Genomic DNA, 53,456 nt, shown 5'->3' with positions numbered 1-53,456 from the left:
GAGTAAGTCCCGAATTTCGTAGAAATTGAAGGTGGCAGTCCAGACGGTAGTTTGATAAACTATTGTTTGGGAAAACAAAAAATGAAAGGAGCTGCCACATATGAAATTATATCAGATCGGGTCAAAAAAGGGAAAGGAATTACAAAATTATCAAATAGATCTTTCCGAAGCACATATAATGGCGAAAAACGGATTGATGGCATTGTCAGTAATGGTTGGAATGAAAGTATTAAGTTCTATGATTGAAGAAGAAGTCGTTCAAAAGGCTGGTATAAAAGGAAAACATGATCCAGACAGGCAAGTATATAGACATGGTACTGAGTTAAGTTCAGTGGTATTAGGTGGTCAAAAAGTCAAGATTGAAAAACCACGACTTAGATCAAAAGATAAACAGGAAGTACCTGTAGATATCTTAAAGCAATTTCAATCGGAAGATGCTCTTAACATTCGCATGATGAAACAAATGCTTATGGGAATAACAACAAGAGGTTATGAGGAAATCCAAGATGGGTCTGAAGAACTTGATTCTTTTGGAACCTCAAAAAGTACAGTTAGCCGTAGATTCATTAAAGAGACATCAAAGGAGATGAATAAATTTCTTTCCAGGAAAATCGACGATGATAATTACCCAGTAATAATGATTGATGGAGTTGGCTTTGGTGATCATATGTTAATAGTTGCATTAGGGGTAAAAAGCACAGGAGAAAAAAAGATTTTGGGAATTAAAGAGGGTTCCAGTGAAAATGCTGAATTTTGCAAAGGATTAATTGATAATATGATCGAAAGAGGGCTAAAAGCTAGTGAATCAAGGCTCTTCGTTTTAGATGGTTCAAAAGCTTTATCAAAAGCAGTGAAGGAAAAGTTCTCAAATCAAGCACATATTCAACGCTGTCAAATACATAAGAAACGCAATGTTGAAGGATATCTGCCTGATTCAATGAAAGATAATGTCATTTCTGAAATGAATAAGGCTTATGCTGAATTTGAATATACTACTGCAAAGAATAAGCTTGAAAGTCTTGCTAAGTCATTAGAATACAAATATCCTTCAGCTGCTGCAAGTATTCGAGAAGGTTTGGAAGAGACATTAACCCTGCACCGTTTGAAACTGCCAGGGCAGATTCGACAATCCTTGTCTTCTACTAATCCAATTGAATCAGCAATAGGTTCAGCAAGAGTTATCACTGGGCGTGTAAGGCATTGGAAAAGTGGATCACAAGTACTTCGATGGTTATCTTGTGGATTTATGAAAGTTGAATCATCATTTCATCGTATTAAAGGATATAAACTACTTCCAATCCTTATTAATAATATTTCAAAGGTGGAAGATTATAGCAAACAATCTGTAGGATGAGAAAAACCACGTAAAACTAAGCTACCGAAATTCTACGGAAGCTAGGACAAGCTCGGAATGAAGGGAAGTTTTATATTAAATTACTTGAAAACATGGACTATTATGTTACCTTTAATGGGCAATATGATATTTATAATTTTAATTTCATATTAGATGGAATAATTGAAGATGATTATGATAATAATGAAAGCTATTCTGCTGACATAAAAGTTGGCACTGAGGTTAGCGGTAAAATCCAATATTATTTTGATATTGATACATTTAAGTTTATACCCGATAAAGATGGTATATATTACATAAACAAAACTGGAAATTGTAATATAAGCTTGAGTCATGAAAATATAAATCTTACATATTATAATAAAAATTCCGATATCCCATCAACTTACTATAACCTTAAAAAGGGACAGGAGTATTATTTGACAGTTACCGGATACTATATCTCAGATTATTCAGTTAAAGTTACAGGGCCTCTTTATATTGAGGACGACTTCGGAAATGATAAGTATTCAAGGAAGATAATTCAAGCAAATAAATTGATATCAGGAGAAATTAATTATGCTGGTGACATAGATCAGTTCATAATAGATTCTGAATCTACCGAGGAGTATACTTTTGATTTTAGCGGAACTGCTGGAATTAAAGCAAGTATACACCTATTTGATGGCACACTTTACACAAATTTAAATGATATTTCTGATGGAAGTAATAGCACTGAATATGAGCTGATATCAGGATATCGTTATTATATAAGCATTGAAGGGACTGGTAATTCTACTGGGAAATACTCACTTAAAGTCCGAAAATCAAATGAATATTCTACTCCAATCCCAACCCCAATAAGTTCTTCATCAATCATTGAGCCATCTCCGAACCTGGATATTCGATCTGGACTAACTGAAACAGGTGACAATTTTGGAAACACATTTAATGAAGCAGTTGATATTGATGTCAATTCCATAATAAAAGGAAGCCTTGAAAATGATGAATCTGATTTCTTAAAGTTTAGGGTAAATACTACAGGAACATATAGAATTAATTATTCGAACTCAATTAGATTAAATATTGTCTCTGATGATAAATATTTTATAAGAAATCACGGTGATTACTTTTGGATCGAGAAGGACAAAACATATTATATAATCATATCGGGTATTTTATCGTCAGATCCAGGTGATTATCAATTGGTTATCGAAGGCATTATTCCTGATAAAATTGGGGGATATGCTGAACCTTTTGATATCAATGTCAACCAGAATGTTCACGGCAATTCATGGCTATATGATAAAGATTGTTTAAGGTTTGTTTTACCACAGACCGGATACTATTTTATAAAATCCGATGCTTATTATGATTTTTATAAAGGAGATTTTAATAATAGAATCTATGAATCAGGGCTTGAAAAATCTATTAAGGGCAATAAAGGAGATGTATACTATTTTGTTTTTGAGCAAGATAAATATAATGAATATAATTTTACCATTACTTTTCCTGAAGAGGACGAATGTGCAAATTCATACAGTTATTCACCAATAACAGATATTACAAGTCAAATAACCGGAAAAAGTCAATATCCTTTTGATCATGATACATACCATTTTAATACAAGTGAAGGCGGAATATATTCAATTGACATAAAGGGAATGGAGCATATTGATTGGGCTATAGAAAATGATTCGTTATGCAGGGAGCTTTCTCAAGATGTTAGGATAAATGGTCAGTTTATTAATGCAGTAAGGATAGAACCAAACAGGGACTATTATTTAAGACTAAATCCATCTTTTGGTGATAACTATAGTGTAAAGTTAACAAAATTAGGCGAAGACAGTATGAATGAAAAGGCTTTAGTAAATATATTAAATGTGAATTCATCTGAAAACGATACAATTGATTTTAAAGGTGATGCTGACTGCTATAAATTTACTCCTTCCAGTAATGGTGAATACGAACTTGTTGTATGTGGGAGTAAGGGTATTACAATTGATATGATGGACTATAACTATATTACTATGGAAGATAAAGCTACATCTAAATTAATTAAAATAGAGGATGATTTAGGCGTGGTTAGGATTAAACTAACACTTGAAGAGATTCATCAATACTTTTTCACAATATACTCTGATCCTGACTCGGCAAGCAGCAAATATTCATTAATGCTTGTTGACCCTTCCATTAAGCAGGATGAGGAAAAAACATATAAGCTTTCAGGCTATATAAGACCTGATATGCCAAACGCGAATTCAGATGTACTCAAAGGATTTGATATAGAGATAACAGGAGTTCAACAAGAAGTGAATACAGATGAAAACGGATATTTCGAAGCAAAGCTTTCTGCATCACAGCCTACGAATGAAATAAAAATCAGGATAAGTAAAAAAGGTTTTCTTGCAAGAGAAATTACATATAATGATTTATCATCTGACATAGTTCTTTCAACGAAAGAAATTCCTACAGAAATGTGGGCTGGAGATGTTACTGGTGATAATAAACAGGATGGGGTTATAAATATGATGGATATTGTGATGATAGCACGTTCATTTAACGCTATTGAGACTTCAGAAGGATATAATCCGGAATATGACTTTAATAGAGATAAAGTAATTAACTTTAATGATATTATTATAGTTGCAAGACATTTTAATTCATCATCGGATGATTATTAATATGTAATAAATAATAAAGATAATGATCCAAGTGTTTTTTTAGGAGGCGTAGGAAATATAAATCAATAAGAAGGATATGAAGTATGAAAAGGCTGAAATTCAACCACAAAAAATTGGGGGATGTGGCTTTGGCCTTCATTCGAAGTTATTATAGGACTGCTTCTTGTTCCAAGGCTTATAAAACAATTGGTTAAAGCTCATAAATAATGCTATATGTTTGAAATTGCTCCCTGGGCAACATCCTAACATCTGTGGAATAAATCAAAAAAACTGTAAAGGGGAACTCCATTGCAAATCTGGAAACTGCTTTCCACTATAATAGATTAGACTAATCATATTTAATGCAAAATAAGTTTGTAAAGTTTAGTGTACAGGATTGAAAATATTTACCTTGTGTAGTATAATCTCTCTAGTAACACATAGGAATTTTGAAGAAAACTGTTAAGGAATGCTGCTATATAATTTCTTCTAGAAAATTTTCCACACTCATAACATATAAACTGAATTAGTGTTAATGATTAACTGTAAATGCAAAGAATCCAGGGTTATATCACTGCTACCGATTCAACTAATCGTTTAATACAATTCTTTATATTCCTGCAAGATATAATACCATTAAGTTTTCTATGTACATTGAAGTACATAAAGGAGGAGAAAATGCGAATTAAAGTATTTATAATAACTGTTATAGCTGTGATGTTATTGCTTACATCATTTTCATCATTCGGTTCCACAGCCGGACCGAAGCTTGTTGTAAACGGAACTCAATTAAGCACAGATGCTAAGTTGATTGGGGGTAGGGTATATGCACCCGTAAGAGCTATATCACAGTCATTAGGGGCGGATGCCGCATGGGATAGCTCCAAAAACACTGTTACGGTTACTTCTTTAAAAAACGATGATATTGTTCCAGAAGTATTAAAGTCTGTTAGCCCTTCAGTAGTGGGGGTTATTGGAAGCCTTAAAGATTCTGATTACAGTTCAAAGTTTAAAGATTCAATCGCTCATGGAACTGGAGTTATAATTAAGTCAGACGGAGAGATACTCACCAATGCACACGTTGTAAAAGATATGGAAAGAATTGTAGCAGTTCTTGCAGATGGAAGTGGGTATGAGGCGGAGTTAAAGTACATAGATGAGGATTCAGACCTTGCTTTAATAAAGATTAATAAAACCGGATTAAAAGCTGCCAGGTTTGGGAAACCAGAGGATATCATAACCGGTAAAACAGTTATGGCTATTGGGACCCCAGTGTCTTTATCCTTAAGAAATTCAGCTTCGATTGGAATAATAAGTGGCATCAATAGGGGAATAGAAAGTGATTATAGACTAATTCAAACAGATGCAGCAATCAATCCTGGAAACAGCGGAGGGCCATTAGTAAATCTTAAGGGAGAAGTCATGGGTATAAATTCCAGCAAATTTTCTGGAACAGGGATTGAGGGACTTGGTTTTTCAATACCGGTAGGTACTGTAAACTATGTGTTAAGTCACTTCTACAAGTATGGAAAGGTTAAAAGGCCTGATTTGGGTGTGGTTTTTGAGGAGGATTGGGCAGCGAAAATTGGCCTTCCGTCAAACAGCGGACTTACTATTTCAACAGTAAATGATGATTCAGGTTCGAAAAAGGCGGGTTTGCAAGATGGAGATGTTTTATTAAGTGTCAACAGCGTACGGGTAAATTCTAATGTTGATTATAACGAAGAGATGAAAAAATATTTGCCCGACAACACTGTGATTCTTAAGATAAAAAGAAAGGACGCAATATTAAACATCAATGTAGTTTTAAGTGAAAAATAAGAAAAAAGGAGATGTATTTTGTGAAAATTAAAAATTTTATTACTTTTGTTGTGTTATTTGTATTCATAGGGATTTTTGCAAATCATGCCTCGGCAGACTCAAGTACCGTTGAAATTTCTTTCAAGGTTGGCGACTCTGTTCTGAAAATCAATGGTAAAGATGTAAAAGTTCAAACACCATATGTAGAGAACGGTACTACCCTTGTACCAGTGGCAGTTATAACCCAGGCTTTTGGTGCTGATGTAAAATGGAACGCTGCTGAAAAGAGTGTAAATATCACTTATGGAGAAACGCTTATAAAACTTGTTATTAATGACAAGACAGCCTATGTAAACGGTACCAAATCTGTTCTGTTAAAAGCTCCTGTTATTAAGAACAGTGTTACAATGGTGCCGTTAGCTTTCATTTCTGAAAATTTTGGTGCTGATGTATCATATGAAAAAAATACAAAACAGATCACTGTTTCGAAAGTTATAGCAGGTGATAAGAGTATTAAGGATTACTCTTTGATATTGAAAAAAACTACAAAATCAAAAATAGGTGATAGCTATTACAAGTGGTCAATGAATTTACCGAAAGAATTAAGGATTGCAGATAGGAATTTTGACGGTACTTTTACAGCTTTTGACGCATTGGATGAATCATACTCCATATCTGTCGGTATATTTGACAAGGACGATGATTCATTGGATACATTAATGGCTTCATTAAGGGAAGATTTAAGTGAGTATACACTGGTGTCACAAAGCAAAAAAACTAAGGACGGTCAAGAGTACTCAAAGACGGTATATAAGGGAGACCAGGTGATTGACGTTCGTTATTATATTAAAGGCGAAAGGGTTTTTAAAGTCACTCTCTATATGGATGAATATGAAAAATATATTGAGAGCTCGGTTTATACTGATATTGTAGATTCATTTACTGCAGATTATGTTGAAAATAGTTCTACCGAGGACTTATCCGATATTTCAAAAGAAGGTTATAGAAAGTATGAAGATAAGAAATTGAAATTTTCAATGAATGTTTCGCCTGAATGGTTTAAACTTGACAATGAAAAAACACCTAATGTGGTGGAATTCTATAATGGTTCTAAAAGTAATGAGGATTTCAATGATTCTTTAAATATAGATATGTACTCGACTGAAAGTGGCTTTACTGCTGATGATTGGGTAAAAAAACTACTTAAAGATATGGAAGAGCGCTACAACCCTAAGTATTACAATATATTAAAACAAGAAGACGGTGAAATCAGCGGAGCTAAGTGCAAGAAGGTTTTTTATACCCAAAAGATAGGAGGAGATAATATCTACTCCTGTGATATCTTTATAGTTGGAAAGAAGTACCGATATAATGTATACTACCATATAAAATCAGAAACTTACAATAATTCGAAAAAGCTTGCAGAAATTGAAAATGCATTAAGTTCGTTTAAATTTACTGAGCCTGATGCATCTAAAATAGGTGAACTAATGAACCCGAGGGATGCTGAGGATAACGTATCCACTATCAACAGGCAGAGCACTAAATACAAATGGGCGGTAAATTTACCGGTATCTTGGACAGCTGATTCGATTAATAACAATGAAGATAAGGTATCGTATAGTTTAAATATGAGATCTTTTAGCATGATTATAGTAGATGAAGTACCAATTGATAATTTCATTGCATATTTGGATGACGATTTTGATAAAAAACTAAAAGTGGGAACCTTAAAGACAACAAATAAACAAATTTTGGATGAAAAAGGTACTAAAGTATATAAATATTCTTCGTCCCGTGCTTTAGGTAAGGAGATCATATGGATTGATTCATATATTTTAAGCAAGAATGGTCACTTATATGTTATTGATTTGACAATACCGGAAGCATATCTTAGTGAAAAGAATAGTAAGGTACTATTTGATATTTGGCAGTCACTAAAGTTTGAGTAGAATTCATTTTAAATGAAGGTGTTGTTCCTTACTTACAAACACTTACAAGTTAGGGTGCAACACCTTCTTTTTTGTACACTAATTTCCATAAAATATCATGTCTATCTTTCTAAACTTTGCTAAAGCAGCAGGGAGGGGCTTCGTATGATTAAATTAAAGCACAGGATATACTATTATAACACGCTTAAATTTACCTTGATCGATGATTACGAAAAGGCAAGATACTCTATTGAGCGAAAGAATAGGTATGACTATAATATAAATGACTTGTGTTATGTTGAGTTCATAGAAGATTCTCCCTGCATAAATAATCAAGTGGAAGTATTTAGAATATTTACTAATGGTCAATTGTGGACTGCCATTTCATATGGTGGAGAAATTACATTAGGAAAACGTGACGTTCATTTTAGCAATGATGATATTCGACTTGAAAGGGATTGGTTTTTACACAATTACACCACTTACTACCAGGATAGTATACTTTTCAAAAATTCAAAAAAGCTATTTTCATTTTACCACAATATTGACATAACAAACAAAGAACTAGGGTGTCAAGCAATTGCATTAGCTATTGCAATAGACAGGCTAAGTCATTATGATAGTGAAAGGAGAATTGCATGGTAAGAAAATATAAATTACAAAACATAGGAATTGTGTCTATAATTAACTTGGAAGTGGAGAATGAGAAGCCTGAAATGATTTACTAGGCTATTATCTAGATAAAAAATCCCAGAAAAAAAGTAAGCTTAATGCGTAAGTAACTGCAAATATCTTGTAAAGTTAAAATACATCAAAATTCTCTAAATTTTTGTGATTTTTATCTTAACAAGACCCTTCTATCAAATTAAAAAGCCTTTCTGCAAACCGCAGAAAGGCTTTCCTTGCATATCGAACTAATTATTATAGCTCGCAGTTGTTGCATTAAAGTGTTTGGCGATATTCACAATATCAGCCATATTAATTGCTCCATCTAAGTTTGTATCGCAAGTTGCATCATAATTTACGTCACCTGAAGTGCTGTTGAAAACCTTGGCTACTTCGATAATGTCAGTCATGTTGATAACACCGTCCTGCGGTGCTTTGATATCACCGGCCCAAACAACTATCGGAGAACTCTGCGTACCCACAACATCATTAACTTTAACGTTCTTTACTTCTCTTGCAAGATATCCGGGCTTGCTTATCTTGATAGTAAAGCTACCGTTGGCTACCTCAGGCAAAGCTGTAATTTCAAAATAACCTGACGCGTTTGTCATAGCGGACAATCCTGAAATTTCAACCTTGAAATCCTTTTTGATAGCTGAATTTGAAGATGTAACATCAGGTGAGATATAACCTGAAATCTTGCTGGTTGTACCACTTGGAGATACACTTGTAGTAGGTGTTGGTTTCACGGTAGGAGTAGGTTTTGTAGTCGGACTGTTTGAAGGGGATGGATTTCCCAAATACTGTCCAAGTGATATTCCGTTTTTACCAAGAGGTACCTGGTGATCAAGGCCTACAAACTTACCGCCTGATTGCCATAATGAAGGCTTAAATAATCCATATTTTGCTTCATCCCAAGTTGACCAGTCATTTCCGAGCAATCCTCCGGTATCTCCTGAGTTCGGATTTATACACCAGAATGTATGGTTAATGCGGTTTTTGATCATGTAATCCCTCAAAAGAGTCATCCATTTCTGGTTCTTTCCGGCATCCATATGTCCTCCCCATTCACCAATGAGAAGTGGAGCAATTTTCTTATCGTCAATATATGCCCATGTATCATACCAATAATCATCTAGCAGGGTTTGTTCTGTAAAGTTCTTATCGAACCATGGCTGGTTGTAAACTGAAGGCCCGTAGTCATGAGGAGAGTATATAATCTGCTTATTGAGTGTAGCAGAACCAAAATTAACAGGATAATCCTTTACACCTCTTAAATTTCCGCCCCACCAAGCATTATGGTACACAGCTGCATCACCACTGGCACCCCAAACATCAGGGGTGTCATATGTATAGCCTTTTTCAGTCCTTGGATATACTTGTACACCTTCTATAACAATAAGCATGTTAGGGTTAGCTTTGAGTATTGCCTTTCCGCACTGTTCAGATGCATATTTCCAGTTGTTTTCATCTGTAGAGTTATCCCATTTGGCAGTTGTGGAAGGGCAGGGACCTGTGTAGCCGCGTGAGCCGTGAGGCTCGTTTTTCAAGTCCATAGCAATGATTGTATCATCATTTTTGTATTTGTCAGTTAGCCAAACCAATGTATCAATCCAAATCTTTGTAGTAATAACACCTGCGGTTTTTGTCTCCATACCGTACCACAATTCATACATGTGTCCTGAATTGTCGGCATGAGGGCTGTGTACATCAATCATTACCTTAATACCTAATTCTTTACAGTATCTCATTATAATGTCAAAAATTTCCATACTGTTTTTAGGTCCCTTAGTTGCAGGATCATAAAAATCAGGGTTCATAACCATGTAAGGTGGATCATTTGCAGCTGTAACACTGGAAACCTTATTTGGCTTTCCAATCATCCAACTGTATAAAAGCTCAGTTGAAATAGGTATTCTTAATAATCCGATACCTCTATCTGCAACGCTTTGTAAAATATTTTTCACATCGTACCACGCACCGTGAAAAACATTTTCGCTGCAGTTGAAGCCAAACCAGTTTGCCCCTGTCAGCCAAACTTCATTTCCATTCATGTCTACAACCTTGTCCCCTTCACAATGCAACCAGTCATCATTATTGCCGTCAACGGCATATACTGTAGGACCCATGTTGATTGACAAGCAATACATGGAAATCATCGCTAGTACAGCAACTAACGATATTATTCTTTTGGTTTTTTTCATAAATACTTTAACCCCCTTAAAAAATTAAACTTAGTGTGTACACTTTTTATGTCTAGGAAATTATGGTGTATTCTACACCGTAATTTCGCACAACAACATTATGGTTGAAAAATAATGATATAATTATATTTTATTGAATATTTACGATGAAATCAACCTAATTGTGCACTTTTGTGCATCTATTGGGAAAAAATAATGCTTGAAACATTTTAATTGTAAAAAACAGAGATAATAAATATATATAACAAGACGGAATTGAAAGAAATATATTGGTGTGATATTATTATATGGTATATTTGTACCACGTCATAGGTTTCTAAATTATCTATATTAAAAGTGATAATAATTTTACATTCTATTTATCACTTTAATCAAAACAAAAATAGGAGGAATCAATATGTCTTTTTTTGAAAAAGCGTTGTCAAAGGTTGGTATAGGTGCTGCAAAGGTGGATGCACGTATTGATAATCCATGTGTTTCTGTAGGAGATGACATTAGTGGTGTAGTGCATGTAATGGGAGGAAATATTGAACAGGAAATCAATAAGATTTATTTAAAGCTGATGACATATTACATGAAAGAAGTGGAAAACAGCGGCAGGGTTAAACAGACAGTTGAGATTGCAAAAATTGAATTAAATGAAACATTTACAATAAGGCCTAAGGAAACACGAGCGATACCGTTTTCAATGATGATTCCATTTGAAACACCTGTATCCCTTCAAAAGGACTCTGTTTGGATCAGTACCGGATTAGATGTTAAATTGGCTCTTGACCCGTCGGATAAGGACTATTTGAATGTTGTTCCCCATCCTTATATGGGATGTGTTTTAGATGCTCTTTGTGAGGATTTGGGATTTCGCTTGGCAAAAGTTGAGACGGAATATACAGGAAGGCTTGGGAGAGGACTTCCTTTTGTGCAGGAGTTTGAATTTAGAGCCGGAGGTCAGTTCAGAAACTCATTAGATGAGCTGGAAATAGTATTCTATCCCGATTATAACGGACTTCAGATGATCATGGAGATTGACAGATCGGCAAGAGGTGCGAAAGGGTTTTTGCTTGAAATTATGGACATGGACGAAAGTGTCATTCAAATAAACATACCTGCTTCGGAGTTTGAAAAAGGCAGAAGGTATATTGCGGATTATCTTTATGATACCATTAAAAGAAGGCTTTAAAGCCTCTTTTATCTATGTCGTGAAAAGTTGTGGTGTATTTCTGTACCACAATTTCTCACGCCAACGACTAAGGTTGGCAAAATCATTAGACAACCCCGGCATGCTTATTAATGCAGCAAGGCGGGAATGGCTTTTTGCCGAATATCTGATAACATTTTCAATGGCTAGTTCATTGCCGTTTTCGTAACAATTTATAGTTTTGTGCTCTGCACTGTGATATTGCCATACCCTCCTTATATCCTTCGCTTTTGAAACGAATGCAAGGTAAGAATGCAACCTTGATGAGTCCTTCAAAGAAATTGAAATATTTTTTTCGAATGTATGTTCTTTTTTGAGATATATATTTAAGCAATAACATAACTAATGCTATAATATTTACAGCTACTAAGTTTTTGTTCATGTCTAGGAAAATATGGCGTATATTGCTCCTTAATTTCTAACGACAACGATCGGGTTGCAAAATCGCAAGCAATTTTGATCAAATACCTCAGCTATCGGAGGAATTAGATGGATTTTCATACTATTTTGAGAGAAAAATATAATATAAATTTAAATGAACAGCAAGCCGAAGCGGTTAATAATATATATGGGCCTGCACTTCTTCTGTCGGTACCAGGAGGGGGAAAAACTACTGTAATAATATCAAGAGTGGCAAATATGATATTGAGTTACAACATTGACCCACAAAAGATTTTAACATTGACATTCAGCAGGGCCTCAGCCTCAGACATGAAAGAACGTTTTAACAAGACATTCGGCAGGGATATATCCTATGATGTAGAGTTTTCAACTATTCATAGCTTTTGTTATTCCGTTATAAACACATATGTGAAAAAAGCGGGTAAGCCATTCCCGAAGGTAATTGAGGGGAATGACAGTGAAAAGTCCAAAAATAGCATTCTAAAGCAAATTTATCTGGAAGTTAATAATGAATATATAAATGAAGATACCCTTGAGGAACTTTCAAGCAGCATAAACTATGTCAAAAACATGCTTTTCAATTCAAGTGAAGTAGAAGGTTTTGAGACATCCATCGACAACTTTCCGGACATTTATAATGTATATGAAAAATATAAGCGTGAAGCAAGGCTGATTGACTATGATGATATGCTTACCGGAACCTTTATGCTTTTTAAGCAAAATAAAGAAATGATCGATATTTTCAGGAATAAATACCACTATATAAACGTGGATGAATCACAGGATACTTCTTATGCACAGCACGAGCTTATTAAGCTTCTGGCAATGCCTAAAAACAATATATTCATGGTTGGAGATGAAGATCAGAGCATATATGGTTTTAGGGCAGCTTTTCCTCAGGCACTCCTTGATTTTGAGAAGACATACCCTGGTGCAAGAATAATGCTCATGGAGCGGAATTACCGTTCAACAGCAGGTATTGTAAATGCTGCTAATATTTTCATAAAGCAGAATAAAGAAAGATTTGACAAGAATATGTTCACTGAAAAGGAGAATGGAAATCCTGTTCGGTTTGTTAGCCTTAGGGATAGAAATGATCAGTACAATCATTTGATTAATACAATAAAAGGTCATAAGTATTTATCACAGTGTGCCGTACTCTATAGGAACAATATATCGGCAATACCATTAGTGGAGCTTTTTGAAAGAAATGGGGTGCCCTTTTATCTAAAAGAGCCAAATGTTCATTTTTTCAGGCATTGGATGGTTGCAGACATTCTTTCATTTATAAGACTTGGGCTTAATATGAGGGATATGGAATCCTTTGCACAAATTTATTATAAAACCAATGCTTTTTTATCAAAGGATATGCTTCAATATGCAACAAGCAATATTGGTGAACATAAGGATATATTTGATGCCTTACTGTCATATCCGGGCTCCAATCAGGACACAAAAAGAGATTTGACGGACATATATAAGGGCATAAAGCGTATTTCGTCCATGAAGCCACTAAATGCCATAGAGTTTATTGAGAAGGAGCTTAACTATAAGCTGTTTATTCGAAAAATGTGCAAAGAAAAAGGATATTCCCAGGAAAGTCTGAATCAGGTAATGGATGCTTTGAAGGCTATAGCTGAAAATACTAAAACATATGATGAATTTTTTGACAGGCTAGGCCGTCTGCAGCAGATTATTGATGATTCAAGGAAGAACAGGTTTGGAAGCTCGGTTATTTTATCCACAATACATTCCAGTAAAGGATTGGAGTTTGATAATGTTTTTCTCATTGATCTTATAGAAGGACAGTTCCCTACATCTAAAAGCATAGCTGATTCGGAGGAGGGAGACAGGCGGCAGATAGAAGAGGAAACAAGGCTATTTTATGTGGGAATTACCAGGGCTAGTAAGAAGCTTGAAATAATCAGCTTTGACACTTCAAATAAGAGAAAGGTGCCTGCATCCAGATTTGTGAAGCAGCTTCTCAAGGCACAAAGAGCCTCAAATTTTTATAATACCGATGTAAGGAAGAGTAAATCCAAAGAAGGCAGTATGCTCGGATGTGCTGTAAATGCATTGATAGAGCACGTAAAGTTTGGGATCGGACAAGTTTTATCAGTAGATAATTTTAAGGGAACCATGAGGGTTAAGTTTGATGCTGTTGGAGACAAAACTCTTGCTGTAACCACATGCATAGAAGAAGGGCTAATAAAAGTAATTGACAAAAGTAGTGATACCCTTTAGATTGATCAAGTAAAAAAGGTCTTGGAAAATGAAGATAAGAATTATAGCATTGATTTATGCCGCATGATACTGCAAAAACTTCAGTAATGTAATTACCCCAATATTTTGCTTTTTAGGAGTTCAATATTGTTAAATTTATGTAAACTTTATGGAGCTAAATAAAATTTTTCTGCGTATTGTAAAGTAGACATAAAATTTAAAGGAGATGCGTTATTATTAAGAAGTTTTTGCCGCCATCTATTACATTAACTGTAATGATGCTTGGAGTAATAGTGGAGTTCCCGATCCCGGTGGCGATGGTACTTTTATGTTTTTAATTGGAACTGCTCCTAGGAATAATTATACGGAGGTATTATGGTGGCAGAGTAATTTTCCGATTGATTCAGTTATTGTAAAGGGTGGTTCTGCTTATAATATTTATAAGTATCCACCTGGTACTTTAACAGACACCAATCTGGCTGCACCAACAGTTCCAAGCGGTGAGCCGGCAAATGTAAGCCATGTCTCTATAATATTCTGCCCTGAAGTTTCACCAACAGCAACACCAACAGCAACACCAACGGCAACACCGACAGCAACAGCAGTACCTACTCCTACTCCATGTCCCACTCCAAAACCATGTCCTCCTAAATGCACAATTGGATGTTTTATTTTAGGGGCTATATTCGGGATATTGACATTATTGGCATTATTAGCATTGATATGCATTTGTTTAAAGAAAAAATGTGACCACAAAAAGAAAGATTGTGATAAACACTAATAAACAATAAATAATTAATTGTTAAAAATATCATTATAAAGAATAAAGACATCAAAAAACGCAGCTTGATAGCTGCGTTTTTTAATATCCTATTACAACATTTATGCTTTTTAAACATCAATCATTGAAAAATGGAATTATGGTGTTTACATCAACTTTATTATTTTCGAATTCACGAGTAATAAGATCGATAACAGTAGATTCAACGCTGTTTGTCAAAAGGACCACATCCATTTTTCCACCGACCTCATCTTTTTGTATCACCTTTTCTATGTTCACTGAGTTTTTTGCAAATACATTGCAGATGAGGGCAAGCTTGCCGATTGTGTTATCAACTGATACTCTCCAATACAAGTTGTTGCTGAATTCTCTGTAGTCATGAATTACCTCACAGCCTTTATAAAGATCCATTTCATATTCGAAATTGGTTTTTAAGACACTTATAAGATCGTCATACATTGCTGATGCGGTGGGCTTTGAACCGGCTCCTTGCCCATAGAAACCCAGCTTGCCGGAATTTGAGCCTTCAAAAACTATTATGTTGAAATTGTTTGTTACGTTTGCTGCGATATGGTTTTCAGCAATAAGACAAGGTCCAACCCTGTATATAAATTTGCTGTCCTTCTTTTCAAATATCGCCAGAGGTTTTATTTTGTATCCCAGCTCCTCTGCATATTTCATATCAATTAGATCAATGGTAGAGAAGGATTTTGTATACATTTCCTTTATATTGACCCAGCTTTTCATAGCAAATAAGGAAAGTACAATAACTTTATAGAGGGCATCAAATCCATCAATATCCTCAGTAGGATCATTTTCAGCATAGCCCAGCTCCTGTGCCTTTTTTAAAGCTTGCCCAAAGGTATACCCCTTTCGTTCCATGCTTGAGTATATATAATTTGAGGTAGCGTTCAATATACCTACTGCCTTTGTTATTCTTTCACCTTTAAAACATTCCTTTATAACCTTTGCAATTGGAATACCGCCTCCTACAGTTGCATCAAACCTTATCTGACTTTTCTGGCTAAGGCAGAGATCAAGAATATCTTTTCCATAAAGAGCAATAACCTTTTTACTTGACATTATAACAGGTTTGCCTGACTCAATGCAGCGTATTACATAATTTTTTGTAATTTCCGTTCCTGATCCGCCCATGCATTCGCAAACTATATCTGAATCGTTCAATACTTCTTCAGCACTATTAGTCAGACAGGAAGGGGATATATCGGTATTTCTCTTTTTTTGAAGGTCTCTTACATAGGCTTTTCCTATTTCCATTTCAATTTCGTATTTTTGCTTGATATTTTCTTTATTTGAGTTTATTATATCTGCCAGTTCAGCACCGACAACACCAAGGCCTAAAAGGCCCACTTTAATCTTTTTCATAGTGTATCTCCTGTAATTTTGAGTTAAATAATGTTCTATTATTTGTAATTAAATTAATTGAATTCATGTATCATTAGATATTTTACCATTCTATATATAGATTATCAATTTAGCTAACCAATTTTCATATAAAATGTTTTGTAATTACTTGCCATATCTAACCTTGTCAGCAGCCCTTGAGTTAGTGTCAAGATTATAATATAATGGATAAGAAACTTATTATGTTAACTCGGAGGGGTTTTATGAAGTTAAAAATGTTTGTAGCAATGATTGTAGTATTTTCTGTAGCTGCCGGAATACTTGCTGCTTCTTATGCCGAAGGTATTATCCAGGATGTGCTTATAAATAACGGCACTGTATCATGGAGTTCTTCCCCAATCAACCTAAATGGAGAGACTTACATACCTTTGAAGGAAAGTGCTTCAAATCTCCAGCTCACAGCTTCCTTTGATGTAAAAACCATGAACGCACTTATGAACTATGGAGAAAACGAATTAAAATTCCGTCTTGATAATGATGTTTTGAGTTTGAATGGAAAGTACATAAATATTGGAGCTCCTATAAAGATAATTAACAACACAGTTATGATACCTCTAGATTTTTATAAGCAAATCGGAATGACAGTGGTATTAAGAAATACTACTCCTCTTTTATTTAAGCCCGTTGATGGAAAGATAATATATAAAGTTATAAGCGGAGATTCCTTATGGAAGATATCCCAATTGTTCGGAGTATCAATTGACAGTATAAGGCAGCTTAATAACTTGCCGACTACTTCAATTTATATAGGACAACTTTTGACGATTAAACTAACAGATAGCACATTTAATTATAGTTATGATGCAACAAGCACAACTGCTTCATTATTTACGGCACCTTCGTTCCAATCGCTGGTAAAAGGTTATCTCTCATATGGAACCAAGGTAAAAGTCACAGGAAAAAATGATTTATGGTATAAGGTAAGCACTCCTAAGGGTGAAGGCTATTTATACAAATCATCGGTAATAATTCCGCAGACTGTTAATGATAGTGCTCCTAACAGTACACATTTCAATAACATAATACCTGTAGACTCATCTATGAATACAACAGAGTATACCACTTATAAGGTGGTTTCAGGTGACAACTTATGGTCCATATCTGAAAAAGTAGGTTTGCCTGTTAATGAATTGATACAGGCGAATGGACTCACAACCAACTCGGTATTGAATATAGGGCAAGTACTTAAGGTTCCTGTTCATAAGGTTGCTATAAAGAAGGTAATGGGCAGCCAGTATGGGGAATTGCTGGATTGGTTTACTGAGGGACAGTATGTCATACCTGTAGGTGCAATCGGAAGGTTAATGGATATGGAAACAGGCCTTTCGTTTTATGTACAAAGAACAATGGGGGCAAGTCATTCAGATACAGAAACTTTATCTGGTTCGGATACTGCTATTATGAATAAAATATTTGGAGGAAGCTGGACATGGAATATTAGGCCTATGATATTGGAGTTAGGAGGCAGAAAGATTGCTGTATCTGTAAACGGTATGCCCCATGCCGGTGTTGATGGAGTACCACTGAATAAAACAGTTTCCAACAGAAGCGGTAATTATGGAACAGGACCTAATTATGACCGTATTTCCGGCAATGGTATGGATGGCCACTTTGATATGTATGTTTTAAATGGAAGAAGACATGTGGATAACATGGTTGATGCAGATAATCAAAAAATGGTTTCTGTCGCAGGAGGCCTGCAATAAATAATTTGTTATAGCTTATTATAAAAAACTAACAATAAAACCATGGTAGAGGCTCACGCCTTGCTCCATGGTTTATTTAATATGCAAGTTACAATACATTTATTTTTGAATCAGAAGGAATAAGCTGTGGTATTATAGAAAATATAAATAAAGGATTCATGGAGGAAAATTATGGCTAGATGGAAAAAGTATTTGATGTTTTTATTAATATTTATTCTTTTTATTGTACCTGCCAATTTCTTTACAGGGTCGTTGCTTTTTAAATCAAGCAATTCACATGGTTTGTCAAATGACTATTATATTGTGGAAAACGGCAGACCTATGATTCTGATTAGGAATATATGCAGCATGATTGGTGCAGGGATAGAATGGAATAAAGATACAAAAGAGATACTGTGTACTAAAGGTATTGTTGAGATAAAAATGGCATTAAAAAGCGAAACAGTATATGTAAATGGTGTCGCAAAATCCTTGGATGCTGCAATCCAGGTAAAAGGCGGCAAGGCTTTAGTTCCTTTAAGCTTCCCATGGAAAGATATGAATATTGGGGTTTCATGGAATGCAAAGAAGAAATCGCTTACAGTAACCAAAGGGCCTATAGTTTTTTTTGGCGATTCATTAACCCAGGGATTTGGCTTAAAGAAATACTTTACTTCAGGCAACCTTATAAATAAGGGAGTTTCTGCAAATACCACCAAAGATGCATTGAAAAGAGTAAATGATGTCATAGGCAATAAACCGGACAAAGTTTTTATAATGCTAGGAACTAACGATATATGGACTCTAAGGGAAGAGGAAGACATAATGGATAACTATAATGAAATCATTAATAAGATAAGATCAGCTTGTCCATATGTAGAAATAATTGTGCAATCGGTGCTGCCTATGGGCAAAAACGCATTAGCCAGGAATCCTGATGTAAGCAACAAAGGTATAGAAAGCTTAAATACCAGAATAAAGGACATGGTGAAGGTATGCAGTTTAAAATATGTTGATATAGGAATACTATTAAAGGACAAGAATGGAAATATGAGTGATAAATATACTAAAGACGGAGTGCATATAAATAGCAGTGCATATGATCTTTGGGCCAAAAAAATAAAAGATATGGTCCAATAGAACATGTCATAGATATAATAGAATAATAAAAGAGTTAACTGACTAGGAGGTTTTACAAATGGCAAATAATGCTTTACCCAAAAGAAGTGAAATCGACGGCAAGTATAAATGGAAGCTTGAAGATATATACGACAGCCATGAGAAATGGGAGGAAGACTTTACCGAAATTAAGGTATTATGTAAGGAAATTGCCAAATACTCAGGTTCCTTGGGCCAAAGTGCCGATAATCTCCATGAATGCTTAAATCTAAGGGATGATATACTTAGTATGGTGGACAATATTTATGTCTATGCCCGCATGAAGAGGGATGAAGATAATTCGGATCCCCAGTATCAGGCACTGACAGACAGGGCATCGGCATTAAGCACAGAAGTTTATTCTGCAATATCCTTTATTGTGCCTGAACTTATTTCGGTTTCTGAAGAGGTGATAAACGGTTTTCTGCAAAACGATAAAAAACTCAAATTGTATGAACAGTTCATTAGAGAAATTACGAGGCAGAAGAAGCATATATTATCTGAAAAGGAAGAAAAGCTCATTGCAATGTCTTATGAAATTGCATCTAATCCAAGGGATATTTTTACGATGCTCAATAATGCAGACATAAAATTTCCGTTTGTTAAAGATGAGGAAGGGAATGAAATTGAGCTTACAAAGGGAAGATATATAACCCTTCTTGAAAGCCGTGACAGAAGTGTCAGAGAAGGTGCTTTTCATGCACTTTATGATACATATAAAAAGCAAAAGAACACTATTGCGGCATCACTTGCGGGAAATGTGAAGGCTAACAGGTTTTATTCTGCAGTAAGGAATTATGGGTCCGCCCTCGAAGCATCACTAGATGATGACAATATAAAGGTAAGTGTGTATGACAACCTAATCAGCACCGTTAACAACAACCTAGGCCTGCTGCACCGCTATTTGAAGCTTAGAAAGAGAGCTTTGAAGCTGGATAAATTGCATATGTATGATCTGTATGTTCCTATTGTTGAAAAATCAAAAAGAAAGATACCTTATGAAGAAGCTTTGAATATGGTTATTGAAGGCCTTAAGCCCATGGGAGAGGAGTATATAGGACTCCTTAGAAAGTCCTTTGAATCAGGCTGGATAGATGTTTATGAGAATGAGGGAAAGACCAGCGGAGCATACTCATGGGGATCTTACAAAAGCCATCCTTACGTGCTTTTAAATTTCCAAGGTACTACTAATGACGTGTTTACCATTGCCCATGAAATGGGGCATGCTTTACACACTTACTACACAAACATCACTCAACCGTATGTATACTCCCACTACAAAATATTTGTTGCTGAAGTGGCTTCTACCGTAAATGAGTTGCTGCTTATGAATTACTTATTGGAAAAAACAACGGATAAGAATGAAAAGGCCTATCTTCTCAATCATTATCTGGAGGAATTCAGGGGGACTGTTTTCAGACAGGTAATGTTCGCAGAGTTTGAGAAGATAATTCATGAAAGTCTGGAAAAGGGTCAGGCCCTCACACCTCAGCTGTTTTGCAGCATTTACAGAGACCTTAATCAGAAATACTTCGGAAGTGATGTTGAGGTGGATGGGGATATTGATATGGAGTGGGCAAGAATTCCCCATTTCTATAACAGCTTCTATGTATATAAATATGCAACAGGATTTTCAGCTGCTGCATCCATCTCAAGGAAGATACTGACAGAAGGACAATCAGCTGTTGACAAGTACAAGGATTTCCTAAAGAGCGGTTCCTCGGATTATCCGCTGGAGCTTTTGAAGAAGACTGGGATAGACCTGTCGACGCCAAAGCCTGTTGAGGATGCATTGAAGGTGTTTGAAGGCATACTTTCCGAATTGGAAACTCTTATATGAGAATAACAAACTTTTAATATTCATTAAAAGTGATAAAAATTTAGTATAGACAGTGTGCAGGATAGGCGAAGGTCCAAGAAAGGAATTAATATTATGACTGATCCAAGAATTATAAAACTGGCAGAAAACATCATTGACTACTCACTTGAGATTAAAAAGGGTGAGAAAGTTCTGATAGAGACATTTGGAGATGCATCGCCTCTTACAAGGGAGCTTGTGAGGCAAGCCTATAAAGCAGGCGGTGTGCCCTATCTAACAAATAAAAACAGCGAGCTTATAAGGGTGCTGCTTGAAGGTTGCAATGAAGACCAGATTAAGGAAATAGCATCCTTTGAAATAGAAAGAATGAAGAGGATGGATGCCTATGTAGGCATAAGATCCGGTAGTAATGTAAGCGAGCTTGGTCAGGTAGCTTCCGAAAAGATGGAGATTTATATGAAGTACTATCAGAAGCCGCTGCATTCTGATATGAGAGTAAAAAATACAAAATGGTGTGTGCTAAGATACCCCAGCCACTCAATGGCTCAGCTTGCCAATATGCCCACAGAAACATTTGAGGATTTTTACTTCAAGGTATGCAATCTTGATTACCAGAAAATGTCCAAAGCAATGGATGTATTGGTTAAGCATATGGAAGAAGCTGACAGGGTTAGGATAACAGGAAAGGATACCGGTTTGTCTTTCTCTATAAAAGGAATGCCTGCAATAAAATGTGATGGAAAGCTCAATATTCCTGATGGGGAAGTGTTCTCTGCTCCCCTTAAAGAATCTGTCAATGGTGTTATAACCTATAACACCCCGGCTGTTTATATGGGAGTGACATTTGAGAATATCCGCCTTGAATTTAAAGACGGAAAAATAATAAAAGCCACAGCCAATAATACAGAGCGGATTAATCAGATATTTGATACTGATGAAGGTGCGAGGTATGTAGGGGAGTTTTCAATCGGACTAAACCCACATATAGATACACCTATGAAGGACACCCTTTTTGATGAGAAGATCAAAGGCAGCATACACTTCACCCCGGGAAGCTGCTATGATGAATGCAATAACGGAAACAAATCTGCTGTACACTGGGACCTGGTATTTATACAGAGGCCTGAGTATGGAGGGGGAGAAATATGGTTTGATGATACTCTCATAAGAAAAGACGGTGTATTTGTTGTGGATGAGCTAAAATGCCTGAACCCGGAAAACTTGATTTGACATAACACTCAAATTTATAAATCCATGTGAATAAGAGAAGAGGCTGCTTAACTTTACGTTAGTGCAGCCTCTTAGTAATTTAATTTTTATGTTATTTTATACATCTCATATCATAGAACATTGAACCATTTTAAAGTATTGTGATAGTCGTCACTCATTACTTTCCCCGAGAGAGCCGGATAGAACCAGATAAAGAAGATTGCAACAATTGCGAGGAAGATATAGCATATACATTTTGTTACAAGTCTTGCCTTTTCTTCGGCTTGTTTACTCATATATGCCTTTCCGATTATCTTAGGCAGGTCGTCGTGTACGAACTTAAGTAGGTAAACAAGTGCCATTATAAGGAACGGTATGGCAGTAAAGTAGTGATATATGAACATACAGCCGCCGCGGTTGGTTATGAACCAAGGTATATACTGGAATCCATAGGCTATTAGTATAAAGAATACTCGTTTATCCCTTTTCCAGATGCCTATGCCGATAATTGCAAATATACTGGCGAGTCCGAACCAGAATATAATTGGGTGACCCATGGTGTACATAAGTGAAACCTTGCCTGCAGGCTGGTTGGTGTCACGATACTCCAAAAGCGGCTTGTATCCTACCGACCACTCCCATGGATTGGACTGGTACGGATGGGTTGCATCAAGGTTAGCGTGGTAATCATACATATTTTTCTGGTATCTCACAACCTCTTCAAGATTATGCGAAGGACCTGGAAGCGTAATTATGGGCAGGTATGACGATACATATATTATTCCTGGGATTACAACGAAGAATACTACACATGCAAGTGGGGTCAGCACCAGCTTGTTTTTAATAAAGTCACGGGTCCATGAAGGGAATTTACCTTTAATCTTCTTGCTGAGAGCCTTTTTATAATCCCACAACTCCAGTCCCATTGCAACAAAGAACAATGTGGCAAGACCGAAGCCGGTCCATAAAGCGGTCCACTTGCTTGCAGCGGCTAGGCCCCAGAATATTCCTGCAAGTAACAGAGGCTTTAATGAGTTTTTGAATCCTGTTTTATAGGACTTCTTGATAAAAGCATCATACATGAAGAAATATGTCAGTATAATGAATAAGCCGGGATAAGAGTCAATGGTTCCTATTCTTGTTTGGGCAAAATGCATAAATTCAAACATCATGAGGAATGCACTGGCAAAGGCAAAAATTCTCTTGTGGAATACCTTTTTACCTAAAAGGTACATTGCAGGTATCATTAATGCACCAAAGATAGTACCCATAATTCTGAAGCCGAATGGGTTCATACCGAAGAGAAGGATACCGAGTGTCATAATAACCTTGCCAAGGGGAGGATGGGTTGTTTCATAAGGCTCCATCCTGTTTATGTGCTCATAAGCAGTTCTTGGGTGATATATTTCATCAAAGTATGTTGAGTTCATATAATTGTTGTAGTATCTTGCTGTATCCTGCTCGTCAAAAAGGTTTTCAACCTTACCTTGATCTCTTTTGGGGTTGGTATTGATTTCTTCCAGTTTGAAGCCTTTAATCGGCTCCTTGCTGCCTTTTGCATAGAAAACCATTTCATTTAGAGCAGCACCGGATGATTCCACAATGACCTTAACCTTCTTGGTACGGAAATTTATATCGGAGATGTGCTGCCACCTGAATACGTTATATACGTCCTGGCTCATGGTTCCGATATTGACATATTTGCCGGAAGGGTCCATACCTTGGAGTGTGTACTTTCCATCTCCTATATTGTCATGGTAACCGATTCTTGAGAGCTCATATTCCTTGTCAAAGGATACCACAAAACTCTGACCGGAGGAAATCGGCTTCCAGAATGTCTCGGGTGCAGTCATTTCGCCCAAATTCCAAAGGGCAATAACTAGATAAACTAAAGTCATAACACCCATTACAATCAAATCTTTCTTGTCAATCTTAAATGGTGGAGGCTGATTTTTTGCAGGATTAGATTCTGTCTGTGCAGCTCCCTTTTTAAGTGAAGTACTGTAATCAGTTGATTCTTGTGAATTCGCAGCTGACTTTTTAGGCTTCCTGAGAATGAAGAAGATAACCACACCTATTGCAGCAAGGAGTGCAAGGCCTAAATATATCAACCACGACTTGTCACTGTCACTTGATCCGCCGCTGCTTGCATCATTGGAGTAAAAAGCAAATTCTACTGAATCGGCAGGTACGCTGTTTACCTTTTCTACAGATATGTCATCGAAGTAGGCTGTGCCTGTGTTCAGGCTGCCGTATCCACCAAGTCCTGCGGTTACTATGAGAGATGTTTGGCTTTTGCCTGTACGTCCATACATCTCAACATACTTCCAGTCGGTTGTCCCCTTTACATCTGCAGATGTGATCTGAAGCATATGAACTGAGAAGTTGGCACCTTTATTTGTATCTCCTACATTTTCAGTCTTAATCCAGCCTGATATTTTGTAGAGAGAATCAGACTGAACATCAACAGTCTGCTTTAGACGTGAATCCCCTTCTTTTGAGTTTATGATCACTGCACACTGTTTACCTGAGTGAAATACATTGTTTACAACCTTGATTTCTTTTTGACCGTCAGATGCTTCCCATATGTCCTGGTCCCAGGAATAAGGTTTGTCGGCATCTTCGAAGCCCGGATTTTTAAGAATATTGCTTCCTTCAGCAAAAGATACACCGCACAAGCTTACCGCCAGTATTATCACTGAAAGAATTGGTAGAAGAAGTTTTTTCATTTTTTGACCACCCTCTTGAATGAAATTTTATTTTATAAATTAAATTTATAAGCTTAATTATTGAAATCGATTATCCTCCCTCCAGATAGATTGTAAACCATATATGCATTTGTTTGCAATAAATTAATTGAAAGTGCTGAGTAATCTTACATTATGCTTTCCACTGCATTGGTTAGTGCAATTATACATAGAGCGAGAAACATAAACCCGACTATGAATTTGCTGTTGTATTTTTTAGTGCTGTATGAGGCGATTAAAGAAAGTCTTCTCTTAAGGTTGGAGCTGCTATTTAGGAAACAGACCGCATTAGCAAAGGACAAACTTTTAGATTGCCTCTTAGCAACCTCCAAGAGGGCTAACCCATAGTTTTTATGCTCTTGAGGTCTTATACAGGATAAGGCAAGCTCATCACATGCCAGCTCGGAATCCTGCCTCATTTTATTAAAACCAAACCATACAATGGGATTAAACCAGTGAATGACTAAAAGAAAAGATACAAATACATTGAATTGAATGTCTTTTCTCTTGTGGTGTGCCAGTTCATGGTATATGGAATACCTTAATATCCAAAAGCTTTTCTCATTAAGCATGCTTTCAGGTATTAAAAGAGTTTGCCCGTTAATGCCGTATAAAGCCGGAGTATTTAGGCCCGATACCGACCTTGGAATTATTTTTCTTTTTATATGAAGCTTGTTTGTGCATTCATGGAGATATTCATTAAGTTGTTTGTTTTGGATGACTTCGCCTATCTTTATCTTATGTATTATTCTTGAGTTATTTCGTATTAGATAGACCAGCACTGCAATCGCCCCAATGATCCAGATAATAAGACCGAATACCGAAAGATAGACGGAGTCATCTCTGCTTGGAACATTTTTTGCATAAGTAATTTTATGAGAATTAAAGTTTACAGGTATAGGTGTGCTTTTTGCGATGTTGTTGGTGGCTGTACTTATTGTATTTATAACATTATAACTTTCAGCGGTAATCCTGTTGTCGGTAAGGTTGAATATGTTGTAAATGCTCAGCTGGCTTTCCGGTCCAAAGGGTATAAGAAGCTTCAGAACAACAAGAATCCAAATGGCGTGATGCCAGCTAGCCCTTAACTTGTTTTTTAAAACAAATTTTAAGGAAACCAATAGTACTATGAGAATGGATGCCATAACAGACGAGCATACAATCCATTTAAAAAGAGCCACAGCTATCACTCCTACCACCTGCCTTCCAAGTATTATACAAATAATTTAAGGTCTATTGTTTCAGCTTTCCTTAGTCTTTTCCTCGAGAATTTTCCTAAGCTCTTCTATTTGAGAAGAAGAAAGGTTTTCTTCCTCAAGAAAGCTTGCAAGCATAATATTAAAAGAACCGCCGTAAACCCTGCTTAAGAAAGATTTGTTTTCAGCCCGGACACAGTCCTTTTCCGAGATAAGGCTGTAATACATATACTCCCGACTCTCCTTGTGGTATCCGAGTACTTTCTTTTTGACAAGCCTCCCTAAAAGGGTCTTTATGGTTTTAGGTTTCCAATTGCAGCTGCCTTCTAATGACTCAATTACCTGGTTAGCTGATATTGGCGATTTTGCCCAAACAACTTTCATAACCTGCCATTCGGTGTCAGAGATTTGTGGCATCTTAGTCATTGATTTTACAACTCCTTTTAAAGAATTACAATTGTAGTCTACTATTTAATATTACACCTGTAATCCCCAAAAGTCAATAAATAATATAATTTATTCCAGAAAAAAATATAAAATATAACAAAAGTGATTCCACTTCTATGACAAGTTTACATGACTTTTGTCATATTGGAAGTAAAATCACTTATTCATATCTAAAGATATTTTTCTTGCATAATATTAAAAGTGATATAACTACTTCTTGGAGCGTGATTCCTTTGCAGCTTTTGGATATAATTCCTCATAATATTCCTCAATCATCCTCGCTGCAGAAAAATTCCAGACCGACATTTTGATGCTTTCCCTCATCATGTCAACCCATTTGCCCCTCTTTTCATAGTAGGTGGGGAGCACCTCTTCGAGAAGAACCTCATATAGCGACTTAAGATCAACATTATCCTGATCCTTGCCTTCATAGCCGTCGCCTATCTGCCATCCGTTTTTGCCGTGTTTGCAGCCCTCAGGCCACCATCCGTCAAGTATGCTTAAGTTTAAAACTCCGTTCATAGCTGCTTTCATACCTGAGGTTCCACTTGCTTCCATCGGTCTTATGGGGTTATTTAACCATACATCACAGCCTCTGGTAAGAAGCTTTCCGATATTCATATCGTAGTCCTGAATAAATACCACGCTTCCGGGATACTTTTCAGCCATTTTATAAAGGTTGGAAACAATATCTTTTCCTGTTAAATCATTTGGATGTGCTTTTCCTGAGAATATAAGCTGAAGCTTTTTTTCTCTTAAAAGAGGTTCTATTATTTCCTTCTTTCTGAAGATAAAATCGCTTCTTTTGTAAGGAGCAGCCCTTCTGGCAAAGCCTATAGTAAGTACATTTTCATCAAGGTTAATAAAGTTTCTCTTGCTGATTTCATAGATCATTTTTCTTTTAGCTTCCATGTGGGGAGTCCAAAGGTCTGCATCTGAATCAAAAGCTGCTTTTATTGATTCATCCTGCCATGTTCCGTTGTGAACACCATTGGTTATAGCAATGATTTCACAGGCACCGTCTACGTTCTTCCACATCTTTCTTGCAGTCTTGCCGTGAAGCTGTGCAACAGCATTAGCTTTTAAGGAAAGCCGAAGGCCTGCCACAGTCATATTGAAGGGATCGCCTCCTAAGCTTAGCATCTGGCCAAAGGTCAGGCCGTTATATGCTCCCATATACTGAAGAAGCTCGTGCTCATGGACTTCGTTTCCTGCATCAACGGGAGTATGTGTAGTAAAAACTATTTTTTTTCGAACTTTATTAAGAGCGTCTTTAAAAGACAAACCGTCATTATCCATTAGATCCCTGATGAGTTCAATTCCGGCAAAAACAGCATGACCTTCGTTGAAATGATATATGTCAGGAGCGTACCCGAGAGCTTTTAACAACTTTACGCCGCCTATACCGAGAACCATTTCCTGAGCTATTCTTTCCTCCGAAAACCATCCATAAAGTTGTCCTGTAATGAATCTGTCAGCATTGTCAGGGTGGTTGGTGTCAAGTAGATAAAGAGGGACATTGCCATATTTTTCACACAGCCATACCCTGCAAGTAACCTGACGGCCTCTAATTCTGATTTTTATCTCAATACCAGTATCCTTAAGAAAATCATAGCTATACTCGTGGAAACTGTCACAGGGTTTGCCGTTTTCATCAATTGTCTGTCTTGTATAGCCCTGGCGCCAAAGGATGCCTATCCCTACCATGGGGTAGTCTCCGTCCTTTGCTGCTTTCATATAATCACCTGCAAGAATCCCCAATCCTCCTGAGTAAATCTTGAAGTCTTCGTGGAGGCCATACTCCATACAAAAATATGCCACTTTCGGTTGTTTGCTGTTCTTAGTCTTCATACTATCCTCCTATCCTATTATAAAAACTCTATAAATCCGTATTTAATTATGATATGTTGGCTAAAGTGCAGGTGTAATAATTCCTACAACCACATCCTTAGGCTGTATAAAAAATTTCTCATCCACAGACAGGGTAAGACTATAAAAATGCCTTTCCATATAAACTATTTTTATTTTATAGCCGGGATTTGCGATGTTGTGCAGCTGTCTGGTCAGATCCACTGATGCGGATTCCTTATTGCTTTTGTTGCCGACTACAACAAGATAGTCACTGGAATCATGTATTTTATAGCACAAAATTAGGAGATTTTTATTTTTCTCCATATTCTTAAGATAAATAAAGTTATCTTTGTTCCCTATAATTTTCTTAAAGCGATTTCTAAGAAGAAAAGCCTTTTCAAGAAAATCGGGCATGGTAATCCATGAGTCGTTGTTCCAATGCAGCTTATAGTTATCAAAGAAAGCTAGTTTTCCATACATTGGGTCGGACTCAGGCAAAACAAACCTTCCTGCCTCAGTATTATCAAGGCCTAAGTTCATAGGCTGTATCTCCATTATTTCCATCCCGTTGTTTAACATTGGAACTACATTGGGCATAAAGTTATTTATTAACGCCATGAACTCCAGATTTCTAGGACTCTTATAGTTGTAGGAAGCCCTAGGTGTATCGGGAGACTCTAAAGCACCCGTCACAGGGAGGGAGGACTTAAGGAGTGGCTCTAAAACCCCTTTGTAAAATCCGGGTTTCTCTATATTTTTATAGTCAAACCATAGTGAACCAGTCATAAATTGAAATCCATCCTCCAATGCCTTTTGTGAATTCAAACAGTTGAATTCCTCAGACCATAAAAGGAAGTTGGGGTTTATTTCTTTTGTTCTTCGGATAATCTCCTTATTGAGTTCTGTGGGAAGGGCATGGCCCATATCTATCCTTGCACCGTCAATGCCGAACTTTTCCTGGTAATAGGGTATTACATTTACTGTATAATCCCAAAGCTCCTTATTAGGCTGTTTCCATTTAAAGAGGCTGAGTTTGGCAACATCAAACAACACATAAGGTGCCTGATCCTCTTTAAGATAGGGTGCTGCCTTCTCATGATTGTCAAAATAAAACTTTAGGTAAGTTACATCAGACCATGGAGGCTGAGAGTCGTTGATAACATCTGAAAAGCCAGGGGCGGTTGTAACACCCATGCTATCCTCTATGAGATCTAATATATTCCAATTTGTGTCTCTATGCTTCTTAACAATTTTATCCCACTTCTTTTCATCCAAATTATCAGGGGAGGGTGTAAACTGCTTTAGATAGTTGCATGTAACATCGTTGGTATATATTTTTTTAATAAGTTTTTCGCTTACAACTGTCTGAGGCTTTATGTCAGATATCATTGGAGCACAAAAGCTGTTTTTGGCATCGGACCTGATCCAGTAGAACCAATCGGGATGCTCCAAAATAAGATCGCTGTCTCTGGCAACGGTTCTGAATACAAAATCAATCATTACCTTCATTCCTAGAAGATGACATGCTTCTACAAAAGCTTTGAATTCTGTTTCCAGTAAGGATGAATCAAAGTCTCCCAATAAACCGTCATGAAGGTTTTCATCAAGCTGGTATATGTTTTTAATTGAGTAAGGGCTTCCTGTTTCGCCCTTTCTATAGTTTAAGCTGTACTTAAAAATAGGGAGAAGGTATATAACATTAACCCCCACTTTCTTCAAGTATGGGAGAAGACATGCAGCCTTCAGGAATGTTCCGGGCAATATATCCTCATTATAATGATTCCAGGCTGTAAACATTCTGGGGAAAAGACCGTAAATGACGCTGTCTTCCATGTTGACAGCATCACTTATAGAAGTGTTTTCTTGTATTTCATAAATGCATTCATCAAGAAGGTTTTCCAAACATTGGGAAAAGAAGTCGTATGGATTTACGCTTATTTCTCCATACCTTCCAATGACTTCATTATAATTTTTGTAGCCAAAATAATTCCATGCTTTTGGAATGAAGAATTCTCCAGTAAATTTATTTTTCTTTTCTTTTAAAGTTTCCAGTACAAATTCTATGTTATTCATAAATAAACCTCGCTGTATGGCTTATATAAATTGAACTGATTTCTCCTGTGCCTGCTTTTTTCCTATTAGTATAACCACAGAACGTGCATCTATATTAATTTTCTGTTGGTTCTTAAGGAGCAGTTCTCTGCCGGGCTCAGTTATATCGTATGGAGGAGCTTTTGATGTATCGGCAAATAAATACCAATCCATGCTTACCAGCTTGGGTAATGTGAATTCCAGCTTATCCCAATACATGTTCATTGCCATATATATAATATTATTATCAGATTGTTTGTCATAAAACATTACAGCTAAAGTTTTGCTTTCGCTGGAGTTATCGTATTCCCAAGGTTTTAAGCCGTGAAAGGAAATTTCAGGGTATCTGCTTCCCAATGAATTGGCTGTTTCAAAGTGCTCTTTTTCCATGAGTACTTTATTTTTTTTGCGGAATGCGATAATCTTTTCAAAATAATTGTATATTTCGTTATTTGATTTTAAGAGATTCCAATTTATCCAGCTTATCTCATTATCTTGGCAGTAGGGATTGTTGTTCCCGTTTTGTGTGCGGGCCATTTCATCACCTGCAAGAAGCATGGGGACACCATGGCTTAACATAAGAATACTGACTGCATTTTTAATCAGTTTTTTACGCAGCTTTTTAATTTCAGGGTCATCAGTAGGGCCCTCACATCCCCAGTTCCAGCTGTGATTGTCATTTGAGCCGTCCATGTTGTTTTCACCGTTTGCCATGTTGTGCTTATCGTAGTAAGAAAAAAGATCCATAAGCGTAAAACCGTCATGACAAGTTACAAAGTTAATGGAAGAAGATGTTCCACGCCCCTTATACAAGTCAGGAGATCCCTGAAGCCTGTATACCATAGCCTCAACAAAGCCGCTGTCGCCCTTCAAAAAGCGTCTTAAATCATCCCTGTATTTGCCATTCCATTCAGACCATCTGCCGTAGGACGGAAAGCCACCTACCTGGTATAAGCCTGCAGCATCCCAGGCTTCAGCTATAAGCTTGGTGTTTTTTAGCACAGGATCATAGGAAATGGCTTCTACTAACGGTGGGTTGGCCAGTGGTGTTCCGTCCTGATCACGGCACATAATGGAAGCGAGGTCAAACCTGAAACCGTCAATATGGTATTCATGAACCCAATACCTCAGGCAGTCGACAATAAACTTTCTTACAACCGGATGATTACAGTTAACCGTATTATAACAGCCGCTGTAATTTCGGTAGCTTCCATCAGGGTTGGTAAGGTAAAAGGTTTTATTATCAATACCCCTGAATGAAACACTTGGCATAGTTTCCTTGCCTTCGCCGGTATGATTGAAAACCACGTCTAAAATGACCTCAATACCATTTTGGTGAAGTGCCTTGACAAGGTCTTTAAATTCTTCCGCCTGTTTTCCGTTTGCTTTGGATGAGTATCCTGCTTTGGGTGCGAAATATGCTAATGGATCATACCCCCAGAAGTTTTTCATATGATCGCCCGATATATTAATTATTGGTCCTCTTATCTTAAAGAACTCATCAAACTCAAAAATTGGCAGTAACTCAACACAGTTTATTCCCAGCTTCTTAAGATACGGGATTTTTTCTATGATGCCCGCATAGGTTCCCGGATTCTTGACATTAGAGCTGGGATGTCTGGTAAAACCACGTACATGCATTTCGTATATTATTAACTCTTCAATAGGTGTATTAAGCTGCCTGTCACCATCCCAATCATAGCAATCGTCCGCCAGTATTTGCCCGCGGTGTTGATAAGGATCGCTCCAGTCAGGTTCCTCACCCCATACATCACGCCCGCCGACAATTTTAGCATAGGGGTCAAGCATAACCTTTGAAGGGTCAAACCAGTGACCTTCTTTTTGACTGCGGGGACCATCAATTCTATAGCCATACTCGATATTTTCATAATCAAGATTTTGAATAAGCATATTAAAAACATTGCCGACCTTATATTCATGCGGAAAAGGAATTATGGCAAAAGGCTCTTTCTCTTTTTTCCTATATAAAACTAATTCACAGGAAATTGCGTTTAGAGAATATACTGAAAAATTGACTCCGTGGTTAGGAATTACGGTTGCTCCAAAAGGGACGGGCTTTCCCGGGAGTAAATTGAATGTACCGAACTTTTTAATTTCACTCATTTTACTAACCCCAATCATAATAGATTTGTATTCACTAATACTTACTGAGAATAATACCCAATAAATATTGGTATAATCAAAAACTTGAGAATTCTTATGTCTAATTGAAAAAGTTTGGATTGAAAAAAGAACTGTTATAAAATATCATATCACTTTTTTAAGATAAATGAAAGCAAATTTTTAAATTTTTCAAGGTATATTATGTTAAAATACAGAGGGAAACATGGTGCCCATGGTGTAGGCACTATGTTTCCTCACAACATTGTCATGACATGCGGCTCGGCTTAAGTCTTCCTTTGGTATTGATTCCGCCGATTCCTTTAGTTCCCGACTTTGTAAGCCGTGCAACAGACCATGGTGTTATGACCATTCTTGGATCAGTAGTCGCTACCTTTTCGCATACGATTGAAGGGTCAAGACAATCTATTAAAACCCTCCCTGGTGAACTTGCAAAATTTGCACCTGCTTTAAGTATAGCTTCAAAATATGATTGACAGGCACCTGCAAAAATACACAGCCTGTTTTTGTCAGGCTCCAATTTCCTTGCCTCAACCACTGATTGCACAAAGTACTTTGATGTTCTGTAGCTTTCTATTGAATCCAAGTCCACATTACCTTTCTTTAAACCGTCATGACCGGTTAATACAACAATATCAGGCTTGTAATCGACAAGCAATTCTCTCACAACTGAAGGTTGCTGGCTCTCTGCAACTGTATGGCCCTCACACTCGATTTTAGAACTTCTATAGTGGTTCATACAGATTTCAAGAAACTCCTTGCTGGAATCGATATGCAAAATCCTGCCTGGCTTACCTGGTAGCCTGCTAATGCCGTATAGCCGTCTGGATAAGTTTTGTGAGGCAAGGTTCCGCTGCGTTTTCTGAAGATAATTTAGTTTATCCTGATCTACAAGCCTTGGATTTTGTTTTAAAAGATCAACGCCGCTTGAGTCAGCTTCTATTCTGGTTAAAAGACCTCTAAGTGTATAAGTTGGATTACCGCTATCAGTATTGTTTATTCCAGTTATGACAAAGTAAATATCTTTGCCATAAGATTTTCTGACTACAATATCTCCAACATTAAAGTCAGACATATAGAATCCTCCAATAAGAAAATGCATATTACATAATATGCATTTTCTTGAATGTTGGGACTATTCTCAGTTATTTTGATGTAATTAAGTGTGGCACTATGTTAATCTTTTATGAAAAGATTAAATTCAAAAGGCAAAATTTAATAAAATTTTGTAATAACCCTTGAAAAATGAAAGATTATGTGATAAAATTTGTAACCGTATCCTTGCTCTGTACTCGAGATACAGGGCCGTTTAGTCCGGGAGGAGGTGAAGTCGAATGGCAAATAAGTATGAATCAATTTTTATAATCAATACTGAGGTTGGTGAAGAAACTATAAAAGCTCTTGTTGAAAAGTTTAAGGGACTTTTAGAAACTTCTGCACAATTGGAAAGTATTGACGAATGGGGCAAAAAAAAGCTTGCATATCCAATTGAAGACTGTAATGAAGGTTACTATGTATTAGTTAACTTCACAGCAGAATCTAGTTTCCCTCATGAGCTTGAGAGAATTTACAAAATTACAGATGGCATAATTAAATACATGATTATCAAAAAGGAAAAATAAGGTGATTTTATGAATAAAGCCATTCTAATGGGAAGACTGACGAAAGAGCCTGAATTAAGATATACCAGTACAAATAATACACCTGTATGCAGCTTTACTCTTGCTGTTAATAGAGCATTTTCTAAGCAAGGGGAAGAGAAACAGGCAGATTTTATACCTGTAGTAGTCTGGAATAAGCTTGCAGAATTCTGCGGCAAGTATTTTCAAAAAGGCCGTCAGGTTGTAATTGTAGGGCGTATTCAGACCAGAACATGGGATGATAATGAAGGAAAGCGTCATTATGTTACTGAGATAGTAGCTGAAGAGGCACATTTTGCTGACAGTAAAAAGTCTGAAGAGTCTTCTTCCAAGCCTTCATTTGGAGGAACAAGCAGTAGTGAAGATGGATTCTATCCTATTGGTGATGATGATGAATTGCCGTTTTAATTTTTAAGAAGTGAGTCTTCTAAAGTTAAAGTAATTAATCGTATTCCTATATATATGATAGGTTTTTGAAAGGAGGTTTTTTGAATGCCAGGTGGAAAAAGAGAAAGAAGCGGCGGAAAAGATATGTACGATAAAGGCGAAGGTAAAGGCGGAATGAGAATGAGAAGGGCAAAGAAAAAAGTTTGTGCCTTCTGTGTAGATAAAGTAGTTGATATCGATTACAAGGATGTAGCAAAAGTACGCAAATTCATATCCGAAAGAGGTAAGATACTTCCAAGGAGAATTTCCGGAAACTGTGCCAAACATCAACGTCAGTTGACTATGGCAATAAAAAGAGCAAGACACGTTGCACTTTTGCCATATACAGCTGAATAAGAATTTACATGTAAAGCCTATAGAACAATCTATAGGCTTTTAATTTCTCACCACAACAATCAAGGTTGCAAAATCGCAAGCGATTTTGTTCTAAAAAATAACTATATGGAGATAATGTTATGGTAAAGATAGGTTATCTTGGTCCTAAAGGTACATTTTCGCAGGAAGCTACTTTAAGATATATTGATGGTAGAAAAATAGAAAACTTTGAGCTGTATGAGTATAATGGAATATCCGATTTGATATTTGCTGTTCAAAACAAGGAAGTTGACGAGGGTGTGGCTCCTATGGAAAATTCCTTGGAGGGGGCTATAAATGTAACTCTTGATATGCTGGCTTCAGATGTCAACCTTTTGATAAAGGATGAAGTAGTAATATCCATTGTTCAGAACCTGCTGGTTAGGAAGGGAACTGATCCTGAAAAAATCCGGTGTATTGTTTCACATCCACAGCCAATAGGCCAATGCAGGAAATTTATCGGCAGCAGATACCCCAATGCTCATATAAAATATGTTTACAGTACTGCAGGGGCGGCAGAAGAGGTGGCACAGTGCGACGGAAGCATGGCGGCAATAGGGTCTTCCATAGCAGCAAAGGTATATGGACTTGATATACTGGATAAGTGTGTACAGGACAGTGATAATAATCTTACCAGGTTTGCAGTTATAGCCCATAATGACAGCTGCAAGACGGGAAATGACAAGACCTCAATTGTGTTTTCAACTGAAGACAAACCTGGGAGTCTCTACAGAATATTGGATATTTTCAATCTGTGGGATATAAACATGACGAGAATAGAGTCAAGGCCAGCCAAAAATGAGCTGGGTAAGTATATTTTTTTCATTGATATATTAGGGCACAGGGACGATGAAGATTTGAAGGATGCACTTACTATGGTAAAAAGAAAATCATCATTTTATAAATTCCTTGGATCCTATCCAATATTTACGGTATAAGGAACTTATAGCTTGCGGGAAATAAAGCAAATGTATATTCTATCCATGTAGTGGTGTGTTATAATATACAATCATAAACTATACTGGAGTGGTTAGATGGCATTATTTGATAAGGAAATTGATATAACAAGGAATATAAAAATTATAGAGTGGTTAAAGAGTGAACTCCTGACAGATATTGCAGCATTATTCAAAATACTTGTAAACGGAGCAAAAGAGGAAGTCCATGAGGCTGTCACTGAAAGCCTGTCAAATATAATTTTGATATGCTACCTGCTTGGTAAAAGGCTTGGAATCAGTTATAATTCCATTGAAATTAAAATAGAGAATAAAATTAAGCTTGGCTTGGTTGAAGAGCATGATGTTGAAAAATACTATGGAGATTTATCGGAATTAACAAGGCATTTAAATTGTTCCAGGATAAGAAAATAAGGAGATAAAATGGACAATAAAAGGTTTATGTGGGCTTTTATCCCCAGGGCAAGTACTTATTTGGGCATAATACTGCTTCTGGTAGTTATTCTGACAATATTGAAATTTTGGATCGGCATGGTGGGATTTGTTCTTTTTTTATTTCTGGTTTTTTATAACCTGAGACTGGAATATAAGAGACAGAGTGATCTTACCAAATATATCGAAGATTTGACATTCCATGTTGATACGGCAACCAAGGATACTTTGTTAAATTTTCCGCTGCCTTTTGTAGTGCTTGAGTTAGATGGCACTATTGTGTGGTACAACCCGCCCTTCAGAGACATATTCGGCGGTAAGGATCTTTTGGAAAAGAACATAACATCCTTGACGAATGACCTTGAACCAAAAAAAATACTTGACGGACAACCCAAAATTAATAAAAGTATATTAATAAATCAGCGTAATTATAACGTACTGGGGAACTTTGTAAAAGCCGAAAAGAAAAGCGATAAGGGCGAATTTATTCTTATGCTGTATCTATTGGACAATACAGAGTTCGTTGAGCTGGAAAAGCGGTTTAATGACGAAAAGACCTGCATTGGGCTTATTGTTATAGACAACTATGATGATTTGATGCAGAGTTTGGAAGATGGATCAAGACCCCAGCTTCTAGCGGAGATTGATAAAAGAATTGTAGGCTGGATGAGCCATACTGGAGGTATTATAAGAAAGTTCGAAAGGGACAAGTATTTATTTGTATTTGAGAACAAATACATAAAAGAGTTTGAAGATAAGAAGTATGAAATACTGGACATAGTAAAGGAAATCAATATAGGAAACAAAATTCCTGTAACATTGAGCCTTGGATTTGGAATTAACGGTAAAACTATAATTGAAAACTTTTCATATGCAAGTGCCTGTATTGATATAGCACTTGGCAGGGGGGGAGACCATGTTGTTATAAGAAATGGTGAAACCTTTAACTTTTTCGGAGGCAAAACAAGAGAGCTGGAGAAAAGGACAAGAGTAAAGGCAAGGGTTATAGCTTATGCGTTAAGGGAGCTGATTGACCAATCTCCGGAGGTCTTGATTATGGGCCATGAGTACTGCGATGTGGATTGCCTTGGAGGGGCATTGGGCATTTGCAGGATTGTAAAAAACAGAGGTAAAAATGTTCATATAGTTTTAAACAGTTCGAACCCAACAATAGAAAACCTGTTGTCTAAAATTGAAAAGAATCCTGACTATTCGGGGGTTTTTATAAATAGCAGTGAGGCATTGGACCGTATCAATAAAAAGACACTGCTTATAATACTTGATACTCACAGGCCATCGTTCACTGAAAGCCCTGAACTTATTAAGTTCACAAATCAAATTGTTGTTATAGATCACCATAGGAGAGGGGCGGACTATATTCAGGATGCGGTGCTGACATATCAGGAAACATATGCGTCTTCTACCTGTGAGCTTGTAACAGAAATTTTACAGTATGTAGAGGAAAAGGTACACTTAAAGCAGCTTGAAGCTGAGGCTTTATATGCAGGAATTGTTGTGGATACCAAGAATTTTACATTCAAGACTGGTGTAAGAACATTTGAAGCTGCATCTTTCTTAAGGCGTCAGGGTGTTGATACTGTTTCAGTGAAGCAGCTATTCCAGAATGATATTGGAACTTATATAAACATTTCCAATATTGTAAGGAATGCTGAGATTGTTAATGACAGGATAGCCGTTTCGGTTTGTCCTCAGAATATTAAAAACGCCCAACTAATATCAGCACAAGCAGCAGATCAGCTTTTAAGCCTCTTAGGAATAGCGGCAGCCTTTGTTCTCAGCATAAATGGAAATGTAGTTGTTATAAGCGGGAGATCTCTAGGAGAGATTAATGTTCAGATGATATTGGAAAGATTAGGCGGTGGAGGTCATTTATCCATAGCCGGTGCACAACTCGAAGGAATTTCTATAGAAAACGCCATAGAAAAACTAAAGTGTGCTATAATTGAATATACTAACGAAATTAATTCAGGTAACTGTTAAAAAACGTAGCAAATATAACCGTAGGGGGGATTTAATAATGAAAGTAATTTTAAAAGCGGATGTAAAAGGATTAGGAAAAAAAGATAGTTTGGTTGAAGTAAGTGACGGATATGCAAGAAACTTTCTTATGCCGAAAGGATTGGCAATGGAAGCCACTTCATCCAATATAAATGTAATGAAAAACAAGAATGAATCAGACAGGATGAAAAAGGAAAAAGAATTGGCAAAAGCTAAGGAAACAGCAGAAAAAATAAAGAATATTACTCTCATTTTTAAGGCTAAAGCCAGTGAAGGCGGCAAGCTGTTTGGTTCAATAACTAATAAGGATGTTGCAGAAAAGCTAAAGGCTGATTTTAAGCTTGATGTTGACAAGAAGCAGATCATACTTGAGGATGCTATAAAATCATTAGGGACTACGGAGGCAAACATAAAGCTATATCCTGAAGTAAGTGCCAAGTTAAAGATAAAGATAGAAAATGTATAAAGAGGGTGCAGTAGATAATGGATTTGGGTTCTTTTGGGAGAGTACCGCCTCAGAGCATTGAAGCTGAGCAGTCTGTGATAGGCTCAATGCTTCTTGATAAAGAGGTAATTCCCGTAGTGACTGAGGTTTTAAAAAGTGAGGATTTTTATAGGGCTGATCACAAGGAAATTTTTGAGGCTGTGATGGATCTTTTCGATTCCGGAGAGCCTGTGGATCTTATTACCGTTTCCGAGCAATTGAAACTACGAGGTACTCTTGATAATATCGGTGGGCTCGAATACCTGACCAATATAGCGAGTGCAGTCCCCACAACTGCAAACGCAAAGCATTACGCAAAAATTGTAGAAGAAAAATCAACCTTGCGAAAGCTTATAAAGGCATCATCAGAGATTGTAAATCTTGGGTATGAAGCCTCTGAAGAGCTTTCATATATAGTTGACAAAGCAGAAAAGAGCATTTTTGACGTTCTCCAAAAAAGAGGTACCCAAGGCTTTGCTCCAATCAAAGAGGTTTTGGTGGATGCCTTTAACAAATTGGAAGAGCTATATAACAATAAAGGCCATGTTACCGGCATACCTACAAAGTTTGTGGACCTTGATTATAAAACATCAGGTCTTCATAATTCAGACCTAATACTTGTAGCAGCAAGGCCGGCAATGGGAAAGACTGCCTTTGCACTTAACATTGCTCAGAATGCAGCGGTTTATTCAGGAGTTCCTGTGGCAATTTTCAGCCTTGAAATGTCAAAAGAACAGCTTGTAAGCAGAATTCTTTGCAGTGAAGCCATGGTGGACAGCCAGAAGGTAAAGACAGGGAAGCTGGAGGATGATGACTGGAAGAAGATTGCCCGTGCTTTGGGACCTTTATCCGAGGCACCGATTTATATAGATGATACGCCGGGTATCTCAATATCCGAAATAAGGGCCAAATGCAGAAGGCTTAAGCTGGAAAAGAACCTGGGACTGGTTGTTATCGACTACCTTCAGCTCATGCAGGGCAGAGGCAAAACCGAGAGCAGGCAGCAGGAAATATCTGATATCTCAAGGTCATTAAAAATATTGGCAAAGGAAATAAACGTTCCGATAATTACCCTTTCACAGCTCAGCCGTGCCCCTGAACAAAGGGCTGATCACAGGCCTATCTTGAGTGACCTCAGGGAATCCGGTGCCATAGAGCAGGATGCCGATATTGTTATTTTTTTATACCGGGATGATTATTACAATCCTGAAACCGATAAGAAAAATATAGCAGAAGTTATTTTAGCAAAGCATAGAAGCGGATCAACAGGAACAGTTGAGCTTACTTGGCTGGGTACATATACCAAGTTTGCTAATATTGAGAAATACAGGACATAATAAGACTTATATGAATAATAGCATAATTGAGAAAGTTTTAAATACAATTAAATGTAACAGTCTATTAAATAAAGGTGAAACTGTAATCGCCGGTATTTCCGGCGGTCCGGATTCTGTTTGCCTTGTCCATGTTTTAAAGAATATCTCATCTCTTTATAATTTAAGGATAATTGCAGTACATATAAACCATATGCTTAGGGGAGAAGAAGCAAATCTGGACGAGGATTATGCTAGGGAATTTTGCAGGAAGATTGGAGTAGAGTTTTACTCAGACAGGATAGATGTACGAAGTATATCGAAGAAAGAATCGGTATCCTTGGAGGAAGCAGGACGGCTTGCAAGATATAGGCAATTTGAGTTTTATGCAAAAGATAAAGATGCACAAAAGATAGCTGTTGCCCACAATAAAAATGACCATTCCGAGACCATTCTTATGAATATTATCAGAGGAACAGGGCCGGATGGGTTAAAAGGGATACAGTATAAAAGGGATAACATAATAAGGCCTCTTTTGGATATCAGCAGGCATGAGATTGAGGACTATTGCACATTGAATAAATTGAATCCCAGAATTGACAGTTCTAATCTGGAAAGTATATATACCAGAAATAAAATCCGCTTGGAGCTGATTCCTTATATCAACAAAAGTTTTAATACCGACATTGAGGAAAGTATTGGCAGGACGGCGGAAATAATCAGCTGTGATCTGGCCTTTATTGAAGAATATACAAAGAATGCATTAAATAGATGTATAACAGATAAAAAAACCGACAAAATAAGGCTTAGTGTTGGAAATTTAAAGGATTTTCATGATTCTATAAAGAATAGAATATTAAGGAGTGCTATAAAGGATATAAAAGGAAATTTGAACGGAATTGAAAAGAAGCATATAAGTTTACTGCTGGAGTTGGCCTTAAACGGCAGAACCGGTGCGGTGATCTGCCTTCCGGGGAAACTTACGGGAGAAAAATCCTACGATGCACTATCCATATCGTGTAAAAACAGCAATAAAAAAGAAACTGCAGGGGTTGATTGCGATAGCAGTTCCGAAAAAGAAGTGGTAATACCTGGAGTGATTTCTTTTCAAGCAAATGGCATAAATTATTGTTTGGAATCATCTGTCATAGAATCAAATACTGTAGACAATTTAAATTTTACAAAATATAGAAGAGAGTCTATGATTCAATATTTTGATTATGAAATCCTTAAAATGGGTATAAGTTTGAGAAAGCGAAAAGAAGGGGATGTATTCAAGCCTGTAAATGGTAATGGTACCAAAAAGCTTAAAAACTATTTCATTGATGAAAAAATTCCCCGAGAAGAAAGACAAAAAATGCTTCTAGTAGCAAAAGGAAATGAAATTGTTTGGATTGTAGGCAATAAAACAAGTGATAAATTTAAAGTAAATGAAAATACTAAATATATATTAAAGCTGGAATTGAAGTATGACACGGACTGCAAGTACTAGTATTAAACAGGGGGAAACAGACTTGAACGGTATTAAACAGATATTGATTAGCAAAGAAGAGTTAGGCAAAAAAGTTAAGGAATTGGGAAATAAAATATCCAATGACTATGAGGGTAAGGATCTTATACTGGTTGGTGTACTCAAGGGAGGATTCGTATTTTTGGCTGATCTTATAAGAGAGTTAAAAATCCCTGTTGAAATTGATTTTATATCGGTATCAAGCTATGGTAGCTCCTCAAAATCCTCAGGAGTTGTTAGGATTATAAAGGATATAGATATTTCAATAACCAATAAGCATGTAATGATTGTTGAAGATATTGCAGACACTGGACTTACGCTGAAGTACCTAAAAGAAATGCTGCAAACAAGAGGACCTGCTGACATAAAAATCATTGCGGCACTTGATAAGCCTTCAAGAAGAAAGGTTGAAATCGATCTTGATTATAAAGGATTTACTATACCTGATGAGTTTGTAATAGGATATGGGCTGGATTATGCAGGCAAGTATAGGAATCTTCCGGATCTATGTATACTTGATGAAGAAGTGTATAAATAAACCGAGATAATACTTTTAATATAGATTATTGAGTTTTGATAAAGTATATGTTAATATATAGTACTGTATAATCATATTAAAATAACCACACTTTTTACATTTTGTATATATATAATTTAATGTTTTTTATAAAATAATAAGGAGTGAGCTGTTTGAAGTATTTCAAGGGAATAAGTTTTTATATAGTGCTTTTGGTTATAATATTGGCTATCTTATCAATATTTAGTTTAAGCCAGGATCCAGAATCAAAAACCTATACACATTTGTTGTCACAGCTTGACAAAGTTCAGTCCATCTCGTTAGAAGGGAATAAAGCGACTGTAATTACAAATAAGGCCGCTGGTGGAGCGAAGTACACAGTCATTATTCCATCCATTGATAAGTTCTTGGAGGAAGTCAATCCCTACATCAAGAACAATCAGATAGCATTGGAAGGAAAACCGCTTTCAACAGCTCCGTGGTGGGTTACAATTCTGCCGACTGTAGGTCTTATAGTTATATTCATACTGTTCTGGGTATTCTTTTTGCAGCAGTCTCAGGGCGGAGGCGGAAACAGGGTTATGTCCTTTGGTAAAAGCCGAGCCAAAATGAGTGTTGATGAAAAGAAAAAGGTGACATTTGAAGACGTTGCCGGAGCAGATGAAGAAAAGGAAGAATTAAAAGAAATTGTAGAGTTCCTAAAACAGCCTAGAAAGTTTGTTGAGCTTGGTGCAAGGATACCTAAGGGGGTACTGCTTGTGGGACCTCCAGGAACAGGTAAAACCTTACTGGCCAAAGCGGTTTCAGGCGAAGCAGGCGTTCCGTTTTTTAGCATAAGCGGTTCTGACTTCGTGGAAATGTTTGTGGGTGTAGGTGCATCAAGGGTAAGGGATTTATTTGAACAGGCAAAAAAGAGCTCTCCATGTATTGTGTTTATAGATGAAATAGATGCTGTTGGACGTCACAGAGGTGCAGGCCTTGGCGGAGGACATGACGAACGTGAACAAACCCTCAATCAGCTCCTTGTTGAAATGGATGGTTTTGGACTGAATGAAGGTGTAATCATACTTGCAGCTACCAATAGACCTGATATTTTGGACCCAGCATTGCTAAGACCTGGAAGGTTTGACAGAAGGGTTGTTGTTGGATATCCAGACATAAAGGGAAGAGAACAGATACTTAAGGTGCATGCTAGAGGAAAGCCATTAGGCGAGGATGTAAAGCTGGATGATATTGCTAAAAACACATCGGGATTTACCGGAGCTGATCTTGAAAACCTTCTTAACGAAGCAGCACTCTTAGCTGCAAGAAAAGACAAGAAGGTTATAACATATGAAGAAATAAAAGAGGCTACGTTCAAAGTTGTTATGGGTCCTGAAAAGAAGAGCCGCGTAATGAGCGAAAAAGAAAAGAAGCTTACTGCTTATCATGAAGCAGGTCATGCAATTGCGATAAAGTTGGTTTCTTCTACAGATAGAGTAGACAGAATATCCATAATTCCGTCCGGAATGGCCGGTGGATATGTATTCGGAAGGCCTGAAGAAGATTTAAGCTATCGTACAAAGAGCCAGCTTCTTGAATCCATTGTCGTTTCCCTTGGAGGAAGAGCTGCTGAAGAAATAATTTTAGGAGAGATAAGTACAGGTGCTTCAAGTGATTTAAAACATGCTAATGGAGTTGCAAGAGACATAATCATTAAATATGGTATGAGCGAGAGTTTGAGCAACCTTATTTTCAGAAATGAAAATGATGAAGTGTTTATCGGAAGAGATTTTGCACAATCAAAGAATTACAGTGAAGAAACAGCTTCCATAATTGACAGGGAAGTAAAGAGCATTATCGATAATGCATATGAGAGGACATTAAGCATACTGAAAGAGAATATCAACAGACTTCATGTTGTTGCTAAGACTCTAATGGAGAAAGAGAAACTTGAGGGTCCCGAATTTGAAGAAATATTTGCAAGTGCATAAATGTTTATAAAAGCAGTATAATTTCCTTGACTAGTATTGCGTAATATGTTATATTATGCCTAAGTTAAAATTTAATAGTAACCTTATCAAGAGAGGTGGAGGGACTGAGCCCTATGAAACCCGGCAACCGGCATAATGTATCGGTGCCAATTCCTGCAGAGTGTCGTGTACATTCTGAAAGATGAGGAAAGCAGAAATTCTTGCCTCTTCTTTATGAAGAGGTTTTTTAGTATCAAAATAAATTGTATTAAATATATAAAACAATTTTTAACAATAAGGAGGATTAGAAATATGGGAAGAATTTTATTTACTTCAGAATCAGTTACAGAAGGGCATCCGGATAAAATCTGTGATCAGGTATCTGACGCAGTTTTAGATGCTATATATGAAAAAGACCCTAATGCGAGAGTAGCTTGTGAAACGGCAGTAACAACAGGTCTTGTCCTGGTTATGGGGGAGATTACCACAAGTTGTTATGTTGACATCCCAAAGATAGTAAGAAATACCATAAAGGAAATAGGTTATGACAGGGCAAAATACGGTTTTGACAGTGAAACGTGTTCTGTTATTACATCAATAGACGAGCAATCACCTGATATTGCAATGGGAGTGGACAAGGCTCTTGAGGCAAAAAAAGGCGAGATGACAGATGCCCAAATTGAAGCGATTGGTGCAGGTGATCAAGGTATGATGTTTGGATTTGCTTGTGATGAAACCCCTGAACTTATGCCTATGCCTATTTCATTGGCACATAAGCTTGTTAAGAAGCTGAGCGATATAAGAAAGGCTGGAGTAGTTAATTATTTGAGACCTGACGGTAAATCACAGGTTACGGTTGAGTATGAAAACGACAGGCCTGTGAGGATAGACACTGTTGTAATATCTACACAGCATAGTGCTGACGTTGAGCATGACACAATTGAAAAAGATATAGTTGAGCATGTTATTAGACCGGTAATCCCAGCAGAACTTATAGACTCAAATACAAAGTTCCTTATCAATCCAACAGGAAGGTTTGTTGTAGGAGGTCCTCAGGGAGACTCCGGACTGACAGGAAGAAAAATAATAGTAGATACGTATGGCGGATATGCAAGACATGGAGGCGGAGCTTTCTCAGGAAAGGACCCCACAAAGGTTGACCGTTCAGCAGCATACGCAGCAAGGTATGTAGCAAAGAATATAGTTGCTGCAGGGTTGGCAAGAAAATGTGAAGTTCAGCTGGCATATGCCATAGGTGTTGCTAAACCGGTATCAATCTTGGTTGAAACTTTTGGAACAGGCAAAATCTCAGAGGACAAGCTGGTTAAATTGGTTCAAAAGAACTTTGATTTAAGGCCGGCAGGTATAATTAAGACATTAAATCTCAGAAGACCTATTTATAGAAAAACAGCTGCATACGGACACTTTGGACGCACTGATGCTGAATTGTCATGGGAAATGACTGATAAGGCTGAAGTGCTCAAAAAGGAAGCAGAGTTAATATAATCAGTGTATAATTGCTGTTTATATACAACACATTTACTGTAACCAATTATGCATTTCCTTAATAACTTGATTTAAGGAGGTGTTTAAATTGTTTGAGCTGATACCTGAATTACTTGTGTATCTTTTTGCGGTTTATGGTATGTTATCACTTATTATTAGTATCATTGAGTCGTTTCCAAAAAGGAAAAAATCCTCAAATATCGACGTGAAACTGGTAATATTGATAAAAAACCAGCAGGATAATGTGGAAGGTATTGTAAAGACAATACTATCGGGAGAAACGGCAAGGGATATTGTTTCCAACGGCAAACTCTATATAGTGGACATGGGCTCCGAGGATGAAACCTTAAAAATATTAAAAAAGTTAAAAAATAATCATGATATGATTGAAGTTTTTAATAGGGATGAGAAGGAATTGATATTTGAAGAAATTAAAGCAAATTAAGGTAAATTAGACAAAAAGGCTCGATTTTATAAGGATATACCTTGTAAGATCTAGCCTTTTACTTATGTCCGTTTACTTTATATAATTTGATTGGTGGCATTCTATCTGGTATTATAGTAAGTGTGTTTAGAACAATAAATAATACAAACAAATAAGAATGCATGAGGAGCATGTAAAGGTGAATGCATTAGTTACTATAGAAGGAATCGTTGAAGATATTATATATACAAATGAAGCAAATGGCTATACTGTTTGCGATGTAAAGGATGATAAAGAAATAATAACTGCCGTAGGATTTATGCCTTTTATCAGTATCGGAGAGTCCATAAAAATTATAGGTAAGTGGGTTGAACATCCCGATTACGGTGAACAGCTAAAGGTGGAGTGTTATGAAAAGCTTCTGCCAAAGACAGCTGATGCTATTGAAAAATATCTTGCATCGGGGGTGCTAAAGGGAATAGGGCCTGCTACGGCGGCTAAAATAGTTAAGAAATTCGGAGATGATACATTAAATATAATAGGTTTCAAGCCTCAGCAATTATCGCTGATTAGAGGCATCAGCCTAGAAAAGGCTATTAAGATAGGACAAGACTTCAATGAGCAGCAGGGGCTTAGAAATGTCATGCTCTTTTTTCAGGAGTATGGTATAAGCCCTGTCCATTCTATGAAAATATATAAGATTTTTGGGGATAGGGCTATTGACGAAATAAAAGAAAACCCATATAAGCTCTCGGAGCAAATTTTCGGAATAACATTTAAAATTGCAGATAGGCTGGCAATGAGTCTTGGTATTGATCCAATGTCCATATACAGGGTATGCAGCGGAATTAAACATGTCTTGACTCAATCTGCCGTGAATGGACATACTTATCTTCCGGAAGAAAAACTTCTTGAGCTTACATCACAGCTTTTGGAAGTTGAAATTGATCAGATAAGGGATGCCTGCATAAAGCTTCTTTTGGATAAAGCCATTTATATGGATAAAAGTGCGGAGGGTAATAGGGTATATCTAAGTACATTCTATAATGCTGAACTGTCTGTGTGCAAAAGATTGATAGGGCTTTCCACCGTTGAATTTAAAAATGATGCTATAGAGTTGGAAAAAAGGATAAATGACATTCAGGAGGAAGAAGGAATTGTATTTGCCGAAAACCAGCTTGTGGCAGTAAAAGAGGCCTTGGCCCATGGAGTAATTGTAATTACTGGAGGACCGGGAACTGGGAAAACCACCATAATAAAAAGCATAATAAAGCTCATGCAAAGGGACGGCTTTAATGTCGCACTTACTGCTCCCACGGGCAGAGCTGCAAAGAGGATGACTGAAACTACAGGTTTTGAAGCTAAGACTATTCATAGGCTGCTGGAAATCGGATACAGCTCCGATAATGATGAAATGGTTTTTACCAAGTCTGACTCAAACCCAATTGAGGCAGATGCCATAATAGTGGATGAGATGTCAATGGTTGATATAATACTTATGAACAGTCTTTTAAAAGCTATTGAACCTGGAACGAGGCTCATACTGGTTGGAGATGTTGACCAGCTGCCTTCGGTGGGACCGGGTTGTGTGCTAAAGGACATTATATCCAGCAATATGATTGGAATAGTAAGATTGACTGAAATTTTCAGACAAGCTGAAGAAAGTATGATAGTGGTTAATGCACACAGGATAAATAAGGGGGATTTGCCGCACTTAAATGTAAAGGGCAAGGATTTCTTTTTTATGCCGCGAAATAGTGGAGATCAAATTGTTTCCACCATTGCAGAACTATGCTATAAAAGGCTTCCTGCAAAATACGACTACGATCCCATGAAGCAAATACAGGTCCTTACACCTACAAAGAAAGGGCCTACTGGTGTGTTGAACATGAACAAAGTGCTGCAAAAATACCTGAATCCTGAGGAGCGGACAAAGAGGGAGAAAGCATACAGGGATTTTGTATTCCGTGAAGGTGACAGGGTTATGCAAATAAGAAATAATTATACTATCAGATGGGAAAAGTCTGGGCTTTTTACCAGTGAGGGTCAAGGAGTATTTAATGGAGATACAGGCATTATTATCGAAATTGATAATGATGAGCATTTTGTGAAGGTCTTGTTTGATGATGACAAAATTGTTGAGTATGACTTCAGTATTTTAGATGAGTTAGAGCTTGCTTACGCTATTACTATTCATAAAAGCCAGGGAAGTGAATTTCCGGCGGTAATTATTCCTTTATACAGCGGACCTGAGATACTTCTTACTAGGAATCTTCTTTATACAGCTATTACTAGGGCTAAGGATATGGTTATACTTGTGGGTTATGAAAATGTCCTCAGGCTTATGATAAATAATCTAAAAGAGATGCAGAGATATTCAAGCCTTTCGGAAAGGCTAATTAGTGGGTTTGCAGGAATATGCTTCTAAGCCTGGTCATTGCTTTTTTTCATGACTAAAAATATACATTCCTTCTATTAAATTTAACTTCCAATATTCTTTTCAATTCTAAAAAACAAAAAAATTTTAAAACTATGGTTATCTAAAAAATAAGTAAATACCGATATATATTATAAACCTATCAATTATTGAAAGGCATTATATGGTGAAACAACTTATTAATTTGATATTTCCGATGAAATGCATATTTTGCGGGGAACTGCTAGAGTTTAGCAAAGAAATTTCCATATGTGATGATTGCTACGGAAATATACTCTTTCTTGAGGACAGGGTCTTTGAATTAGGACCCATGTATTCATTTGATAACTGCATATGTCTTTGTGAATACAATGGTATAATGAAGGATGCACTAAGGCGTTATAAATTCAGGAACAAATCTGTATATTACAGGACTTTTGGAAGGCTTTTGGCACTAAAGATAATAAAAGTTATCAAGGTCAAAAATGAAGACATAATAATGAGTATTCCACTAAATAAAGACAGGCAAATTGAAAGAGGATATAACCAATCATATTTGATTTCCAGATATATCAGCAAGGTATTAAGGATTAGTGAAAAGTCTTATGTTTTAAAAAAGATAAAAAGTACTGGAGTCCAAAGTCTGATGAATAAGAGTTTAAGGGCTAGAAACGTAGAGGGGGCCTTTAGGGTTGTTTATCCGGAAAAGGTTAAAGGAAGGAAAGTGTTTTTGGTTGACGATATATTGACTACCGGAAGTACTTTATCGGAATGCAGCAGAGTTCTTAAAGAATCAGGTGCAATAGAAGTTACTGCTGTTGCCATTGCTTCAGGCAAAAAGTTTATATAAACGAATGGAGGATTAATATGCCGGACATTAGAAATTGTAAAAGATGCGGGCAAATCTATAATTACGCTGGAAAACCGATTTGCCCCGATTGTATTAAGGCTGACGAGGACGATTTTAAGAGGGTAAAGGAATATCTTTATAAATACCCGGGAACTTCAATGGCCAAGGTTTCAGAAGATCTGGAAATAAGTGTGCAGAAAATCACCAGGTATTTAAGGGAAGGACGACTAGAGATTTCGGGCGGGGAAGCCAATATGATATTATCCTGTGAGTCCTGCGGCAAATCCATTAGGAGTGGAAGATTCTGCGATATCTGTGCTGGAGGGCTTACAAAGGATTTGAAAAAAACGGCTGATGAGATTAGTGAATCAGTTTCTTCTGACACAAGTGGGAAAAAGGGATTTGAGATGAGATTTTTAAATAAAAATGAAAAAAATAAATAACAAATTTGATTTTTATTGCAAAAAAGTGTAAAGAAGAATTAACCTGACTCCGATAAACTTATTGAGGGATAAATGGCGTTTCAAACACATGGCTTTGAAACGTCATAGGGCAGATTTACAATTGTTTCAAGGAGGCGGATTAAAGAAATAATACAAAACTATAAACTAAATTTCAGGAATGCCGATATAAATAATAAGAGAAAGATTTTTATAAAATTTTAAAGATGATATTGATATGAATATGTGTTAATATTATATATAGGGGATTGCCAATATTCTATAAAATTCCCAAATTTAAACAAAAGATAACTATTTAAAAGTAAATTAAACTTTTGAATTTATATATTTTATATAAATATAAGTAAAACCATATTTAAAATTTTTGAAGGTAGGTGGTATTTATGAGAATTAATGGAGATGTTTCAAAAGTCTCCGGGATCTACAACAAGACCAAAAATGTAGGTAAGGTTGACAAAACAGAAGCAACATCAGCAAAAAAGGATATCTTATCAATATCCAACCAGGCTAAGGACTTCCAGACAGCGTTGAAAGCATTAAAGGACATTCCGGATATCAGGCAGGACAAGGTTAAAAGCATACAGGAGAAGTACGACAAAGGAGAATACAATATAAGCAGTGGTGATTTGGCAGATAAGTTAATTGATTCAATAAATAATAAAAATAGCCAGCAGTAGTAGAGGGCAAAAATAAATGTTTGTATAAGTTTTGCGGGATATTCATATCCCGCAAATATGCTATAAGGAGAGAATTTCTTATATTTGGGGGTTGATTTTTTTGGATTCAATATTTAATGAATTAATTGTTACTCTAGATCAGGAACTTGACATATACAAAGAAATTTTTAGCACTTCCACAGAAAAAACAGCAGTCATAGTTGATGGAAAGGTAAGTGAGCTGGAAAAAATAGTTCAGGCAGAGCAAAAACTTATTATTAAAATTACCCAGATAGAGAACCAAAGGGAGATTATTATTTATAAGATGTCAAAAGCTTTAAAGATGAAGACTGATGAAATAAATCTGACTAAACTTATTGAAATGACGGATGGGCCTTTAAAGGACAAGCTTTTAGAACGTCAGGAAGGACTAAACAAGCTTATTTGTGGGCTTAAGGAGCTTAATGATCTAAACTCCAAACTTATTAGAAATTCACTGGACTATATTAATTTTTCATTGAATCTTTTTGCAGATGCAGGAAGCCAGGACAACAATTACGGTATTGATGGGGAAAAGTCAAGTGTTAAATCGGAAAGCAGATTTGACTTTAAAATTTAGGAATAAACGAAAGGTGAATAATCCAATATCATAAACACTTTTCATATAACAAGGGGTGTAAAAAATGGGCGTAAGTTTTGCCAGTATTGAGATAGCCAGATCAGGACTCTATGTAAATGATAGAGGATTGTCCGTTACGGGACATAATATATCCAATGTAAATACACCCGGGTATGTAAGACAGCAGTTGGTATTAAAGGATTCTCATTATCAGAAGGAAAGCGGTTATGAGCTTGGTTTGGGTGCGGATGTCCAAAAAATCAGGCAAATCAGGCATTCATTTTTGGACAATGTCTACAGAATTGAAAGTGAGAGCCTTGGGTACTGGGAAACAAGGGAGAAAACATTTACCGATATACAGGCCATAATGGGTGAACCAATGAATGATGGGCTTCAGACTGTAATGAACCAGTACTGGGACTCCTGGCATGAGCTTTCAAAAAATCCTGAGAGCCTTACCACAAGAGCACTGGTACGTCAAAGAGGAGAATCTTTGGTCCATTACATGAATCACTTGGGAAATCAGTTTGACAAGCTGCAGTCTGATTTGGATTCTGAAATTAGGATAAAAGTTGCAGAGATTAACGGTATAACAAAAAATATTGCTGATCTTAACGTAAAGATATTGTCTATTGAGACTGCAGGAGACAGTGCAAATGATTTGAGAGATCAGAGAAACCTGCTGTTAGATAGGGTATCCAAACTTGCGGACTGTGTCATTAATGAAACACAGGATGGTCAGATAGATATAACAATCGGGGGATATTTTCTTGTAAACCGCGGAGTAAGTGAAAGATTGAAAATCGTAGAAAATGAGCCTGGAAGTATGTTTTCTGCAGTGGCATTGGAAAAGACAGGTACCATTGTTCCCATAAAAAATGGTGTAATAAAAGGTCTTATGGAATCAAGAGGGGAAGTAGCAGGAACAATAGGCAGCTTTGAAAACGGAGCTCCCAATGACAAAATTGACCTGGTATTTGCATTTAATACAGATGACAGCCCGGCAAGAAGAGACGAGCTGTATGACAAAATCGATTCTATCGTAAGGGATTACACCAATAGGGGTATTGGGGTCAGACTAGGTTATGTTACATTTGACAGTACAGGTATGACAACACCCACTACATTTGAGAATGTATCACTTAACGCAAACGGGGTCTATGTACCAGATCTGCAAGCGTTTAAGGATCATATAGGATATACCCTGCTTGGTACAGGTATAAGCTTTAACAATACAACTGCAACCGGTGTGGCTGCTCCGGCACTGCAAGATGCCCAAATTGCGGCAGACGCGGTAGATACTCTTACCGATTGGAGAAATGTGTCAAGACAATTTATAGTTTATTCAAACAATTCGGTAGATACAACCGGGCTGAATACATTGGGAACCCAGCTTAAGAATGACAGGATAAATACCGTAGTTATTTCCGATATATCTAATAAGATGGCCTTAAAGGGATTCACTGATGCAAGCGGGGGAAGATTTATAGATAATGCATCTTCCGATACCACTGTTATAGACAGTGTTTCAGAAGGAATAAGAAATAGTATATACGGAAATATAATCGATTCAAATGATATAGTATCCAACCTGAAAAACAAGATGAATCTCCTGGTTAATACATTGACAAGGGAAGTAAACAGCCTTCATAGAAGCGGATTTACATTGGACGGGGTAAATGGAGTAGATTTCTTTGTTCCAATCAATCCGTATTACCCGATGCAAATGGGGAATATAATGATAAATCCAAAGCTATCGGATTTAAAAAATATTGTTACATCAATAAATGGCTCTGTGGGCGACAATACAGTAGCGGCAAGCATTTATAGCTTAAGACATAAGGCTATCCTTGGCAATACCTCCAATATTCAGAATATGGATGACTTCTACCGCTCTATTATAGGAGATATCGGTAACGGAGGGTCAGAGGC

41 protein-coding genes and 1 riboswitch (1 of these 42 only partly in view) are annotated in these 53,456 nt (G+C 36.7%); of the genes, 31 read left to right on the top strand and 10 right to left on the bottom strand.

Features of this window, described 5'->3' with window-relative positions; genetic code table 11:
* Positions 1 to 100 precede the first annotated feature (100 nt).
* The 5 genes from VIO64_RS17155 to VIO64_RS17135 all read left to right on the top strand — a co-directional run bounded on the left by VIO64_RS17155 (position 101) and on the right by VIO64_RS17135 (position 8,372).
* Positions 101 to 1,354 (top strand): IS256 family transposase, encoded by a 1,254-nt coding sequence (locus tag VIO64_RS17155; protein WP_331920475.1) that lies wholly within the window; start codon positions 101 to 103, stop codon positions 1,352 to 1,354.
* A gap of 92 nt (positions 1,355 to 1,446) precedes the next feature.
* Positions 1,447 to 4,017 carry a dockerin type I domain-containing protein gene (locus tag VIO64_RS17150; RefSeq protein WP_331920473.1) on the top strand — a complete coding sequence of 857 codons (2,571 nt, stop codon included), beginning with the start codon at positions 1,447 to 1,449 and terminating at the stop codon, positions 4,015 to 4,017.
* Positions 4,018 to 4,674: 657 nt separating this feature from the next.
* On the top strand, positions 4,675 to 5,817 hold the full coding sequence (locus tag VIO64_RS17145; RefSeq protein WP_331920471.1) for a trypsin-like peptidase domain-containing protein: 1,143 nt from the start codon (positions 4,675 to 4,677) through the stop codon (positions 5,815 to 5,817).
* Between the two features lie 20 nt (positions 5,818 to 5,837).
* Positions 5,838 to 7,748: a copper amine oxidase N-terminal domain-containing protein gene (locus tag VIO64_RS17140; protein WP_331920469.1), complete on the top strand. Its 1,911-nt coding sequence runs from the start codon at positions 5,838 to 5,840 to the stop codon at positions 7,746 to 7,748.
* Positions 7,749 to 7,892: 144 nt separating this feature from the next.
* Positions 7,893 to 8,372: a hypothetical protein gene (locus VIO64_RS17135; protein ID WP_331920467.1), complete on the top strand. Its 480-nt coding sequence runs from the start codon at positions 7,893 to 7,895 to the stop codon at positions 8,370 to 8,372.
* Positions 8,373 to 8,641: 269 nt separating this feature from the next.
* On the opposite strand, the gene VIO64_RS17130 is transcribed toward VIO64_RS17135, so the two are convergent.
* The gene (locus tag VIO64_RS17130) at positions 8,642 to 10,597 is read right to left on the bottom strand and encodes a cellulase family glycosylhydrolase (RefSeq protein ID WP_331920465.1); all 1,956 of its coding nucleotides are present in this window, start codon (positions 10,595 to 10,597) and stop codon (positions 8,642 to 8,644) included.
* Between the two features lie 397 nt (positions 10,598 to 10,994).
* Here VIO64_RS17130 and VIO64_RS17125 point away from each other — a divergent pair, with 397 nt between their 5' ends.
* Entirely contained in the window at positions 10,995 to 11,774 is a 780-nt protein-coding gene (locus VIO64_RS17125) for a sporulation protein (protein ID WP_331920463.1), read from the top strand.
* 12 nt (positions 11,775 to 11,786) lie between these two features.
* On the opposite strand, the gene VIO64_RS17120 is transcribed toward VIO64_RS17125, so the two are convergent.
* The gene (locus VIO64_RS17120) at positions 11,787 to 12,050 is read right to left on the bottom strand and encodes a DUF1385 domain-containing protein (protein ID WP_331920461.1); all 264 of its coding nucleotides are present in this window, start codon (positions 12,048 to 12,050) and stop codon (positions 11,787 to 11,789) included.
* A gap of 231 nt (positions 12,051 to 12,281) precedes the next feature.
* Between VIO64_RS17120 and VIO64_RS17115 the strand changes: the two genes are divergently transcribed.
* Both VIO64_RS17115 and VIO64_RS17110 read left to right on the top strand, forming a co-directional pair.
* A complete protein-coding gene (locus VIO64_RS17115; RefSeq protein WP_331920453.1) occupies positions 12,282 to 14,438 on the top strand; it encodes an ATP-dependent helicase in 2,157 nt (718 codons plus the stop codon).
* 307 nt (positions 14,439 to 14,745) lie between these two features.
* Positions 14,746 to 15,198 carry a hypothetical protein gene (locus tag VIO64_RS17110; RefSeq protein WP_331920451.1) on the top strand — a complete coding sequence of 151 codons (453 nt, stop codon included), beginning with the start codon at positions 14,746 to 14,748 and terminating at the stop codon, positions 15,196 to 15,198.
* A gap of 117 nt (positions 15,199 to 15,315) precedes the next feature.
* On the opposite strand, the gene VIO64_RS17105 is transcribed toward VIO64_RS17110, so the two are convergent.
* The gene (locus VIO64_RS17105) at positions 15,316 to 16,584 is read right to left on the bottom strand and encodes a homoserine dehydrogenase (protein WP_331920449.1); all 1,269 of its coding nucleotides are present in this window, start codon (positions 16,582 to 16,584) and stop codon (positions 15,316 to 15,318) included.
* A 242-nt stretch (positions 16,585 to 16,826) separates the two neighbouring features.
* On the opposite strand from VIO64_RS17105, the gene VIO64_RS17100 reads away from it, so the two are divergent.
* The 4 genes from VIO64_RS17100 to VIO64_RS17085 all read left to right on the top strand — a co-directional run bounded on the left by VIO64_RS17100 (position 16,827) and on the right by VIO64_RS17085 (position 22,515).
* Positions 16,827 to 18,329 (top strand): LysM peptidoglycan-binding domain-containing protein, encoded by a 1,503-nt coding sequence (locus tag VIO64_RS17100; RefSeq protein WP_331920447.1) that lies wholly within the window; start codon positions 16,827 to 16,829, stop codon positions 18,327 to 18,329.
* A gap of 171 nt (positions 18,330 to 18,500) precedes the next feature.
* Complete coding sequence (locus VIO64_RS17095) at positions 18,501 to 19,448, top strand: GDSL-type esterase/lipase family protein (protein WP_331920445.1); 948 nt, start codon at positions 18,501 to 18,503, stop codon at positions 19,446 to 19,448.
* A gap of 58 nt (positions 19,449 to 19,506) precedes the next feature.
* Positions 19,507 to 21,306, top strand: coding sequence for an oligoendopeptidase F (gene pepF, locus VIO64_RS17090; RefSeq protein WP_331920443.1), 1,800 nt, complete (start codon positions 19,507 to 19,509; stop codon positions 21,304 to 21,306).
* 93 nt (positions 21,307 to 21,399) lie between these two features.
* Positions 21,400 to 22,515 (top strand): aminopeptidase, encoded by a 1,116-nt coding sequence (locus VIO64_RS17085; protein WP_331920441.1) that lies wholly within the window; start codon positions 21,400 to 21,402, stop codon positions 22,513 to 22,515.
* A gap of 110 nt (positions 22,516 to 22,625) precedes the next feature.
* On the opposite strand, the gene VIO64_RS17080 is transcribed toward VIO64_RS17085, so the two are convergent.
* The 7 genes from VIO64_RS17080 to VIO64_RS17050 all read right to left on the bottom strand — a co-directional run bounded on the left by VIO64_RS17080 (position 22,626) and on the right by VIO64_RS17050 (position 34,043).
* The gene (locus VIO64_RS17080; protein ID WP_331920439.1) at positions 22,626 to 25,223 is read right to left on the bottom strand and encodes a phospholipid carrier-dependent glycosyltransferase; all 2,598 of its coding nucleotides are present in this window, start codon (positions 25,221 to 25,223) and stop codon (positions 22,626 to 22,628) included.
* Between the two features lie 146 nt (positions 25,224 to 25,369).
* Positions 25,370 to 26,422 carry a M56 family metallopeptidase gene (locus VIO64_RS17075; protein ID WP_331920437.1) on the bottom strand — a complete coding sequence of 351 codons (1,053 nt, stop codon included), beginning with the start codon at positions 26,420 to 26,422 and terminating at the stop codon, positions 25,370 to 25,372.
* 60 nt (positions 26,423 to 26,482) lie between these two features.
* The gene (locus VIO64_RS17070; RefSeq protein WP_331920435.1) at positions 26,483 to 26,863 is read right to left on the bottom strand and encodes a BlaI/MecI/CopY family transcriptional regulator; all 381 of its coding nucleotides are present in this window, start codon (positions 26,861 to 26,863) and stop codon (positions 26,483 to 26,485) included.
* A 231-nt stretch (positions 26,864 to 27,094) separates the two neighbouring features.
* A complete protein-coding gene (glgP, locus tag VIO64_RS17065; protein WP_331920433.1) occupies positions 27,095 to 28,735 on the bottom strand; it encodes an alpha-glucan family phosphorylase in 1,641 nt (546 codons plus the stop codon).
* A 60-nt stretch (positions 28,736 to 28,795) separates the two neighbouring features.
* Positions 28,796 to 30,808, bottom strand: coding sequence for an alpha-amylase family glycosyl hydrolase (locus VIO64_RS17060; protein ID WP_331920431.1), 2,013 nt, complete (start codon positions 30,806 to 30,808; stop codon positions 28,796 to 28,798).
* 21 nt (positions 30,809 to 30,829) lie between these two features.
* Positions 30,830 to 32,950 (bottom strand): glycogen debranching protein GlgX, encoded by a 2,121-nt coding sequence (gene glgX / locus VIO64_RS17055; RefSeq protein WP_331920429.1) that lies wholly within the window; start codon positions 32,948 to 32,950, stop codon positions 30,830 to 30,832.
* 265 nt (positions 32,951 to 33,215) lie between these two features.
* Positions 33,216 to 34,043: a sporulation peptidase YabG gene (locus VIO64_RS17050; RefSeq protein WP_331920427.1), complete on the bottom strand. Its 828-nt coding sequence runs from the start codon at positions 34,041 to 34,043 to the stop codon at positions 33,216 to 33,218.
* 259 nt (positions 34,044 to 34,302) lie between these two features.
* On the opposite strand from VIO64_RS17050, the gene rpsF reads away from it, so the two are divergent.
* The 19 genes from rpsF to flgK all read left to right on the top strand — a co-directional run.
* A complete protein-coding gene (gene rpsF, locus VIO64_RS17045) occupies positions 34,303 to 34,590 on the top strand; it encodes a 30S ribosomal protein S6 (RefSeq protein WP_331920425.1) in 288 nt (95 codons plus the stop codon).
* Positions 34,591 to 34,599: 9 nt separating this feature from the next.
* Complete coding sequence (locus VIO64_RS17040) at positions 34,600 to 35,016, top strand: single-stranded DNA-binding protein (protein ID WP_331920423.1); 417 nt, start codon at positions 34,600 to 34,602, stop codon at positions 35,014 to 35,016.
* Between the two features lie 123 nt (positions 35,017 to 35,139).
* Positions 35,140 to 35,391, top strand: coding sequence for a 30S ribosomal protein S18 (gene rpsR, locus VIO64_RS17035; RefSeq protein ID WP_414705301.1), 252 nt, complete (start codon positions 35,140 to 35,142; stop codon positions 35,389 to 35,391).
* Positions 35,392 to 35,510: 119 nt separating this feature from the next.
* Positions 35,511 to 36,347 (top strand): prephenate dehydratase, encoded by an 837-nt coding sequence (gene pheA / locus VIO64_RS17030; protein WP_331920419.1) that lies wholly within the window; start codon positions 35,511 to 35,513, stop codon positions 36,345 to 36,347.
* 96 nt (positions 36,348 to 36,443) lie between these two features.
* The gene (locus VIO64_RS17025) at positions 36,444 to 36,779 is read left to right on the top strand and encodes a MazG-like family protein (protein WP_331920417.1); all 336 of its coding nucleotides are present in this window, start codon (positions 36,444 to 36,446) and stop codon (positions 36,777 to 36,779) included.
* Positions 36,780 to 36,788: 9 nt separating this feature from the next.
* Positions 36,789 to 38,798 carry a DHH family phosphoesterase gene (locus VIO64_RS17020; protein ID WP_331920415.1) on the top strand — a complete coding sequence of 670 codons (2,010 nt, stop codon included), beginning with the start codon at positions 36,789 to 36,791 and terminating at the stop codon, positions 38,796 to 38,798.
* A gap of 37 nt (positions 38,799 to 38,835) precedes the next feature.
* Positions 38,836 to 39,282 carry a 50S ribosomal protein L9 gene (gene rplI / locus VIO64_RS17015; RefSeq protein ID WP_331920413.1) on the top strand — a complete coding sequence of 149 codons (447 nt, stop codon included), beginning with the start codon at positions 38,836 to 38,838 and terminating at the stop codon, positions 39,280 to 39,282.
* A gap of 17 nt (positions 39,283 to 39,299) precedes the next feature.
* Positions 39,300 to 40,637 (top strand): replicative DNA helicase, encoded by a 1,338-nt coding sequence (gene dnaB / locus VIO64_RS17010; protein ID WP_331920411.1) that lies wholly within the window; start codon positions 39,300 to 39,302, stop codon positions 40,635 to 40,637.
* A gap of 10 nt (positions 40,638 to 40,647) precedes the next feature.
* Positions 40,648 to 42,105 carry a tRNA lysidine(34) synthetase TilS gene (gene tilS, locus VIO64_RS17005; protein WP_331920409.1) on the top strand — a complete coding sequence of 486 codons (1,458 nt, stop codon included), beginning with the start codon at positions 40,648 to 40,650 and terminating at the stop codon, positions 42,103 to 42,105.
* A gap of 22 nt (positions 42,106 to 42,127) precedes the next feature.
* Entirely contained in the window at positions 42,128 to 42,661 is a 534-nt protein-coding gene (gene hpt, locus VIO64_RS17000; RefSeq protein WP_331920407.1) for a hypoxanthine phosphoribosyltransferase, read from the top strand.
* A gap of 152 nt (positions 42,662 to 42,813) precedes the next feature.
* Positions 42,814 to 44,613, top strand: a complete 1,800-nt coding sequence (ftsH, locus tag VIO64_RS16995) for an ATP-dependent zinc metalloprotease FtsH (protein ID WP_331920405.1) — start codon at positions 42,814 to 42,816, stop codon at positions 44,611 to 44,613.
* An 80-nt stretch (positions 44,614 to 44,693) separates the two neighbouring features.
* A riboswitch (SAM riboswitch) is annotated at positions 44,694 to 44,801 on the top strand.
* Positions 44,802 to 44,904: 103 nt separating this feature from the next.
* Positions 44,905 to 46,098, top strand: coding sequence for a methionine adenosyltransferase (gene metK / locus VIO64_RS16990; protein WP_331920403.1), 1,194 nt, complete (start codon positions 44,905 to 44,907; stop codon positions 46,096 to 46,098).
* Positions 46,099 to 46,186: 88 nt separating this feature from the next.
* On the top strand, positions 46,187 to 46,543 hold the full coding sequence (locus VIO64_RS16985; protein WP_331920401.1) for a hypothetical protein: 357 nt from the start codon (positions 46,187 to 46,189) through the stop codon (positions 46,541 to 46,543).
* Positions 46,544 to 46,721: 178 nt separating this feature from the next.
* A complete protein-coding gene (locus tag VIO64_RS16980) occupies positions 46,722 to 48,950 on the top strand; it encodes an ATP-dependent RecD-like DNA helicase (RefSeq protein ID WP_333783866.1) in 2,229 nt (742 codons plus the stop codon).
* A gap of 172 nt (positions 48,951 to 49,122) precedes the next feature.
* Positions 49,123 to 49,788: a ComF family protein gene (locus tag VIO64_RS16975; protein ID WP_331920397.1), complete on the top strand. Its 666-nt coding sequence runs from the start codon at positions 49,123 to 49,125 to the stop codon at positions 49,786 to 49,788.
* A 17-nt stretch (positions 49,789 to 49,805) separates the two neighbouring features.
* Positions 49,806 to 50,231 carry a MerR family transcriptional regulator gene (locus VIO64_RS16970; RefSeq protein WP_331920395.1) on the top strand — a complete coding sequence of 142 codons (426 nt, stop codon included), beginning with the start codon at positions 49,806 to 49,808 and terminating at the stop codon, positions 50,229 to 50,231.
* A 401-nt stretch (positions 50,232 to 50,632) separates the two neighbouring features.
* Positions 50,633 to 50,926 carry a flagellar biosynthesis anti-sigma factor FlgM gene (gene flgM / locus VIO64_RS16965; RefSeq protein WP_331920393.1) on the top strand — a complete coding sequence of 98 codons (294 nt, stop codon included), beginning with the start codon at positions 50,633 to 50,635 and terminating at the stop codon, positions 50,924 to 50,926.
* 100 nt (positions 50,927 to 51,026) lie between these two features.
* A complete protein-coding gene (locus tag VIO64_RS16960; protein WP_331920391.1) occupies positions 51,027 to 51,524 on the top strand; it encodes a flagellar protein FlgN in 498 nt (165 codons plus the stop codon).
* A gap of 64 nt (positions 51,525 to 51,588) precedes the next feature.
* A protein-coding gene (flgK, locus tag VIO64_RS16955) for a flagellar hook-associated protein FlgK (RefSeq protein WP_331920389.1) crosses the window boundary here: on the top strand, positions 51,589 to 53,456 show its 5' portion. The gene runs 202 nt beyond the window's last position; 1,868 of the gene's 2,070 nt are visible here — the first part of the coding sequence; the start codon lies at positions 51,589 to 51,591; its stop codon lies beyond the right edge, outside the window.

Source organism: Pseudobacteroides sp., from assembly GCF_036567765.1.
GTDB lineage: Bacteria > Bacillota > Clostridia > Acetivibrionales > DSM-2933 > Pseudobacteroides.
This window is presented reverse-complemented; position numbering and strand designations above follow the sequence as displayed.

Excerpts from the sequence above, each read along its gene's own strand:
- VIO64_RS17070 (WP_331920435.1), bottom strand. The coding sequence starts at position 26,863 with ATGACTAAGATGCCACAAATCTCTGACACCGAATGGCAGGTTATGAAA.
- VIO64_RS17110 (WP_331920451.1), top strand. The coding sequence starts at position 14,746 with ATGTTTTTAATTGGAACTGCTCCTAGGAATAATTATACGGAGGTATTA.
- VIO64_RS17125 (WP_331920463.1), top strand. The coding sequence starts at position 10,995 with ATGTCTTTTTTTGAAAAAGCGTTGTCAAAGGTTGGTATAGGTGCTGCA.
- VIO64_RS17115 (WP_331920453.1), top strand. The coding sequence starts at position 12,282 with ATGGATTTTCATACTATTTTGAGAGAAAAATATAATATAAATTTAAAT.
- VIO64_RS17060 (WP_331920431.1), bottom strand. The coding sequence starts at position 30,808 with ATGAATAACATAGAATTTGTACTGGAAACTTTAAAAGAAAAGAAAAAT.
- VIO64_RS17145 (WP_331920471.1), top strand. The coding sequence starts at position 4,675 with ATGCGAATTAAAGTATTTATAATAACTGTTATAGCTGTGATGTTATTG.
- pheA (WP_331920419.1), top strand. The coding sequence starts at position 35,511 with ATGGTAAAGATAGGTTATCTTGGTCCTAAAGGTACATTTTCGCAGGAA.
- tilS (WP_331920409.1), top strand. The coding sequence starts at position 40,648 with ATGAATAATAGCATAATTGAGAAAGTTTTAAATACAATTAAATGTAAC.
- VIO64_RS17150 (WP_331920473.1), top strand. The coding sequence starts at position 1,447 with ATGGACTATTATGTTACCTTTAATGGGCAATATGATATTTATAATTTT.
- VIO64_RS17130 (WP_331920465.1), bottom strand. The coding sequence starts at position 10,597 with ATGAAAAAAACCAAAAGAATAATATCGTTAGTTGCTGTACTAGCGATG.
- VIO64_RS17135 (WP_331920467.1), top strand. The coding sequence starts at position 7,893 with ATGATTAAATTAAAGCACAGGATATACTATTATAACACGCTTAAATTT.
- pepF (WP_331920443.1), top strand. The coding sequence starts at position 19,507 with ATGGCAAATAATGCTTTACCCAAAAGAAGTGAAATCGACGGCAAGTAT.
- VIO64_RS16970 (WP_331920395.1), top strand. The coding sequence starts at position 49,806 with ATGCCGGACATTAGAAATTGTAAAAGATGCGGGCAAATCTATAATTAC.
- VIO64_RS17040 (WP_331920423.1), top strand. The coding sequence starts at position 34,600 with ATGAATAAAGCCATTCTAATGGGAAGACTGACGAAAGAGCCTGAATTA.
- VIO64_RS17025 (WP_331920417.1), top strand. The coding sequence starts at position 36,444 with ATGGCATTATTTGATAAGGAAATTGATATAACAAGGAATATAAAAATT.
- VIO64_RS17020 (WP_331920415.1), top strand. The coding sequence starts at position 36,789 with ATGGACAATAAAAGGTTTATGTGGGCTTTTATCCCCAGGGCAAGTACT.
- rplI (WP_331920413.1), top strand. The coding sequence starts at position 38,836 with ATGAAAGTAATTTTAAAAGCGGATGTAAAAGGATTAGGAAAAAAAGAT.
- VIO64_RS17080 (WP_331920439.1), bottom strand. The coding sequence starts at position 25,223 with ATGAAAAAACTTCTTCTACCAATTCTTTCAGTGATAATACTGGCGGTA.
- VIO64_RS17085 (WP_331920441.1), top strand. The coding sequence starts at position 21,400 with ATGACTGATCCAAGAATTATAAAACTGGCAGAAAACATCATTGACTAC.
- dnaB (WP_331920411.1), top strand. The coding sequence starts at position 39,300 with ATGGATTTGGGTTCTTTTGGGAGAGTACCGCCTCAGAGCATTGAAGCT.
- VIO64_RS17050 (WP_331920427.1), bottom strand. The coding sequence starts at position 34,043 with ATGTCTGACTTTAATGTTGGAGATATTGTAGTCAGAAAATCTTATGGC.
- metK (WP_331920403.1), top strand. The coding sequence starts at position 44,905 with ATGGGAAGAATTTTATTTACTTCAGAATCAGTTACAGAAGGGCATCCG.
- VIO64_RS17095 (WP_331920445.1), top strand. The coding sequence starts at position 18,501 with ATGGCTAGATGGAAAAAGTATTTGATGTTTTTATTAATATTTATTCTT.
- glgX (WP_331920429.1), bottom strand. The coding sequence starts at position 32,950 with ATGAGTGAAATTAAAAAGTTCGGTACATTCAATTTACTCCCGGGAAAG.
- flgM (WP_331920393.1), top strand. The coding sequence starts at position 50,633 with ATGAGAATTAATGGAGATGTTTCAAAAGTCTCCGGGATCTACAACAAG.
- VIO64_RS17155 (WP_331920475.1), top strand. The coding sequence starts at position 101 with ATGAAATTATATCAGATCGGGTCAAAAAAGGGAAAGGAATTACAAAAT.
- VIO64_RS17100 (WP_331920447.1), top strand. The coding sequence starts at position 16,827 with ATGAAGTTAAAAATGTTTGTAGCAATGATTGTAGTATTTTCTGTAGCT.
- VIO64_RS17105 (WP_331920449.1), bottom strand. The coding sequence starts at position 16,584 with ATGAAAAAGATTAAAGTGGGCCTTTTAGGCCTTGGTGTTGTCGGTGCT.
- VIO64_RS16975 (WP_331920397.1), top strand. The coding sequence starts at position 49,123 with ATGGTGAAACAACTTATTAATTTGATATTTCCGATGAAATGCATATTT.
- glgP (WP_331920433.1), bottom strand. The coding sequence starts at position 28,735 with ATGAAGACTAAGAACAGCAAACAACCGAAAGTGGCATATTTTTGTATG.
- rpsF (WP_331920425.1), top strand. The coding sequence starts at position 34,303 with ATGGCAAATAAGTATGAATCAATTTTTATAATCAATACTGAGGTTGGT.
- rpsR (WP_414705301.1), top strand. The coding sequence starts at position 35,140 with ATGTACGATAAAGGCGAAGGTAAAGGCGGAATGAGAATGAGAAGGGCA.